The sequence below is a fragment of the Methanothermobacter thermautotrophicus str. Delta H genome (assembly GCF_000008645.1).
Taxonomy (GTDB): domain Archaea; phylum Methanobacteriota; class Methanobacteria; order Methanobacteriales; family Methanothermobacteraceae; genus Methanothermobacter; species Methanothermobacter thermautotrophicus.
The window spans coordinates 1,610,001-1,665,073 of record NC_000916.1; the positions used below are offsets into that span (position 1 = coordinate 1,610,001).

Genomic DNA, 55,073 nt, shown 5'->3' on the forward strand with positions numbered 1-55,073 from the left:
AAGAACAGATCTAACATAGGATTCAAGATAATTATCAACATACATCAGCTTTCCAAGTTCCTCATATTCCGCATAGAGGGTGGGACGCTGTTCAAGGGGTATTTCATGGTTGCTGAGAAGTTTGATGTTTATTTCATCTGCACGGAGTGGTGAACGGGAAACGTTTATCATGAGATGGGTATCGAAACTCTTCATGTGGTGGTGTATAACCGGAACTGTGGCCACACCGAAATCGATTACATCCACACCTGCAGCCATCAATCCCGTTCCGATGGCCCTCTTTATAAGTTGAGATGGGGTGTGGGCATCCCGTCCTATGAGGACGCGTTTGCAGCTCACATAGTCCCCAATCAGCATCCCGAGGTTGAGTGCAAACTGACAGTCTATATCCCGGTTAACGGAACCCCTTATATCCTGTACATACCGTGCCATGCGAATCACTCAGGTACCAGCGGATAGTCTGAGTCCACAAGGGAGCCAGATAATATCCTGAGACGGTTACTGACGCTGCAGTGAGATCTGATAACGGTGGAGGGACCTATAAATGCCCCGCGACCAATTATTGCGCATCTGTCAATTGCACATCCTGCTCCTATTTCACAGTCTTCATCTACAACACAGTTTAGAAGCTGAGAACCTCTTCCAATCACACAGCCATCAAGAATAACAGACCCCCTTATAAAGCTGTTCTCCCCCACGTTAACACGGGATCCAATCACGGTGTTTTTACCTATGTATGCACCATCATCTACCCTTGAACCATCCCCGAGTACCGCTGGTCCCACAATACGGACCCTGTCACCGATAACGACATCCCTGCCGATCCATATCTTTCCAAATCTACCGGGCACCTCCTCAGCTATCTCACCATCAGGTTCAGGAGTCACTGTTCCATTCAAGACATCATGATTGGCCCTTAAGAATGTGTTGGGTTTGCCGGCATCATTCCAGTATCCGTCGAAAAGGAATCCATACATCCCGGCATCCCTCTCTATCAGAACAGGGAAAATATCGGCTGAAAAGTCAGAGCTTCCCTGGGGGATGTGTTCAATGACCTCCGGTTCCATCACATATATGCCAGCATTGGCGATTTTGCTGAAGACCTCTTCGGGGCGTGGTTTCTCATGGAATCGTTTTATCTTCCCATCATCATCGAGAACCGCTATTCCATAATGTGAGGGATCTTCAACTGGTGTGAGCGCCACTGTGACAAGGGCATTCTTTTTTCTGTGGAATTTTACCATTTCTCGCAGATCAAGATCAAAGATTACATCGCCACTGAGTACAATGAAGGTTTCATTTATTTCACTGGCGGCTGCCTTCACACCTCCAGCAGTTCCAAGTGGCTTCTTTTCGACTGAGAATCTAAAGTCAATCTCAGGGTACTCTGCGAGAACGTGGGATCTTATCTGATCTTTAAGGTACCCAAGGGTCATCACAACCTTACTGTAACCAGAATCAAGAACCCTATGGATTATGTAATCGAGGATTGGCCTGTTTGCAACAGGTACAAGTGGTTTTGGCCTTGAGAATGTTAAGGGTCTTATTCTTGTACCCTTTCCCCCCGCCATGACAACAACAGATGTCATGAACAATATTTATGTCATACCGAACTAATAAGTATTTTTTTCCAGCGAATATGCAATTACATTATAATAACCAGAACTATTTTAGGAGCCATCTGAAAAATCTAAGAACTTCGGAGATGCCATAGACAAAAAATCGAGCGCTGTTCTTTACCTCAGGAGGTATTTCTTTTGATAATACAAGGATGGGGACGTTTTTCATGCCTCTTTCTGATTCAAGTTTTCTGATTTCCCTGAAGGCATCAGCATCTGTTATATCATCTCCAAGGTACACTGCGGATGACACATCAGAATCCTCCAGTATCTTCCGCACTATGAAGCCCTTGTTGTAATGAAGGGGTGGTTTGAGTTCCACAAGCATTCTTCCATGGTCCACCTTAAGCCCCTTTGATTCAGGTATCTCCTGCAGGTTTTTGAGTATCCTTTTGCGTGACAGCTCAGGGTCAGTGCACTGACGGTAATGTATGGAATAACAGATGCCCTTATCCTCGAAGATGACGTTCTCTTCATCTATCTTATCCCTGAGTTCAAGGGCACATTTTTTTATTAAAGGGATGTATTCTTCAACCTCACTGAAGCGCTGATAATTCCCATTTATTATATACTCAAGGCCGTGGTTTCCAACATAAACTGCACCGGGAACCCCAACCATGCGGAGTGCCTCACGGACAGGTCTTCCACTTATAAATGCCAGGACTCTGTATCTTGATGCGAGGTCCCTCAGCACATCCCTCATTTCATCGTCTACAACGGCTTCTTCAGGTGTCGGTGCTATTTCACTTATGGTGCCATCGATGTCTGTAATTATCGCTGTTTTCCTGCCATTCCTCAGAAACTTCAGTTCATCCAGAAAATCAAATAGATAATCAGGCATCCAGGACACCCTTAATTCTATCAAAGATTATGTAGGGATCACTCCCAATAACAGCACTACCAAAGAGTTCCATTCCACCTATATCAGAGGACTTCGAGGCTATGTTTCCCCTGTCAACGATTCTTATAATGCCTGGAATATTCATATCCCGGTTGAATGGGTGTATTGAGAGGTTAAAGCTGTGGACTCCAGCTTCATCTATGAGGCACCTCAAAATTTTAAAGAGGCACCTCTGGAGTTCATTATCCCTGTCAAATTCACTTTTAAATGTTATGTTAATTTCCCTTTCCTTCACAGGCGTGATACTCGCATATACAGATACACCACCGTATTCAGCCCCCAGCCCGATGGCACTATGCACCCGGAAGACATCGTCATGATAGGATGAACCATAGGTTTCAAGGTACCTTCTGGAGACTTCCTCAAGGAATGAAACCTTTCCATAGGGCCTCTCCCCCAGTAGAAGCTGCATATGTCCATGTATCTGTGATGCGCCGGCACGCGGCATACAGTTCCATACTATAAATGGAAAACGAAATCCTGAGGATTTTTCTGCCATTTTAAACCATTTTGAAGCCGTTGAGAGGTAATCTGAAAGTTCTTCGAAGCTAAAATCAAGGGGATTATGTTTTCTGAAAATTAAAAGGCCACTCCATGCGTCATATTTTGCGATGTTTGACGCTGTGATGGAGTGCCGGCCCCTTACACGCCCAAAATCATCTTCAGGGGTATACAGTTCTGGCATGCAGAAATCACACATGGCATCGTCCCTGAGCAACTCCATCAGGATTTTTTTAGCACTTCCACCATCCATCACAGGTTTCTTTAGACGAAATGAATTAAATAGTGCGCCTTCACCGGTCCAGCGGTTGTAAACCCTTATAATCTTCTGTTCTTTCACGGATTCAATAAAGTTTTTATCAAATCTCTCTTCAAGTCCCCCAGTCACCTTAAGGGATCCCTGTGAGCACCCCACTTCATATATCCTGTTAAAGGTTTCATAGATGGCCGGATCCTCACCTTTAAGAGTCCGTATATATCCTTCAAGATATTCAATCATAATGTGGGTTATTGTTCTTCTGCTTTATCTGTTTTCTGAAACTTTTCAAGTATCCTCCCATAGACAATCCTCTCATCATCAGAGGATTTCTCATAGATCATCCTTATTATAAGTTCAGGGGTGCTCCTTGCAAGGTAGTTTATGCGGGGTGTTCTATCAACTATTAAATTGTAGTCATCATCGAGGCCCCTGGCCTCAATACCATCGACCCTGACATCAACATACTTCATTATTTCACGGGCCATGTGGGTAACGATGACCGCAAGGGAACTGGACTCCCCTATGAACTCTATGAATGTTGCTATGATCTTCACGGCAGCTTCAAGTTCTGTGATGGCCTCAAGCTCATCAAGGAGGATAAGCTTTGAATTTTCACTTGTGGTGACCGGGGTGAAGGTCCTTATGAATGATTCAAATGCACCCGCATCCAGTGACCTCTTCTTTGAGATGAAGTAAACCTCATCAACAACCCTGACACAAGCCTCAAGGGCACAGACTGGCAGACCCATCTGGGCCATTATGGTGACCTGGGCCAGTGTCTCAAGGAGGGTTGTTTTACCCCCACTGTTGGCCCCGGTCAGGAGCACCACATTGTCAGGGTCACCGATGCGATAGTCAACACGCTGAGGTTTCCTGGATCCCACAAGGTTAAGGTGAAGGGCCCCCCTTAGACTTATTTCATCGCCGAACTCCGGTTCGGTTAGTTCATATTCATGGGCAAAGAGTCCGAGGGCGAGGCGGTAGTCAAATTCCATTATATCCCTTATTTCACCTTCGACTGCTCCCCTCAGTTCACCCAGTCTGGTGGCAGCATCAACCTTAACCTCGAATTCCCTGAGATTCCTTGAAGCCGCCTCAAGCCTCTTAACCCTTTCAACCTCTCTCTGGTCAATCTTGAGGGGATATGATTTTATGAAGGGGTCAAATTCGACACCGCTTCGCTTTTTTATCATGCTGCGCGCCTCAGAGAGGACATCATCAAATATCCTTTCAAGTTTGGCTGTCATACCCTGGTTCAGAAGGGTGAGTACCTCATCACCGCTGAGGTCGATGTCCTTTATGAGGTCCCTGAGCTTCATATCGGCCCAGGCTTTGACTGAATTCACGACTTCATCGATGTCAACCTCCTCACCGCCGGCAGCCTGAAGCTCATCCATTATCTCAACGACCTCATGGAGGCAGGTCTCCATTCCAAGTATCCTCTTAATCTCAAGGGCGTTGCGAAAGAGTTCAAGGTTTTTCCTGAAGTAATTGAGGACACATTCAGGCACAATTTCGTGTTTATCTGAATCAGCGGTCACCATTATGGTGCTGAATGTATCCTCAAGTTCAAGCATTCCCTCAGAGTAGACATAGATTATGAGTTCATATTCATCCAGTTCACCAGGGTCCGGATTGAGAATAACAGGATGGTAACGGTTGAGTCCCATGTCTATGAGGAGGTCGTAGTCCTCCCGTGTCTCCACCAGGATGGCCTTCGATGGATTGAAGTTTATGGGCGGGTCCCGGGGTCTGTCTATATTACTGAGAAGTCCCCGAAGTTTCTCAACAGGAAGTTCCTCCACCATCTTCTTCGCTTCCATGACCATTCTTATATGTTCCCTCATGGAAGCGGTGTCTGTGGTGGGATGAAGGAGCATTATACGGTTACGGGCGTAGTCTGTATGGGCATATGACATCATTAATTCCAGTATATCACGGTATATCTGAAATGCCTTCTCTGTTTTTAAAAATGATGGTAATGGGTTTCCTAGGAGTTTGTTGGCTATTTCAATGGCCCTGCGCTGGCTTATACCCTCAATTGCCACAAGCCGATCAATCTCAAGGTTTTTAACTGCCCTGAGGAGCTCATCCTCCCCACCAAATTCATCTATTATCTTCCTGGCCAGTCTCTCCCCTATTCCACCGACCTCTGTAAGGATTGGCCCCACTGAATCTCTGGAATTCATCAACCCAACTATAAATTTCCCTGGATATATATGGATTCAGAGTGCGTGTGGAAAGTATTCTCTGTTGAAGCGGTTACTCCCAGATTTTACTTCAGAAAGAGTGGGGATATTAGGTGCAATAATTCACATCGAAGGTCGCTGCTGATGGGTATGGCAGTTATACTACTCCCTGAGGCCATACCTGAAGTGTGATGCTGTTATCCCGTATTCAGCATCCCCCACAATTCTTTTCTTAATATCACCTATCCTTTCAGGGGTTTCAAGGGCCTCAATGTATGATTCAACAAGTTCTCCTGTTCTTTCGGGTGACTGGATGCGGCAGTCAATGGAGAAATTCCTGAAACCCCATTCCATCAGTGATGGAAGGAAATCTATGAGACAGGTCTCCTTTGAGTTCATGATGGTGGTTTCACAGCCCATCAGCTGGTTTAATGGGAATATGACCCCTCTGCTATCCTTTAAAGCCCAGATGGACTTCGATCTGGTGCTGAACCTATGGGGGACCAGCCTCCAGGGGTTGTCCCTCGTCACCATTGCGGTGAGGTTACCGTGAACCGGGATCTCAATGTTACCCTCCATGCCCCTGAGATCCTCACTGGATAGCTCCGGTGAAGCCGTGAGCATGTGGAAACTCTCCGACATCAGCATGGCAGATATGCTGTTGTATATGTTGAGGGCGGAGGATCCATATATCCTCACATCACCCTCTATTAAGCCGGGAATCCCGCACCCACCCACCATGATGTTGAGGCACATTTCATCTTCAATTTTGAGCAGTCTCCTTATAAGCCAGTCATGGGTTATATCAGGCCACTTCCATACGAATTCAGCATCGTATCCCGATGCAATGTCCATGGCTTCCCTGAGGATTGACCTGACATCATTCCAGTCACATTCCCTGAAGTCAGTGTGGATCTGGGGTTCGAAGTACACCCTCCCGGCCCCCACCATCAGGGCCATCTCAAGGGATGGGATGTCCTCAACATATGCTGAGATGCAGGGACTCCCATCTCCACCCCCGGCTGCAGATCTCCCGCCGAAACCCTCTGAAACCTTCTCAGACGATTTCTTCTCCTTAACCTTCCCGGATCTCTTTTCATCAATTATTCTCTTCTCAACTCTACCGAGAAGCTCCCTCCGGAGGGCATTGAGGCCACTGATGGGATGGAAAAGTCCTCCAGGATATCTGAATTCCGCAAAACTTAATCTGAAGGGTTTAGCACCGGCTTTTAGAAGCTGCTCTCTGATTGTGTCGGATGCAAGGGGTCTCCTGAGGGCCCTCTCGAACTTCGTTTCAATGGATTCCCTCAGAGTCCTTCCATCCATTGACCATTCCGCTGTGAGATGAACTTCACCGTCCTCCGTTGCAATGAAACGGAGCTCAACGTCCCAGAGGTGGGGTGGATGCGAACTCCTGAGCTTTTCAGTGAATTTCTGGAGTTCCCTTCGTCCTGTGAGATAGACCCTGCTACCCGGGGTGACAGGTTTTGAGGGAATCGATAGAATACCCCCATCAAGCAGGTGGTCACCGAGGCGGATCCCCATGCCATTTCCCTGGAAGAAGAGGCCATCACCCCTTCGGGGCACGGTCTCTGAGGTCAGCCTTATGAGGGCCCTCCCCCCGGAGTACTTCTCAACGTATCCAATGGGAAGGCCACGGTCACCAGGGTATTCACGGCCCATGAAGTCCTCGCCGACCAGGTGGCCCCCGGTAAGGGTCCTGTTGAATGTCAGCTTCAGCCTTTCAAACTCCCTCCTGCTGGGTCTCCAGCCACCCTTTTTTATCTCATCAAGGGCCCTCCGGTATACGCTGACTGTTGTGGCGACGTACTCGGCTGACCTCATCCGGCCCTCTATCTTGAGTGACCTGACACCGGCATCCACGAGTCTGTCAAGGTGCATGTAGGCTGAGAGGTCCCTGGTCGATAGGAGGTACTTCCAGGGGAGGTTAACAACCCTCCTTTCGGGTTTGAGCTGGATGAGTTCATACTTCTTTCTGCATGGCTGGGCGCACCGACCCCTGTTACCGCTTCTACCCCCTATGAATGATGAGAGCAGGCACTGTCCAGAGTAGCTGTAGCAGAGGGCTCCATGTATAAATACCTCGATATCCACCCCTGCCCTTGAGGTTATATCCCTGATCTCATCAACTGAGAGCTCCCTCGCAACTATGACTCTCTCAAGACCCATCTCCTCCGCCCATCTGATCCCGGCCATGTTGTGGATGGTCATCTGGGTTGAGGCATGGAGGGGGATGTCGATGGAGAGTTCCTCCCTGAGAAAGAGCAGGGCGGGGTCCTGTATGATCACAGCATCTGCCCCCACTGCATGCAGTTCCTGGAGGTAATCCGATACCCTCCGGATCTCCGAGTCCCTTATGAGTGTGTTGAGGGTTACGTAGACCCTCCTGTCATAGAGGTGAGCGTAGTCCACGGCTTCCCGGATTTCCCTGAGGCTGAAATTCTCTGCATAGTACCTTGCACCAAAGTCCTTCCCTGAGAGATAAACCGCATCGGCCCCGGCATTGAGGGCCACCCTGAATGTATCAGGGGAACCAGCAGGTGCAAGGAGTTCAGGTATCTCCAACTGAAATTTCCTCCGGTTAAAATCAGGTTTATCTAATCTCCTCGAGGACTTCTGTGACTATTTTAAGGAATTTTTCCACCAGAGCCCTGTTACGTTCCTCACTGGCCTTCAAACGATCCTCTTCCATTTTCCTGTAAATTGCGAGGGCGTATATGTCTGCAAGGCGCTGGAGTAGTTCCAGGTCGCCCTCATCATAGCCTCCTTCCTTCCCGGAGACCATCAATATGCCCACCAGTTCATCCCTGAGGACTGCTGGAACCGCAATCAGGTTGCTGATCTCCACGTGGTCCTCGGGGACACCACTGTACCGTGGATCAGAGGAGGGGTCATTTAGAAGAATGGCCTCCTTCTCTCTCATTATCCACTCAATTAAACCGCCCAGTTTTAATGAATCTGTATCGAGGTGACACTCCCTTCTGACGTTCTCTGTGAGGGTATAATTCTTCAACGTGCCTGATTCAATGAAACCCGCAAGGCAGTATCTGCTCTCAGTGAGGGCCTCTGCCTTCCGGGTTATGCTATCTGAAATCTCCTCAAGTGACATTGATGCAAGTAACTGTTTTGAGAGGTCTGCGAGTTCCCGGTTTATGAGGGTCTCCCTTTCAAGGGCCCTTCTTGCAGTCTCCTTTTCGGTGACGTCCCGGTGTATTCCCACAACCCCTGTGATATTGCCCTCAAAGTCCCGGAGGGGCGAGAGGGTTGTTTCGAAGTAGAATTTGTCATGGGGTGCCCATGTCCATTCATAGGTCACAGGTTCCCCCTTGAGGGCCCTTCCGATCATCTCATGGTGGACCTCATCCCCGAAGACCTCCACAAGTCCTTTTCCCAGAACATCATCGGCTTCAAGGCCGTATCCTGCAAGGGGTCCGGGGGATACCATCGTTAACAGGCCTTCACTGTCTGCTGTGAACAGTATATCCTGAACCGATGAGAGTATTGCCCTGAAGAGTTCATCGTTCTCAGCCAGTCTACGCTCAAGTTCATGTTTGTAGAGGGCCACCTCAATGACGCTGTGGAGTTCACGGTCCTCGAAGGGTTTTATTATGTAACCGAAGGGTCCTGTTACCTTGGCCCTCCTGAGGGTTTCCTCGTCTGAGTATGCTGTTATGTAGACGATGGGGACCTTCATCCGCTTATTTATCTCTTCAGCAGCTTCTATACCGCCCATTTCACCTTTGAGGACTATATCCATCAGTATGATGTCTGGCCTTGTTTTTTCGGCCATTTCAACGGCCTTTTCACCTGAGGAGACGGTGGCTGTAACCTCGTATCCAAGTGATTGAAGGCGCTGGCTGATATCAATGGCAACTATGCTCTCATCCTCAACCACCATAACCTTAGCTCTAGACATGGTCCACCTCAATTATCACTAAAATAATCCTAAATAATTCTGTGTCTGAAGCATTATAAAGTTATGTCCTCCAGCGGAGGAGAAGATCTTTTCCCGGCTCCTGATGGATTAACCACGATCCTCGGTAGGGGAAGATTTTTTTACTCTTCCTGATAGATTAACCATCATGTACATATGCTTTGAAGGAATCGATGGTTCCGGTAAGACAACCCATGCCGCCCTGACGGCCAGCTGGCTTAGGGAAAACGGTTACATGGTCCATGAGGTGAGGGAACCAACCGATTCTAATATCGGCAGCCTTATAAGGAGCATGCTTTCAAGTCCAGATGCCCGGACACCTGATGTTCAGAGGATGCTTGCCCTCCTCTTTGCAGCGGACCGTCTGACCTTGAGGAGCAAAATTGAGGGTGACTGGGCAGAGGATGTGGTTGTAAGTGACAGGTGCTACTACTCCAGCATGGTGTATCAGGGACCCGAGGAATGGGTCTGTGAGATAAACAGGTTCGCTCCACGACCGGATGTTGTCATACTTCTCGACATTGACGTGGAGGTGGCCATGGAGCGCTGCGGCGGGACCGATGAGTTTGAGGACCCATTATACCTTGCAGGAGTCCGTGAAAGGTACCTTGAACTTGCAGATAAAAACGGGTTCTACACTGTGAATGCTGAAAGGGGGGTTAACCTGATCCAGAGGGATATAAGGAGGATACTGGCCCCCCATTTTGGCATATGTTCAGGGGGTATAATGTAGAAGGCGGCCCCGGATCCTTTTCAGGAAAAATAGAAACTTATTATGTGAAATCAGCTCTCTGAGCCGGGGTTTTCGAGTTCCTCTATTCTCTCCCTGAGGGACTCCAGGATTCTGTCCCTCGCCATCTCAAGTTCCTCCATTTCACCCCTCAGAACAGGGCCGTCATCGGTCTGTATCAGTTCAACCTCATATTTTTCGATTATTTCAGCCATTGTTGTATGTGTTATTCCAGGCGGCAGTCTCATCTCATAGAGCATCTAAACACCTTCCATGTATTCCCTTACAGGTTCAAGCATATCCACAAGGTAGTCTGAGACAGCGTTCTTGAGGTCCAGGGGGTGCAGCTCGCTACTGGAGTACATCTCAAGCAGCTCATCGAGTTCCAGTTCCAGGTCGCCCCCGAATTTCTCAGGTCTCCTTATGGTCATCATTCCATACTCTGGCATTATGAAGTACTTCACGATTTCGATGATGGGGTTACCCTCAGTCTCACCCATGGGGCAGTAACTCTTCTTAACCTTCTCCCTTATTTCATCGGGGGAATCATCGACGGCTATGAAGTTACCCTTACTTGATGACATCTTTTCAGAACCATCGGTTCCATGAAGGAGGGGTGTGTGTATGCATACAGGGGCATCAAAGCCAAGTCTGGGCAGGTTTTCACGTGCAAGCATGTGGATCTTTCTCTGTTCCATCCCACCGAGGGCAACATCAACGCCCAGGTAAACCATGTCTATGACCTGCATTAAGGGGTATATGACCTCTGCAACCTTATGGTCCCTGGATTCCCTGGTTATCTGGGCCATACTCCTTTTTGCTCGCAGGAGGGTTGTTATGAGGGCCAGTCTGTAGACCAGGTCAGTGTATTCTGGTTCTGTCTGGAACGATGATCCCAGTATGAACTCGGTTCTCTCGGGTGAGAGTCCAAGGGCCAGGAAGCATTTCTGGTTGTAATCTGCAAGTTCCCTTATTCTCTCCATGCTCCCCTTCCCGTTGAGGTAGGCATGATAGTCTGCGAGGAGTATCTTGACCCTGAAGCCAGCATCCTGGAGCTCCCTGAGTTTCCTTACCGTCAGGGCGTGCCCCAGATGAATCCTTCCTGAGGGCTCATATCCGGTGTAGACAACGGGTTCATCCTTCTTGAGGACATCCATTAACTCTTCAGGGGTTATGACCTCCAGAACGTCACGGGTTATGGTTTTCAGCGAATCATCCATTCAATCATTCCTCCGCCTCATCCTCGATGATGTAGAGTCTTTTATCGATTTCTATGACAGGGACCTGTTCCCCTATATCCAGTGTTGATGTGTAGCTGTCCGCCTCAAGGTCCACGGGTTCAAAGGTTTCCGGGTGGAGTATCTGGATCATTCCAGGGGATCTTGAGGTTACAGTGGTGGTCTTCACATCATCTGCACGGCCCACAACATCCATATCCTCATATTCCCCCCAGAGTATGTTCTTTACCTCACGGGTCTCAAGGTCCCTCACACTCACGCCCTTCTTTCGGAGGTCAATGACTGCCAGAATTCTGTTATGGTGGGATAGAAAGTCTCCAACCCTGAAATTCGCAAGCCTGAGGGATATCCACGTCCTGTAGAGGCCCTTGCCCGTCGATTTGTCCTGACCCATGAGTCTGGGGGACTCCATTGTTATCCCCCCGAGTTTCTCCCGGATGGCGTCCACAACCTTCCGGGCGGATTTGTGGGATCCTATGTAGTAGTCAACACCCTCCTTCACCTCAACCCTCTGGGGGAGGTAGGCCAGTTTGTCCCGCCTGGAAAGTTTCAGGAGTGTCCTCTGGACAACCCTGTCAGCTGTTTCTATTTCGGTTTCTGCAAGTTCCCTTCCATCGGCCCTCAGCTGTATAACCGCCTCATAGTAGCCGGAGCTCTGTTTACTGCAGGTGGGGCATACTGTGTTGGTGATGCGGACCTCCACCTCGTATTCCTGGCTGAGCCGCTTCCCGAGGACCTCTGCATCAACCTCCACAAGGCACCTGTAGATGGTGCCCCTCTCCTGCATTATTTCGAGTTCGATTTCAGGGTTCTCAACGGGTTCATCCCAGCTTATACTGTCCTCAAGGGCCCTGTACACGATTTCCTCGTCTGGGAGTCCTTCATCCAGCCACTGACCACTTATAAACTTTGCACGGCAGTGGCTGCATACCCTGACCTCTATTCTGTCAGGTATCCTGAGGATACTGTAGTCCTCAAGGAAACAGTCCCTGCAGAGGCCTTCATATAATTCAGAATCAGAACTACCGCATCTGACACAGAACATTTTCTATGGCTGCTCCTCTCTGTTCTCTAGACGTTCTTGAGGGGGGCCTTGGCACCACAGGCCTCACACTTGAGGAGTGATATGCGGCCCTCCCTGATTATCCTTGTGTCCGGTCTGTTGCATTCGTGGCATATGACGAACTTGTTCACGTAGTCCTCTATCCTCTCATTTATGAGGAAGTGGGTGAATTTTCCCTGAAGTATGGCCCTTCCGCCCTCAAGATTCCCTGCGGTACCCAGTTCCCTCAGAAGGAATTTCAGCAGGTGCTGCGGGTCCCTGTTGAGGGCATCTGCAACCTCCCTGAAGTTCTGTATGAATGTCCTGTTTCCCTGTATGACAGAGTATGCCTTTGGAACCTCAAAACGTTTTGTTTCAAACACTTCAGGGGGCAGCTGGTCTATTGCCCTTTCAAGTAATTTTTCATAATCATCCATAACTGATACCTCCAGTAAAAGTGTGTAAATGGAAAATTCAGACTATCTTAAGGTATCCCCTTGCGGGTTCAAATATGGCTCCCTTGTCCTTGAGGATCCTTATTAGTTCTTCAACCTTTTCCTCACTTACATTATATCTATCCATCATCTCAGTTATAAGAATATTGGTGGGTGCCCTGCCACCGTAGTCATCCTCATATTCCTTTATGAGTTCAAGGAGAAGTCTGAACTTATCCCTCTCTGATTTTGGTGTCCTCCCCTCAACCTTGTCTATATCTATCTTGCCTGTCTCGGGGTCATAGCCGACCTGTTTGAGGCAGGCCTGTGACAGTTTTATTGCCTTCCTTGCATCCTCTGCCTCAACATGTTCCTTAAGTTTTATCTTGGCACTGGCCTCTGATAGACGCACAAGGGCCTCCAGCTGCCTCGCGGTTATGGGGACCGGTGAGTCCTCATCTGCGGCGCTGGCCCTCATGGAGACATAGAAGTCCTCCAGGACCTGCATGGCCTCATCTGTGAGGACCGGCCTGACGTTCTTCCTTGCATAGGCTATGTACTTCCTCAGGAGTTCAGGGTCAATCTCGAAGGGCATGTGGTCCTCCTTGTGTGTCTTGAGGATGTGCCTTGCAAGCTCCCTGTCCTTCTCCTCATCCGGTTTGTCCTCAACCACGAATATGAGGTCGAAACGTGATAGTATTGTTGATGGAAGATCTATCTGCTCTGCAATTGACTTGTAACTATCGAATCTTCCGAACTTGGGGTTTGCAGCTGCCAGGACCGAACACCGGGAATTCAGGGTTGCCATTATCCCTGCCTTAGCTATGCTGATGGTCTGCTGCTCCAGGGCCTCGTGTATGGCTGAGCGGTCCTCCTCACGCATCTTGTCAAGTTCGTCCACACAGACGTTACCCTTATCCCCGAGGACCAGGGCCCCTGCCTCAAGTGACCAGCCACCGAATTCGTCCCTCACGGCTGCCGCTGTGAGACCGACCCCTGAGGTACCCTTACCGCTGGTGTATATCCCCCTGGGGGCCAGCTTTGAGACGTACTTGAGCATCTGTGACTTACCGATACCCGGGTCCCCCACTATGAGTATGTGGATATCCCCACGGAGCCTGGTCTTATCATCCAGTTCCTTCCCGGTTCCTCCAAAGAGCTGGAGGGCTATGGCCTCCTTAACCTCACGGTAGCCGTGTATGGATGGTGCGGTGGACCTTATGATCTTCTCATAGATGTTGGGGTCCCCTGCAAGCTCCTTTATCTTTTCCTCATCCTCTTCACTTATCTGGAGCTCCTCAAATTCCTGTTCAAGGAATTCGGTGTAGTTCCCGTAGATGAAGTTCTTGAAACGTTTTGTTCTCTCGTCCCGCACCGTCCTGAGGGTGCCGGTCACCCTCACAATATCCCCGGGTGTGAGGGTGTCAACCAGGTCGTCCTCCAGGACAACTGTTATCTGCCGGGGCTGTTCCCCACCGGAAAGGTTCTCCAGGGGCTCCTGGAGTTTCAGTGTCTGGGTGTCCAGGAACTCGGATTCGTCCTGAAGGAGCCTGAAGGATCTCCCACCACACTCTGAGCAGAGTGATGGCTCTGTGATCATGTTGGTTGACTGTGTTACCGCATGGTGCCGCATACACCCACGGCACTCAAAGACGGCCTTAACTATCCTTGGCCTTATCTCATCGGTCTTCCTGACGATGCCATCAACTGCCACGAACTTACCTATGAATTTACTCCGGAGCTCCCTGAGGGGTATTACGTTGCTGATCCCGCTGAACCTTATGTTGAGGTCCACATTCTTTCGGAGGCGGTCGATGTTCCTTATGGCCTGCTGGGCCGCCCTTATCACATCATCGGGTTTTTCGATGAGGAGGTCTGCAAGGTCAGGGTCAAACATTTCAAGGTCAAGATAATCAACTTCAATTGATCTGACGTTTGGATATTTCTCTATTGCCTCAAATACCCTGTCCTTGTAGTCCTGCAGTGAAAAGAATTCCTCAAATTTTGTAAGTGTCTTGCTCTTATCCACGGTTTTCATCATGGAAAGTATATTATGATAACATTATAAACCTTAGTCTGTGCACAGATAACTGTAAACAGAACTTAGTTTAGCGTGCTCTGGAGGGACCAGATCAGATATAAAACTGTGAACTGAGAGCTGAATCCACGGCAACGGGGTTGATAGAATGAAGAGATCAAGGATAAACCTTTTTAAACTGACTTCAATGACCATATCCGTCCTGGGAGTTCTTCTTATAATAGGAACAATCCTGGTATTTGCCTACATAGGTGTTGATACCATCTCAGATGCAATATCAGGTAGTGTGAACAGGGGGGAGGAGTACGATGAACTTGCAAAGCTTCAGAGCGACTACTCTTCCCTGAAGGTCCAGTACGATTCAGTCAAGAAGGAGGTATACCAGAGGAACAATGATAACCTCACGAAGACCTACCTGAATGCTGAAATAGAACTTGTGAAGGCAAGGTCAGCTATAGACGACGTTAAAAGTGCACTTGAGACCAGCAAGCCCAAATCAGAGGTTGATGAAAGGATTAAAACGGCCAGGTATCAGCTACAGGTAGCCTCACAGGCCCTGAGTGATGTGAGGGCCCTCATGTAGTTTCAGGGGATCCTTCTCTCCCATTTTCTTTTACTCTTATCTTTCATGTGGGTTCTAGTGGATTATTCTTTCCCATTTTTCTTTACCCTTGAAGTCCCTCCCCACAATGTACATCTCTGCACTGGCCTTCCTTGATGAGGCCGGCTTGGTGGTTTTAAGTTTCCAGAAGTCCTTCCTCAGTTCCTTTATAACCCTGTCAAGCTCAGGGCCCTGGAATGCCTTTATCAGGATGTTTCCCTTCCTGTCAAGGACCCTGTAGGCTATGTCAAGGACGTTCTCAACGAGGTCCACTGACCTCAGATGGTCAATATCCCTTATACCTGAGAGTGATGGTGCTGCATCTGATATGACCACGTCGGCCCTGCCTCCAAGTTCCCTGATTATTTTATCCTTCACCTCAGGGTCGGTGAAGTCTCCCCTTATTGCCCTGAAGTTTTCAGCAGGGAAACCCTTTATCCTCTGGAGGTCAACGGCGACCACAAGTCCCTCCTCTCCGACCTTATCAAGGGCAACCTGCGACCAGCCCCCGGGGGCCGCGCCCAGGTCAAGGACCCTGTCACCCTTCTTTATAAGCTTATATTTGTTGTTGAGCTGCAGTAACTTGTAGGATGCCCTTGAACGGTAGTTCTCCTTCTTGGCGCTTCTGTAGTAGTGGTCCCTCTTCCTTTCGGCCTGCCACCGTTTACCCATATGATCACCTCCTGAAATTCAGGGACCTGCATACAGGTGCCCCGGTTCTTATTATCTCGGCGTCCAGTTTTTCCCCATCAATTCTGAGCACCATGACACTTGGATCCGTGAGGCGAGGCACGGTGGGGCTTCCAGGGTTAAGGAGGACCATATCTTCAAGTTCCCTTATGAAGGGCTGGTGGGTGTGCCCGCTTATCAGGACATCGGCTCCCAGTTCAAGGCCGAGGTACCTCAGCTGCTGGGTGTCACCCCGGGGGTAGACCTCACCGTGGATTAGCCCCACCCTGAAGGATTCGATCTCAAATAGCCTTGACCTGGGGGTTTCTATACCATAGTGGCGGTCCATGTTTCCCTGCACACACTCCACAGGGGCCAGTGTTTCGAGTTCCGTGAGGATATCAGGGGATGTTAGATCACCTGCATGGAGTATCAGTTCAACGTCCCTGAAGGCATCAAAAACGGCCTCCGGGATCTCTGATGCCCTGTCAGGTATATGTGTATCTGATATAACGCCTATAAGCATCTCAACTCTCCTTGATGTGCTTGATTTTAAGACATCTGCTGGATGTATGCTTTAAAGTTAGTTATCTCTATTCCTTTAATTAGTTTTTCCGGGATCTGGATGGAGAAGGGAACATGTTATCTCTGTTCCTTTAATTAGTTTTTTCATTTAGAGGAGAAGATAAAATGGAATGAAATTATGGTGGGCAGGTTATCCTACAAACTCCTTAAACCCATACCCATCATTTAACCTTGGAGGTCAAGTCTTTTAGGGGCCGGTTCCATCATAGAACCCCAACTCAAAGGGGCACAGGGGCACCTGCCTGGAAGACCTTCAAAGCGGAGGTAAGCATCGACCGGGTATTGCTCTTCTTTCAGATATTCTGTAATGAACGTTATCAGTCACCTGCAAGGAAACCTCCAATCGCCCCGCCAATACCCATGAAGAGCATTGACACAATCAGGAGGGCCAGCACGAGCACTCCCCCTGCAAAGGCTCCAATCAGGAAACCTACAGGTCCGGCCAGGGCAGTTCCAAAGATCGTGAGTAAAATGGCAACCAATATGCCTCCAAATGCCCCCGCAACAGTCGCATTCCAGAAACCCCCACTGGCCCCCTCATTTACCATGAGACCAACGACAAAGCCCGCCAGGAATAATCCAAGGATTGAAGCATGCCCAATAAAGGGGCTGAGGATGTATGGAAAAACAATTGAAAGTATAAATCCAAGAATAACGGCTCCCCACTTAACCATTGTAAACACCATTACAGTTTATGTCTCGGAGTCCTAAAAAACTTTTAGATTTATAGTTATCATGCAACATAATTATGGGCATGGATGAGAAATCTGTGGCCATTGTATTCCCCCACCACCTCCTGGAGGACCACCCTGCAGCAGGGAAAACCTCAGGTTTCATCCTGGTGGAGGACCAGCTCTTCTTTGGAGACCCGGTATTTGGACTCAGATTCCATAAGAACAAGCTTGTACTCCATCGGGCTTCAATGCGCTACTACCATGACCACCTTAAATCAAGGGGTCTTAAGGCGGAATACATACAATACAGTCCTGACCCGCACATGGGGTACCTCAGGGACCACCTGGAGGGATATGACCGTGTCTACACACTTGAGCTCCTTGACCATGAACTTGAGGCGAGAATGAAGAAACTCTCCATGGAACTGGGACTTGAAATAACTGAAATTGAGGCCCCATTCATCTTCAGGAGGAATCTGATGGACGGTTACTTCAGGGATGGGAGGTTCCTCCTGAGATCATTCTACATCAGGGAGAGGAAGAGGCTTTCCATTCTCATGGAAAATTCCAGACCAGCAGGTGGTAAGTGGACATTTGACACCGAAAACAGGAAGAGAATGCCCCCCGACCTGCAGGTACCAGCCCCTGTGAAACTCCCAGAAAATGAATACGTACAGGAGGCGAAGGAGTATGTTTCAGAGAAATTTCCTGACAACCCGGGATCCATGGACCGCTTCAATTACCCCACAACACACACTGAAGCCAGGATTTTCCTGAAGGACTTCATTGAGAGGAGAATTAAAAACTTTGGAAGCTACCAGGACTTCATATCCCGTGATGAGACCTTTCTGTTCCACTCGGTACTCTCATCTTCACTTAACATATGCCTCCTCACGCCCATGGAGGTTATAAGGGCAGTCCTCAAGGCAGATGCGCCACTGAACTCCATCGAGGGGTTTGTAAGGCAGGTGATGGGCTGGCGGGAATTCATAAGGGCAGTTTATATTCTTAAGGGACCCTATGAGAGGACAAGGAACTTCTTCAACCACAGAGGGAAACTCAATCCTAAACTCTCCCATGGTGAAACAGGTATAGATCCCTATGACATTGCTGTGGGGAGGGTTCTGGGGCACGGCTACACCCATCACATTGAACGGCTCATGGTGATAGGGAATTTAATGCTGCTCCTTGGCACGGACCCGGATGAGGTCTACAGGTGGTTCATGGAGATGTTCATAGACGCCTATGACTGGGTGATGGTGCCAAACGTTTATGGAATGAGCCAGTACGCTGATGGCGGGCTGATTGCAACCAAGCCTTACATCTCATCGTCAAATTACATCCTCAGGATGAGTGATCACCGACGCGGGGACTGGTGCAGGGTCTGGGATGCCCTCTTCTGGACATTTCTAAATGAAAAAAGGAGCTTGATAGGAAACAATCCCCGTATCAGGGTTCTATACAGGCACCTGACTGACAGGAAACTCGAAGAATTCAGAGGGATCCGTGAAGAGTTCATGGGGGAACTGATGGGCCGGCAGGGATTGTAGTTAACTGTCAATCCGCTGGGGGCTGCTGATCGATTGAAGTTTAATGGTTTCTACCCTTAAAATCCACAGAAAAATGGTGAAGGTTAATCATATCCGGTATAGTCAAGGGCGCCCTCATTGTAGAGCCTCTGGAGGTCAGATGCGTGGCTGAGTTCATATGCAGCATAGGGGTTGTTCAGGTAGGGATGCAGGAGCCCCTTCACGATGTAATAGTAGGCTCCGAGTCTACCGTACTGCCTCCAGGCGATCTGGACATAGAGCGGGAAACCGCAGCCAGGATTGATGAAAACGTTACCCTCCCTGACTGTGCCGTGGAAGACCATGGGCATGGGACCCTCCTGTCCCTTACTCCTGGCAACACTCTCAACGTAATCCATGGCCTCATCAAGACTGTCGAATTCATATCCGTCCGCCCGGTAGCGGTATTTACCATCCGGGATCCCGAATATGAATGATTCGATGACCTCGCCCCAGTCTATGTCGGTCCGGTACTCTGAACTGATGTATGCAAGTTCTATTATGGTGACGTTGCCCTCCCGGTAGTGCATGTAGTTTGAACTTCCGGCGTAATGGACCACGAGGGCGCATTTGGATCCCCTCTGGGCCGCATAGGATGCCAGGACCTTTGACTGGGGGTGCCCTGGATACATGTCAGGGTTTGCCAGTTTAACGAAGCCCAGACGCCCCACAGGTTCCACTGGACTCAGTGCAGTCACCCCGTAGAGGTAGGCGCCGAATAGTAGAATGGCTCCGATGATTATGTAGGATGATCTTGCCATGTTATCCTCGTTGATGAATTACTTATTTATGCTAAGGGGCCATGCTGTATAAAAGTAACGGTGTCCCAGGTGAGAAAACTTTCTAGATTAAATTCCTCAGATGAATCATCTTTTCTTCAGCATCTCCTTGATTTCAGCAACCTCCCTTCTGAGGTCCTCTATGCCCCTTTCTATTTCCCCGATCCTTTCATGGACTTCGCGCTCCTCCTCGGGGTTCCTGACAAACCATGAGGCCAGTGAAGCTGTCAGGAACCCCACAAAGGTGACACCAACCAGCATGAGGATGCTTGTTATGGCCTTGCCATAGATGGTCCTGGGGGGTATCACGACCTCCCCGGCGATTATTGTTGTTAAACTGTACCAGAGGGAGTCCAGGGGTCCATGGAGGAGCTGTTGACCCCTGACTCCATCATGTAAAAGAACATTGTCCCGGCCACGAGTGCAATTAGGAGTGTTCCCACAGCCTGGTCAAGGTGTGTATCCACAAGGAAGGTGAAAAACTTCTTGAGGTACTTCCTGAAGAGGGCGATAACCTTCACAACCCTTATTATCCTTATAAAACGGAATGCCCGGAAGAAGTCCACCGGGAGGAATGCGATTATATCAAGCCAGTTTTCCAGCAGGAATTTCTTACGATCCTCTGCCCTTTTCAGGTTTACTGAGAATTCTATGAATAGGATTATGCAGAGGACGAGGTCAAACTGGTTTATGGCGTTCACGGTCAGGGGATTTGATGGGTAAAATGAGATGTAGCTGAGTAGCACTATGTCAAGGATGATGAGAAACAGCAGGGCAATTTCCTTGGCTCTTATGAGCTTCCAGTAATCCATGTCAATCCCATTATGAGGTTGATCTGACTGCTGAAAATACTTTACCTTTTCATGGCTTTTAGTTTTACTTTAACTGTCAACTTCAGTATACTACCCTATTACGAAGGACAAGTTCCGCATCGAAATCTAGATATGGGCGCGGGTCCAGATAAACATACGGAAAGATGGGGGGAGGTGCATATGGATATTTTAACTGCAGGTTTGCTGGCTGCTGTGATAATCGTTATTATTTCTCTGAGCCTGAAGATAGTTAAACAGTACGAGAGGGGTGTTGTTTTCAGACTGGGGAAGGTTATAGGCGTCAGGGAGCCAGGTCTTCGCATAATAATCCCGATTATTGATCGCATGGTAAGGGTTTCACTTCGAATAGTTACGATGCCCATACCATCCCAGAAGATAATAACACAGGACAATGTTTCAATAGATGTGGCCGCGGTTGCCTACTTCAAGGTTGCAGACCCTCTCAGGGCCGTTGTTGCAATTGAGGACTATTATGGTGCGGTTAACCAGATATCCCAGACAACAGTCAGGAACGTCATAGGCCAGTTTGTCCTTGACGAGGTCCTCTCAGAAACAGCAAGGATAAATGAGAAGATAAAGGAGATAATAGATGAGCACAGCGAACCATGGGGCATAAACGTAACAACGGTGGAGATAAAGGATATAAAACTTCCTGAGGGGATGCAGCGGGCCATGGCCAGACAGGCAGAGGCTGAAAGAGACAAACGTGCCAAGATAATCACTGCCGAGGGGGAGTACTTCTCAGCAGCAAAGCTAGGAGAGGCCGCTGATGTGATTGAAAAACATCCGGTGGCCCTTCAACTGAGAAATCTGCAGGTACTGGCTGAAATAGCCACAGAAAAGAATTCAACGATAGTATTCCCGGCCCAGTTCATGTCATCCATAAGGGACGTGAAGGAATTCATTGAGAGGGAGGATGAGTAATTGTTTTTCTCAAAGAGAGCGGGAGGTGATACCATGGGAATGCCTTTCCAGCTGTTGTGAAATGTACGAAGAGCGTTGAAGTTGATATGGATTGAGAAGATTGAGATACATGACGGGAGGTTAATTCTTTGAACAGAATAATGAACTTTTCCAGGGACATGATACTTGTCCTTGCATCACCCGAGGAGGCCTTCAGGAGGGTCAGAGAGAGGGGTCTTGAAGGTCAGGGCATCTACCTGTACATCTTCCTATCAGCATTTCTCGGGTACATGCTTGGGGGTGTGTTGTCGACCGCAACAGGAGCAGGAATTGCAGTTCCCATTCTATTTGCAGTTGCTGTGCTGATCGTTTCCTTCATAAAACTTCTGGTATGGGCTCTGATATCCCACATAATTGCATCGAAGGTTTTCGGTGGGGAGGGGACATTCGCAGGAACCCTCAAGATGATGGGCTTTGCAGCGGCCCCCTTCGTGGTTGGAATATTTGCCTTCATGACCCTGATACTCTGGAGGACCATCTTTACATCCACAGCACTCCTTGTGGTGATGTACATCTGGGTCATTACAACTGCCATGGCTGCAGTGGCTGCTGAACATGGAATCGACTACGGAAGGGCATTTCTATCGGTATTTGCACTTCCAGCGCTTGTGATAACAGTTCTGATGATGATTCTGGGGGTGTTATGATGGACAGGATGAACATTGCAGGGGCCGTCCTCCTCATAGTACTGGTGGCTGCATTCATCGTTGCATCTGCAGCACCGATCCTGCAGCCGAAGGATAAGGAGGCGGCTCAGAACTTCACACTTAACTCAAGCGAGGTATCAGGGGTCAGATATGTGAATGTGAACCTTGAATCGAATGCCAGCGACGTTGAACTTGAATTTACAAACACATCAGAGAGGGTTTACACGGTTGAGACACAGAGGAATTTCACAGGCCCAGTTCCGGGGTTAAACATGCGGTGAACGGTGAAAACCTGAACCTGAACATTACATGGACACAGGCACCGCAAGATAATCTTGTCAAACAAATACATCTACTACATCACCATCAGGACAAAGACAGGCGGATTAATGGTTGTACTTGCCAACGATTCAAGGATAGAAAACCTCAACTCAACCATTCAGTACGCAGGGGGAGGGACGGTGCTCATCGGAAATTCCACCTTCAGGAATGCGTCCTTCCGTGTTAACACCGGCGGTTTCTACATAGCAGACCTGCATCAGAATCTGAGGGCCAGCGGTAATCTGAGCACCGATGTCACCATAGGGGGGACAGCACTGGCCATTTCACCTGACAACGTCCTTAGAATCACGGGTTCAGTGGATTACGGGGGCATAGCATTTGAACCGGCAGGTCTCAGGGTTATAAGGAATTCAACAAGCTACCTTGAACTTGAAGGGTCAGGGAAGATTGGAATAATAAACCGTGTGGGCCTTGGAGGTGTTAATGTGGGGGTGTTCAGAATGCCAGTGGCACCCTGAACCCACCACCACTCTTTTTTATCATCGGAGCTTTGATTTCATCAGATATACCTATCATCTGTCCTTTTTGAAGGGGATTTTTGGCTCGATATAGGTCCTGTAGAGGGTTTCGAAGAATACGCGTATCATGTAACTGTGCTTCAGGAGGTAACGTGGTCTTGAATAGAACTTGATGTAGGCCTTCACGAGTTTTTTCTGGATGAGTTCACGGCTCAGTCCGAGCTTCTCGTATTTGATAACCGGCTTTATAACGGTGTAATTCTCCCAGTCATCTTCGATGAGTCCCTGGCTCTTGAGCTCCGCATAGATCGGGGTGCCGGGGAATGGGGTCAGTATTGAGTACTGGCTGTAGTCCGGGTCAAGCTTTATTGAAAAGTCTATGGTCCGGTCCATCTCGGAGGGTTTTTCACCGGGATATCCCAGTATGAAGGATGTTATGACATCCACCCCAACCTTCTTGGTGACCCTCACAGCATCCTCGGCCTGCTTCACGGTTATGCCCTTTTTCATCATATCAAGGACGCGCTGACACCCTGATTCAACGCCATAATATATTGTGCTCATTCCAGCGTTCCTCAGGTCCCTGAGAAGGGACTCCTGGACCATATCCACCCTTGAGGACGTGACAAAGCTCACATCAAGGTTCCTCCTCCGGATCTCCTCAGAGATCTCCCTGGCACGGGGTCGGTGGAGCATGAAGGTGTCGTCAAGGAATGCTATATCATGGAGGCCATAAACCTCCACAAGTTCCTCAACCTCATCCACTACGTTCTCCGGGCTCCTGAATCTGAACTTCTTACCCATTATGAGGGATGATGAACAGTACCTGCAGGGGTAGACACAGCCGCGGCTGGTTATCATCCCCCCGGCGTCCTGGCTGGATGTCTCATAGTCCCTGAAGGGCACCAGGTGCCTTGCGGGGAAGGGTATCTCATCAAGGTCCTCTATGAGGGGCCGGGGTTCGTTTGTCCGTATCCTGTCACCCTCGCGGTAGGTGATACCTGCAACACCATCCAGGGATCCTCCCCTCTCATGGTTCTCTGCAAGGTCAACGATGGTGGCCTCACCCTCACCCATGACAACAACATCAAGGTCCCTGCACTCCCTCAGTGTGTCTACAGGGAGAAATGTGGGGTGAGGACCGCCTATAACCGTCAGGACGTTGGGTAAACGATCCTTTATGGCCTTTATGTACTCGAGAGATGTTCTTATTGTTGCGGTGGTTGCGGTTATTCCCACGATGAAGGGGTTGATCCTCTCAACGAGTCTGGCAACCCCCTCAACTCCCATTCTCCGGAGGTCATCGTCGATTATCTTAACACTGAAGGATGCCCTTTCAAGGGAGGCTCCAAGGTACATCAGGTTGAGGGGCGGCAAAACAAAGCCCAGTTTATTTTTCACGGCTGTCCTGTCCTCGGGGTTTATAAGCACGACGTCCAATTAAACACCACCAGTCTCTTTTTCTCCACAGATTCTGCACCATTCACTCATGTTGTTCACACAGCCGGGGTCCGGTGAACGGATGTCCCCAAGGTAGGATAGGGCGCGTGCTCTGCAGCCGCCGCAGATGTATCTTGATTCGCATGATCCACAGTGACCTGTGAGTTCATCCCTGTCCCTGAGGGTCTTGAGGACCTTATTTGTCTTCCATAAATCTTCAAAGCTGTCTTCGAGAATGTTTCCCACACGCATATCCTCACGGTGGGGGAAAAATACGCAGGGGTAGATATCGCCATCAGGTTCTATGCTAAGGTAAAATCTTCCAGCGCCACATCCACCGATGAATTCAGCCAGCTGAAGAGTTTCCTCTGTGTATTCGGGGTTATAGAAGTGGGTGGGTATTATCTTCTTATCATGGCTGAGACCCGCTGCAATTGGTGCGAACTGTGGCGCCGTTGAAAGTATCTGGATTTTCTCCTGGAGGTTACTGTGGTGGGCATCACAGAGGACCCTGTATCTTTCACCCGGGCTTATGTCCAGTTCCTGGTTCTCATTTCCCCTGCCAGCGGGTATGAAGTTGTAGAGCATGAACCAGTCTGCACCCAGCTCATGGAAGAATTCACCCATGCCGGCCAGATGCATACAGTTCTCTGAGGTTACAGTGGTCGCAACCTCCACAAGGATGTCGTACTCTGAGAAGTTTTTAACGGCCTCACAGGCCCTCTCCCATGAGCCATCAACACCACGGAATCTGTCATGGACCTCTGGCCTTATTGAATCTATGCTTATCTGGACAAACTGCAGGCCCGCATCGACGAATTTACTGCAAGCATCCATGTCACTGAAGATGTAGCCATTGGTTGCCATGGCAGTGTACATGCCGTTTTCATGGGACCTTGATATGTACTCTATTATGGTGGGGTGTATGCTTGGTTCTCCACCCGAAAAGGCAAGGGATGTTACACCTGCGTCTGCGAGGGTGTCTATAACCCTGAGACCTTCAGAAGGTTTCATTTCACATGATTTTCGACCGGCGTATTCATAGCAATGTTTACACTTCATGTTGCAGCGCTTTGTAATGTTCCATACAACCTGGAAGGGGGCTCCGGGTATGAATGGCCTGTTAACACCGAAAACCCGATGCCCCTGAGGACGCTGATGAGGCCCCTGAACCAGTATTGATCATGCATCTGTTCCCGTATATCCTCCTCCTTCACGCCAAAGGCATCCGCTCCCCTCTTCACTATGAGTCCAAGGATACTGGACAGTAACCTGCACTCAAAGCAGCATTCATCACCATGGAGGAAATGTTTCAGGGCACTTTCTATTCTTGGAGCTCCGTCCTTCCGGCACTCCCCTGTCATATGCTTTAGAAGTATCCTTGAAGCAGGGTTTTCAGCAACCCTCCGGAATGTATCTGTAAGATCCCTGAGATCCCCCCGGCGACTATCCCTTAATCATACCACCTCCTGCCATACCGTTCCATAATATGTCCATGAACCGCCCGGCTGATGGTGTTTCATGTCCACGGAAGTGTGAACTGAGACTTGCATGTGAGATGTAGCTTACAATAATCTCTGCAGCGGTCCCAGGATCCACAGCCCTTAAGGAGCCCTCATCGATCTTCTTCCTCAGGTAAGCCTCAATTGAATTGTATATCAATCTGCCAGCTGAATCAGGAACCTCCCATTCCTCAAAACCGTGTTCTTCAAGTTCCCTCTCAACCATCATTACGAAGAGGAGGTCGATCTTCTCCTCGACCATTACCCGGATTAGCTGTTCGCTGACTTCCTCAAGTACATCACGCGGGTCACCATCCCCATCAAGGACTTCAAGTACCTGGGACAGCCTTTCAGTGCTCTCATCCATTATCCTTTTGAGAAGATTTTTCTTGGATCCAAATTTTCTGAATACTGTTACTTCACTCACACCGGCCCGCGATGCGATTTCACGGGTAGCTGTACCTCTGTACCCCCTCTTTATGAAGAGTTCCCTTGCAGCATTGGTTATCCTCTTCTCTGTTGAGACCATGATACCACTTATGTAAGTACTTACTAACATTCTGTGGGTTAGTGTTATATAAACCTATCGCCACAGATATGATCATGAAAATAACCGAGGACGATGTTATTGAATCCCTTGAACTCTTCACAAGGGTCCCATCATTCATTCTAAGGCGCTGGGCTCGTGGAAGGACAAACCTGGCCTCAAGATTCAGGTCGCAGATAATCGAGGGGTATTCGCAGCTCTCAGAATCTGACAGGGAGAGAGTGAGGGCCGTCCTTCAAATGGACGTCTCTGATATCCAGAACATCCTTGAGGCGGCCCACCTGAAAACAGGAAAAAGACAGCTGGGGATACTTGCAGATCCCTCAAGCAGGAATTTCATAGAGATTAATCTTGGGGAGATCCGGAATATCCTTTCTCAGGAATTTCATAGAGATTAATCTTGGGGAGATCCGGAATAGCATCCATCAGGAAAAGACCACTAATCCTGGAGCCTCCCACCGTACATTCTCTCATAGTACCTGAGGTACTCCCCGCTCTTTATATTCTCCCACCAGTCCCTGTTATCAATGTACCACCTTATGGTCTCCCTGATACCCTCCTCAAATGAGTAAAGGGGCTTCCAGCCAAGTTCATTCCGTATCTTACTGGCATCGATTGCATATCTCCGGTCATGTCCCGGGCGGTCCTCAACGAACCTTATGAGGGATTCATCCTTGCCAAGCTCCCTCACTATCAGCTCAACGATCTCTATGTTCCTCCTCTCACTGTTACCCCCTATATTGTAGACCTCACCTACACGTCCGCGGTGCAGAACAAGGTCAACTGCCCTGCAGTGGTCCAGGACATGTATCCAGTCCCTGACATTCATCCCATCACCGTAGACAGGCAGCGGCTTATTCTCAAGGGCATTTGTTATCATTAAGGGTATGAGTTTTTCAGGGAACTGGTAGGGTCCATAGTTGTTTGAGCAGCGGGTTATATTGACTGGCAGACCATAGGTCCTGTGATATGCCCTCACCATGAGATCCGCAGAGGCCTTGCTGGCGGAGTAGGGGCTGTTGGGTGCCAGGGGTGTCTCCTCTGTGAAGTAACCCTTCTCTGCTGAACCATAGACCTCATCGGTTGAGATCTGTATGAACCTTTCAACTCCATGTTTTCTTGAGGCCTCCAGCAGAGTCTGTGTGCCCAGGATATTTGTCCTTATGAATATCTCTGGATCCTCGATGCTGCGGTCCACATGTGACTCCGCTGCAAAGTTAATGACGGCGTCCACGTCCTTTATGATTCCATCCACGAGTTTCCTGTCGGTTATGCTCCCCCTCACAAAGGTGTAGCGGGGTTCATCCTCAACCCCCCTCAGGTTCTCAAGGTTTCCGCAGTAGGTGAGGGCGTCAAGGTTTATTATATGGTAGGGGTGTTCCTGGAGCATGTACCTTATGAAGTTGCTCCCTATGAAACCAGCCCCCCCGGTTACAAGAATCTTCTCCATTCAGATCTCCTCACAGGTATACAGGGTTCTCCCTGAGGGGTTTCCAGTTTCTGTCCTTCTCTGAGATTATCAGATCATCCACCATTTCAAGTGGCCAGTCTATTCCAATGTCAGGGTCGTCCCAGGGGATCCCTGAGTCATATTCAGGGTGGTAAAGCTCGGTGCATTTGTAGTTAACTATGCACTCATCTGAGAGGGCCAGGAATCCATGTGCAAAGCCCTCTGGGATGAAAAACTCCCTTCTGTTCTCATCTGAGAGCCTGACGCCAGTCCATTCACCATAGGTATCTGAGTTCTTCCTGAGGTCCACTGCAACATCAAAGATTTCGCCCCTTATAACCCTCACAAGTTTTCCCTGGGGCTTTTCTCTCTGGAAGTGCAGTCCCCTGAGGACACCCCTAACTGACATAGACTCGTTGTCCTGCACAAACCTGACTTCAAGGCCATTTTCCTGGAATATGGCCTCATTGAATGTCTCCATGAAGTATCCTCTCTCGTCCGTGTACACCTCGGGTTCTATGATTATGGCACCATCAAGGCTGGTTTTTATGAACCGGAATTCAGCCATGGAAGTTCCCCTCCGCAAGGTCCCTGAGGTACTTACCGTAATCTGTTTTTTCAAGCTTTTCGGCCATTTCAAGCACATCCTCCCTGGTGATCCAGCCATTGTTGTAGGCGATCTCCTCCAGGCATGCAATGTAGAAACCCTGCCTCTTCTGTATTGTTTCTATGAAGCTGCTTGCCTCAAGGAGACCATCATGGGTCCCTGTATCCAGCCAGGCCATCCCACGACCCATGAGCTCGACCCTGAGTTTACCCATCCTGAGGTATTCCTCATTGACTGATGTTATCTCAAGCTCACCCCTATCTGAGGGTTCTATCCTCCTTGCGATCTCAACAACCTGGTTGTCATAGAAGTAGAGGCCGGGTACAACGTAATTCGATTTTGGCCGTGATGGTTTCTCCTCAATGGAGATAACCCTGCCTTCACTGTCAAATTCAACCACCCCGAAGGGACGCGGGTCTCTGACATAGTAACCGAATATGACAGCGCCATCCTCCAGTGAAGCCGCCCTGCGGAGTATTTCACTGAACCTGTGCCCGTAGAAGACGTTGTCACCCAGAACAAGGGCAACCTTTGAGTCCCCTATGAAATCTTTACCCACGATGAATGCATCCGCAATCCCCCGGGGTTCCTCCTGGACCCTGTAGGAGAACCTGACCCCGAACTGCGAGCCGTCCCCCAGAAGATCCCTGTAGAGTGGAAGGTCCCGGGGTGTTGATATTATAAGTATGTCCCTTATTCCCGCCAGCATAAGGACGGATAGGGGGTAGTATATCATTGGTTTATCATAGATCGGCAGCAGCTGCTTTGAAACAGCCCTTGTTATCGGGTAGAGGCGGGTCCCTGAGCCACCTGCAAGAACTATTCCCTTCATGCTTCACCTCCTCAGACTTTCATTCATTTTACAAAACCCGCATCTTTGAGGTAATCCCTCAGGGCGTCCCTGTAGTTCCTCAGGGGTTTGAAACCCTCCATGGACCAGTTATAGTTTCTGAGAACAGAGAATGAGGGCCTCCGGGCGGGTCTGGGGAATTCATGGCTTTTCACGGGTTTCAGGCACACTTCCATGCCGAGTTCATTGAATATATCAATGGCAAATTCATACCACGAGCACTGACCAGAATTTGTGAGGTGATAGACCCCGTAGGCCGGTCTCTCCAGCAGGTTCCCGATGGCTGCTGCAAGGTCACGGGTGTAGGTCGGGGATCCGTACTGGTCATCCACAACGCTTATTTCATGACCCCTCTCAGCGAGTTCAACCATGGTCCCCACGAAGTTTCTCCCGTTCCTTCCGAACAACCATGATGTTCTGACAATGTAGAACCTCTCTGAAAGCTGACGCACCGAAACCTCGCCGAGGTACTTTGTTTTACCATAGAAGTTAAGGGGATTTGGTTCATCAAATTCAAGGTATCCATCACCTTTTTCTCCATCAAAGACGTAATCCGTTGATATGTACAGGATGGATGACCCCACAGCTGATGCCGCAGCTGCAATGTTCCTGGTGCCAAGCACGTTCACCTGGTATGCTTTATCCCTCTCTGTTTCTGCACAGTCAACGTCTGTGAATGCCGCGGCATGTACAACGGCGTCGGGCCGGGTCTCCCTGAGGAGTTCCATAACACCCTCAAGGTCACGGATGTCAAGGGAGCCTGATGTTACAACCTCATGCCTCCGGGATAGGATGTCCACGAGGTCGCTTCCCAGCATGCCCGAGGAACCGGTTATAAGGATCTTCATCTGAGCACCTCTCTCTGGTCTTTTATTGTTAGAGGGATCTTAATACAAACCCCTCTTTCCCTGGTTTTATTCTGGATATCTTTCATGATAACAAATCCCTTATCTGATTGCAGGAATCATCTCGGAACCTCTGAGGTTACCGGGTAAGGATACCCTGCTATCTCAAGAAAAGCATCAACATCAAACAGTCCCTCAAGGACGTGGTCTGCACCAGCATCCTCAAGTTCATCCATGCTGAAATCACCTGTTGCAACCCCCACCGTTGTGACACCCACTTCCCGGCCGGCTGCAATATCACGGGGTGTGTCCCCCACGGCAATAACATCCCCTGCCTTGAGGTTTCCATAGATACCTGAAGCTCTTTCAAGGGCCAGCCTCAGAATTGAGGCCCTGCTGCAGCCCTCATTACCGAAGCCTCCGAACCGGAAGTGGGTATCAAAGGATGCTTCCCTGAGTTTCAGCCAGGCCACGGGTTCAATGTTACCGGTTACAACTCCAAGGGGTATCCCTGCATCCCTTAGGTGCTCAAGGACCGCCCCGGCACCATCAAGGGGCCTTATATTATCCCTGCCAAGGTTCAGCCTGTAGTTGTATGATATCCTGTCGACTATCCTCCTGAAATCGTCTTCATCAATTTCAAGGCCATGTTCAGCAGCTGTCCTGAATATTATCTCCTTATCGGTCATCCCCTGCATGTTCCCGATATCTATCCTGACATCAACATCAAACAGTTCCCTGAATGCCAGCCTGAAGGAGTAGAAGTGGCAGTGGGAACCCACAAGGAGGGTCTTATCAATGTCAAATATGATGGTCTTCATGGTATCATTCCATTACTTAAAGCGGATCAGCCGAAATTCAATTCTAGCTGTACTTTTTTCTCAGATGCTCTGAACTGTAATCATAATAGACAATATTGGACTTAATAAAAACCCTCTGCACGGGTTCATCATCCTGAAGGTATGTCACGGTTATCTTCCTCTCACTCACACGAATCTCCACTGCATTGCCACGGGGACCTGTACTGTAGGTGTGCTCCTCCCCCACAAGGTCCCTTATCCTTATCCAGTCCACTGCCATTTTAATCCATCCGAATATTTCACCAGAGTCTCTGCGTTATTATTATCTACGGTTCCATCTATAAAGTATTTCATGAAGAGGGATATCTGTGAAATTGAGCATACAGACAGGGAACGGGTGCTGAGGGTGAGGGCTGAAATGCCCTCCATCGATGATATAAGGGGGATCTGTGACATTTTTAAGATATTATCTGAGCCAACACGACTTAAGATACTCATGGCGCTTTCACTGGACTCCCTCTGCGTATGTGAACTGGCATCATTACTGGATGTAACCCAGTCAGCGGTTTCACATCAGCTGAGGATCCTCAGGAACGCCGGGATGGTTGACTATGAGAGGGATGGTAAGATGGCGCGCTATTACCTAAGGGATAATATGGTTGTGGATTTCATAGAGCAGTGCAGTAAACTGCATTCACGGTGTGAGGAATAAAAATGTATGAGCTGCTCTCCTATCACCTTGAGGACAGATCACCGGTCCACCCATCCCTTGAGGATGTCAGCATAACCATCAACACCACTGTAGGGAATGATGGATATGAGACCCACACCATCCGGACCAGCAACCATGCAGGTACACACATAGATGCACCGGCCCACTTCATTGAGGGAGGAAGGAGGATCTCTGACTACAGTATAGATGACCTTATCTTCAATGAGGTCTCCATAGTTGAGGTGGATGCGGGCCCAGGTGTCCCCATAGGAAAGGATGACATTGACGTTGTTGACTGTGAGCTCCTCATCATAAAAACAGGTTTCGGGTCACGCAGGGGAGAGGATGTTTACCTCAGAGACAATCCATGGATAGACCCTGAACTCATAGACCATATAAGAAGAAACTTCAAGGGGATAAGGGCTCTTGGAATTGACTGTATATCGATATCCACTTCATCAAGGCCCTCTGAGGGGAGGATGGCCCATCTGAAACGCCTTCATGGAGAGGCCCGAGTACGGAGACCCCCTCCTTCTCATAGAGGACATGAAACTTGACAGGGTCCGGGAGGTTACCGGGAGGGTGTTTGCTGTTCCATGGATGCTTGGATCTGTTGACAGCGCACCCTGCACCGTTATAGCGGAGCTGAGATGAGTGACATGGAAATAAGGATAAGGCCCGTCGGGGTTGTAAGGTCACCCTTCAAGACCAGGAGCGATGCACCGGCACAGGGAAGGTTTTCCAGCGAGGAAAGTGAGATCCACATCTTTCCAGAGTACCTGGACGCGGTGGACGGTCTTGAACTCTTCAGCCACATCTTTGTTTTATACTGGCTGCACCTCGCTGAGAGGAATGTTTTAAGGGTGGTACCCAGGGGTAAAAGGAAGAAGAGGGGTGTTTTCTCTACAAGGGCTCCTGCGAGGCCCAACCCTGTGGGGCTCTGTCTTGTGGAGCTACTTGAGTGTGGGGAGATACTGAGGGTCAGGGGCCTTGATGCCCTGGACGGTTCCCCGGTTATTGATATAAAACCATACTATGAGGATATAGATTCACTGGGGTTCTGATGGTTTTCTGAATGGTTCTTCAGCATCCGGGGGATATGGATTCACTGGGGTTCTGATGGTTTTCTGAATGGTTCTTCAACATCCCTTACGAAGGGTTCTATCTTGCAGTCGCAGGTATCTTCCTTTATCTCCCTCTCTGTGATTGCGACTGTTTCGATGGGTTCCATACCAAGGATTTCCTTCATGGTCCTGAATGTTCCCTCTGCACCGCTTCCACCGTAGGTGCAGAAGAAGGCCACATTCTTTATCTTTGAACGGTTCTCCTTCAGGTAGGTGCTTATGGGTACAGATGCTTACCAGCCCATACCGGAGTTCCAGCTATCACAAGGTCGTAACTGGAGGGGTCCTTTTCATAGGGTTCAAGGACGGTGTCCTTCCCCCTTGCAGCCTGGTAACCTGATTTTATAAATCCTATGATCCCTGTACGTTTCTGGGTATCATGGATCTCCTCGATATCGCATCCAAGTTCATCGGCTATTCTGGCTGCAACCTCCCTTGTGTTCCCGGTTCTTGAGTAATATACCACAAGTGCTTTCATGTAGTCTAATATGTGGATCTGTTCATTTATATTATTGCTTAATTTTAAAATCAGTTTTCTGTCTTCCAGGGGTTCTCTTGCGTTTCATATCTCATGGAGTGTTCCTTTGATGCTTTAAAAGCAGGGTTCTCTGTTTATCTGCGGAACGTATTCTGTGATCTTAGCTGAAAAAACTGTGAGATGATAGCATGCACTAAATTGAAGCTGGCCTTCATATAAACTTAGAAATAGTCCCTGCATGTGATAATATGGGGGGTAGCTTCCAGAGATTTTAAGGGGGGTTGTTAGGAGTGAAAAAACGGGGAGGTGCTTTATTTTTTCACATCTCTGGAAGCTGATATTTTTTTGTGCTTTCAACAGAACGAATATCCCGGATGTTGAAAGCCATAATAAGGGGGTGATGTGTGTATGAGACACACAAACCTATATGTTAGAATACTCCTATATAAACATTTCGGTGAGGTGAAGGGTGAATTAGGTGATTGAACATAATTAATGTAGTGGACCATGAGATGACAATCTTTAATTTCAGAACCTGAAGGAGTGAATCCATGAAAGAACCTGTGGAAGGGCCACTATTCACGGCCCGCACATGCAGGGAGTACCTTAAAATGTTCAACCTCAACCCTCCCGACCTGAGGGACCTCCGGATACTGGACTGCCCGGGGGGTGCCAGTTCATTCACCCCCATCATGGCCGCAGCTGGTTTTGATGTGAGGGCATGTGACATCATGTACGGCGAGGAACCAGGGATCCTCGGTGAAATGTGCAGGGAGCACCTCCGGACCCTCACAGAAGCATTAAAAAGAATTAAAGATACCTTTAAATGGGAATTCTATAAATCCCCTGATGAGATGCTTGAAAAACGCCTTGAAGCATGCAGCTGCTTCGAGGAAAGCTACAGACTGAACCCCGCCCTGTACATCAGGGGGGATCTCAGGGAGCTACCCTTTGATGACGGTGAATTCGACCTGGTGGTCTCATCACACCTCCTGTTCATCTACGAGCACAGGCTTGACCGGGAATTCCATAGAAAAGCCCTTGAAGAACTCACAAGGGTGGGCTCAGAGGTGAGGGTGTACCCCATCGTCAGGGAAAACGGTGAACTGGCGGATTATGCAAGGGAACTAATAAATGATGGGATGAGGGGAGTTGATGTTGATGTGGTGGAGGTGGACTATGAGTTCAGGAGAGGTGGCAACAGGATGCTCATACTGAGGAGCTGATCCAGTTTTCAGGACATCCACCTACCTTTTTATTTCATCTATTATCGCCTGGTGCATTCTCCTTATGAATTCTATCCTGTCCTCATATTTGAGGACATCCAGGTAACCCTGGGCCACAAGGTTGAAGGCGAAGGGTGATGGTATGCGGGTGTTGATCTGTTTTATCTCCATATCACCGTCCCTTATCCATTCAAGCACCCTGATGGCATTTTCAATGTCCATGTAGTCCTCCATGACCTCCCTCCGCGCTTCCTCGAGGATAGGGAACTTATCATCAAGTTCACTCACAAATTTGAGGAGTATCTTACCCCGCACCTGCTGCCTGCCAACCGATTTCTCCTCGCCCCTGTACCTCCGAAGTATCATAAGTGCACGGCCAGCACAGTGCCTGAATCTGCTTGCCAGCGTCTCTGTCCTGTCAAGGGCCTTCTTGAGCACATTCCTCAGGTTTTCAGGTTCAAGTTCCCTGAAGGCCTCAAGACCACCCATTTTGCCCTCTGAACTGAGGTAGAAACCATTGTCAGATACAGATATCATAACATCCCTCCGGTAGCGTCTGGCAATGACGTAGGCGACTGCACGGGAGATTGCATCGTTCACCCTCCTCCCGAAGAGACTGTGGAATACAATGAACTTCCTCCCACCGAAACCTGTGTAGTACTCCACCAGCATTCTCCTTATACTGGGTATTCCGGCGTAGAGGTACTGCTCACGGAAGTATTCGTAGATGGAGGACGCCGCCCTTTCGTCCACATGAAGGTAGCTCATTATGAATTCCATTATCTCATCCCTGGAACGTCCATACTGAAACTTTCCATCCATTATATCCCTGAAGCGCTGTATATCCAATGCAAGATCAAAGGAGAGGGGTAGCTGCTCTGAGAACCATGAGGGGATCGTCGGAGGCCCTGAGGCCGGAGTGACGTTCACGGTCATGCCCCTGGCATAGTTGAAGCGGTATATTCTGCCCCCAAGCACAAAGGTGTCCCCCTTCCTGAGCTTCTCCATGAAGTCCTCCTCGATTCTCCCCACGACCTTACCGCCGCACTTCACAACCGCAGCGCTTCTATCCGGTATCGTGCCTATGTTGGTGGAGTAAAGCATCCTTGCAAGTTTACCCCTCTTCCCGAACTGGTTCTTATCATAGTCAACCCAGATCTTGGCGTACACGTACCTTTCCTCAAGTTCCACGTACTCACCGGCCAGGTAACTGAGGACAGAGAGGTAATCCTCCCTACTGAGGTTCCTGTAACAGTAGCTGTTCCTTATGACCGCAAGGGCATGGTCGATGTCCCAGGGGTTCTCGATGGCCATCCCGTATATGTGCTGGGCCAGCACATCCAGGCAGTTCTCGGGTACCTTGATGGAGTCGATTTTACCCTCAAGGGCATTTTTGAGTATGAGTGAACACTCAACAAGGTCATCCCTGTCCACAACAACTATCCTCCCCTTAGATCTCTGGTGAAGCTGATGGCCGCTCCTCCCGATCCTCTGGAGGGCCCTTGAAACTGATTTGGGGGAACTCAGAAGCACCACAAGGTCTATGTAGCCTATGTCGATACCGAGTTCAAGGGAGGTGGATGACACAACCGCCTTCAGTTCACCCCTCTTGAGCTTCTCCTCGGTTTCAAGTCGGATCTCCCTTGAGAGTGATGAATGGTGGGCCATGATGTTGCTATCACTGTAACTCTCAGGGAAACGACTTTTAAGGTTATATACAACGCTTTCAGTACCGCTCCTGGTGTTTGTGAATATCAGGGTTGTTCTGTGATCCTCTATGAGGTCATGGAGGATGTCATAGAGGGCGTTCCCTATCTCCTCGGGATCAGCGGCAACGATATCATCCACGGGGCATATGAGGTCGATGTCCAGTTCCTTCAGGTAGCTGACGTCAACTATCAGACACTCCCTCTCTGAACCGTAGCTGTAACCAACCAAGAACCGCGCGACCCTCTCGAGGGGGTGGACGGTTGCTGAGAGACCGATCCTTGTGAAGTCCCCCACGAGGTGCTGCAGCCTCTCAAGGCTGAGGGAGAGATGGACTCCCCTCTTATTATCTGCAAGGGAGTGTATCTCATCAACTATAACATAGCGGACGGTTGAAAGCTTTTCCCTGAATTTTGGTGCGACAAGGAGTATTGAGAGTGTCTCAGGAGTTGTTATCAGTATGTGGGGTGGTTTTTTGAGCATCCGTGACCTTTCATAGCTGGTAGTGTCCCCTGTCCTGACAGCCTTCCTTATCTCAAGGTCCCTGCCCTCCCCTGCGGCGATATCCCTGATGGCACTGAGGGGCTCCTCCAGGTTCCGTTCAATGTCGTTGTCCAGCGCCTTGAGGGGTGATATGTATATGCAGTAGACACTGTCCTCAAGCTCCCCATCATCTGCAAGTCTCGTCAGTTCGCTGATTATCGATAGGAAGGCGGTGAGGGTCTTGCCGGACCCTGTAGGGGAGGATACCAGGACATTCCTTCCCCTGTGGATGTCCATTATGGCATACCTCTGGGCCTCTGTGAAGTCATCGAAGGTCCTCCTGAACCATTCACTCACCCATGGATGGAGTATGGAGTGTATCTCTCCGGATGTGTACATCCTCTCCTGTTTCTTTATCATTCAATCACCCGGATAACCTGTTTTCTGCTGAAACTTCAGAAGGTCCCCCACGGTCCCGAATTCGAAGATCTCAAAGTCCTCAACACCATAAACCAGGAATTCAGTGAGTTCAGACTCCCTCAGAAAGGGGGAGAGTATATCCTCATGGAGGATGTCTGAACCCTCTGTAACGAAGTTAAAGGAGGGCATCACAAGGAGTTTCATGTCCCTGAAGGGGCCAAGCAGGAAACATTTGATCTTCTCAACCCTCTCACCGCTTCTTAAACCCACACAGGGATGTTCATGGCCGATGATTATTGTCTCAGCATCAAGGTCTTCGGGTACAACGTGGCCGTGTGCAAGGAGGAAACAGGATATCTTGAGGGTTTCGGTGACACTGAGATGTGACACCTGTGACATGTAGGGTATGAGGGCGTCATGGTTTCCCCTGATGATGGTTATATCCCTGAAGTTCTCCTCAAGGTACTGCATCATTCTGATGATCTCACGGTTCTCCTGCCAGCTCACCCTTCCGAACTCATGTTTAAGGTCCCCGTTTATGATGATACCTGAGGCTCCGGACACGTCCCGTATGGCGTCTATCCGTTCAATTATCCTCCTGAACTGGAAACCGGGTACCATAACACCCTGTGTGTTGAGGTACTGCTCGTAGCCCAGGTGGAGGTCTGCAATGACCATGGAATCCTCAATGATGAGGGACAGGTCACATATTTCAAGGTCATCCATGAGTCTGTAGGTCTTCATGGCGTCACCAGGACTGTCGTTAAATATATGAGGTCAAGCATGCCGAAGACTATGAGGGAGTTCATAACAAGCTCAGATTTGCTTGCAACATCCTCTCTATCCCCTGAACCGTAGAGTGAATGGATGCACGGGATTGTGACTGTGAGTGATAGGGCTGCTATTACCAGGAAATTGATCCCGGGACTGAAACTCTCTGATAATGAAAGAAGGGCCAGCATCACCGTTGCGGTGGCTGATGCAAGGATCATTATCCTGCGGGAATCTCTGACCCCGAGGTGGACTGGAAGGGTCATTTTACCTCCCAGCAGGTCCTCCCGGAGGTCGGGTATCTCAACGTTTATTATGAATACGAGCTGCAGCAGCATTATCGGTACCGAGAAGAGCAGAATCCGGATGTCAGGCCCACCTGCCATTACAGAGTAACCCATGGCTGGAAATATGAATCCGGTGATGGCGGTTGCCGGTTCACCAAGGCCCCTGTATGAAAGCCTGAGGGGCGGTGCACTGTAGAACCATCCAAGGAGGCTTCCAGAAACAGTAAGCAGGAGTACTGAGGGATTCCGGAGGGTTATGGTGTAAATTATGGACAGTGTTATGGATGCGGCTATAAGAAAAACTGCAAATCTCCAGCGAAGCTTCGCAGTTCAGGGTGCCTCTGGAGGACACCGCTTCCACCGGAGTACTTCGTTGAAGAATCCGGTCTGTCAAGGTCAAAGTCATAGTAGTCGTTGCTGTAGGATACAGATAGGTGTGCTGGCATAACTATGAGGTAACCGGCGATGAACTGTTCCGCTGAAATATGTCCAGTCTCTATGGCTGCAAGGACAGCTCCAGTGGCATAGAGTATAAAGCCGGCTCCAAGGAAGGGGAGCCTTCCAAGCCGGATTATTTCACGGATTGTTTCAGTATTCCATGCAGGATTCTTCATGGGAATCTCCATTGAATTACTGTGGAATATTTATATCATCGGGGAGATAAATTAATTTTCATTGATGGAGCTGAACACGTAGGCATGGTCGGAAGTCAGTTGTCTTTGGTTACTGGAGAGGTTCGGAGATTACGGCATATCAGGAAAAAACAGGTGATCTTATGGTCAATGCAAGGTTGAAGGAAATGAGGCTAATGGAGCCTCAGAAGAGGATGGAGGCCATAGAAAAACTTGAACCTTCAGAGGAATCAGTTGAAATACTCATAGCTTTTCTGGAGGATGAAAGTCATCCCGTAAGGTTTAAAGCAGCTGAAAAACTTGCAGAATTTGGTGAAGCATCCCTTGAGAAACTAATGGAGATAATGGATACGGCGGAGGGCGAAATCAGGAGATACGCAACCTTCGCACTCAAGAAGATAGGAGATCCCCGTGTTACAGACCACTTCATAGAGGCCCTCAGTGATGAGGACTGGGGCGTAAGGAAGTTTGCTGCAAGGTCCCTGGGTGAACTGGGAGATCTGCGTGCAGTGGAGCCCCTTATAGCTGCCCTTGATGATGAGGACTGGGGTGTTAAACTTGCAGCTGTAAGGTCCCTTGGAGACCTTGGAGATGAGAGGGCCATAGAACCCATCAAGAAGGCCAGAAGAAAGGGTGATAAGGACTTCAAGAAGGCTGCAAACAAGTCCCTTAAAAAGATCCAGTCAGGACGATGACATGCAAGTAAATTATCAGTTTTTGCTGTTTCTTTTCTTTAGTTGATTTATGGTCTGGCTAGTGTGCGATAACGTGCTGTTCCTTTGATTCTTCAGTTAAACTGATTTAAGGATCAGAGAGGACATTGTTCATCCACCCCTCCTTTTCACATCATATCTATGCGTCGACACATCACTGTTTCTGCACATTTCAATAATGAAATATCCATTTAATGAAGTTTTTATATCTGCTTCAACATAATACTATTAATATGGTCTGTGGTGGTTTTATGAATATTGTGATTGTTGGAGCTGGATTCGGGGGAATATCTGCAGCGGCACTCCTTGCACAGAAGGGGCTGGAAGTAACTGTCATTGAGAAAAATGAGGGTCCTGGGGGACGTGCAAGCGTCTACAGTGAGGGGGGATTCACCTTTGACATGGGACCATCATGGTACCTCATGCCAGACGTCTTTGAAAACTTCTTCGCAGAGTTCAATGCCAGGCCAGAGGATTTCTATGACCTCAAAAAACTTGAACCAGCATACCGCGTATTCTTTGACGGGGGAAGGGTAGTTGATGTATCATCTGATATTGAAAAGAACTATGAACTCTTTGACAGCTTTGAGGAAGATGGGGGTGAAAGACTCAGGGAGTACCTGGAATCAGCCGGTAAACTCTACGACTCGGTTGTGAAGGAAATGCTCTACAGGGACTACAGGTCAGTCCTGGACTTCCTTAATGGAAAGCTCCTGCTACAGGGATTGAGGCTCAACATACTCGAATCTCTTGAACACTTCGTTAACAGGCGATTTAAGAGTGACGAGGCCCGCAAGATACTCCAGTACTCAATGGGATTCCTTGGAAGCGCACCACAGAACACACCCTCAATGTATCATATAATGTCCCATATCGACATGACCCTTGGAGTCTTCTACCCTGAGGGGGGTATAAGGAGGGTTGCCCAATCAATATATGAACTCGCCCTTGAACATGGAGCCAGATTCCACTTCAACGAGGAGGTTAAAAGGATAGAGGTAATCGATGGAGTGGCAACATCTATCATAACCGACAGGAACATCTATGAAGCTGATGCGGTCCTGGTGAATGCGGATTACCCCCACAGTGAACTGGAACTTCTTGATGAACCCCACAGGACCTATGATGAGGCATACTGGGAGTCCAGGGTAATGGCACCATCAGCCTTTGTAGCCTACCTCGGAGTTGACAGGGTTATAGATGCCCTTGAACACCACAACCTCTTCCTGGAGAGGGACTGGGCCGATAAATTCCAGGAGGTATTTGACCCCCGGAGGGCGAGGTGGCCAGAGAGACCATCCTACTATGTGAATGTACCATCACGGACAGATACGACTGCTGCCCCCCAGGGATCAGACACCCTCTTCATACTGGTCCCCCTCGCGCCGGGCATGGAGGATAACGAGGAACTCAGGGAGGGCCTCTACCGGAGGGTCATGGATGACCTTGAGAGGAAGGTGGGTGAAAATATACGTGACCATGTTGTTGTGAAGAGGATATTCGCCATAAATGATTTCAGGGACCGTTACAATGCATACAGGGGCACAGCCCTGGGTCTTTCCCATACACTCAGACAGACAGCCCTCTGGAGACCATCACATAAGAGTAAGAAGGTTAAGAACCTCTATTACACGGGACATTACACCCATCCAGGTATAGGCGTGCCGATGACACTTATCTCCTCCCAGATAGTCTGCAACGAGATGATGGATGATATGGGAATTAATCCGGATGGATGATTTTTACTGTATAAACCTATTAATGGGTGATATAACTTTGATTGACGGGAAAATTTACTCAATATTTAAGCGTGGAAGCAAAACATACTTCTACAGCACGCTATTCTTCCCAAAGGATGTCAGGAGAGACGTTTTTATACTCTACAGCTTCCTTCGAAAGGCCGATGACTACGTTGACCGGGTACCGCAGGATACTGATGGGTTCTATGAATTTGTGGAAAGGTACCGGAGAGCATACTCCGGTGAAATCACAGGTGACGTGGTGGTTGATTCCTTCGTGGAGCTTTCAGAGAGAAAAAATTTTGAAGATGAGTGGACAGAGGCCTTCCTGAGGTCCATGGAGATGGATATAACAGTATCATCCTACAGTACAATGTCTGCCCTCGAAGAGTACCTCCTTGGTTCATCAGAGGTCGTGGGGCTCTTCATGGCATCCATAATGGGCCTCCACACGGATTCATACCACCATGCAAGGTACCTTGGAAGGGCCATGCAGTACGTTAACTTCATAAGGGACATTGCAGAGGACATTGAGCTTGGAAGGCTATACTTTCCGATGGACGAACTTGAAAGGTTCGGACTCCAATCCCTTGATCCTGATGAGATAAGGGGGAGGGAGGATAATTTCCGGTCATTTCTGAGGGCCCAGATAGACATCTACAGGGACTGGCAGAGGACAGCTGAGAGGGGCTACCGGTACATCCCCTACCGTTACCTGGTACCCATAAAGACAGCGGCTGACATGTACATGTGGACATCAAGGATCATTGAAAGGGACCCCATGATAGTCTACAGCCGAAAGGTGAAGCCGTCAGGGGGCCGTGTGGTATCCGGGGCGGTATTTAACATGTTCCGCCTCATGGGTCCTCTCAGGGTCAGCAGAGGTCCATGACCTTCGGGGCAGTGTTCAGATGAATGTTCTTGGAGACTATGCGAGATTTCTCTTCAGGATATCCAGGTTCAGGTTCTGGATCTACACAGGCGGAACCTATGTGATAGGATACACCCTGGCCGCGTCAGGATTTGCAGATTTCCTCTCACCTGCCTACTACCTCTACCTGATATACTTTTTCTTTCCGGCCAGTATCTTCATATACGGGGTTAATGACTGGTGGGATGAGGAAACCGACATTCTGAACCCCAAGAAGGGCTCCAGAGAACATATGCTGGCCCAGGATGAGAGAAAAAGATTGAAGAGATCGATAATACTAGTAACCGTCATCAGCTTCCTTATGATGCTATCACAGACACTTACGGAGGCCCTAATTTTCATGGGATTCCTTTTTTTATCATACTTCTACAGCGCACCCCCACTTCGCTTCAAGGAGAGACCCTTCCTGGATTTCTCATCCAACTACCTCTATATAATGCCGGGAATATTCGCATACAACCTTGCATCGGGCGCCCTTCCGGACCCGCTGATCCTCTTTGCCGGTTACTGCCATGTTGCAGCCATGCACATCTTCTCGGCCGTACCTGATACTGAATATGACAGAATTGCAGGTATAAACACCACCCCCGTTTTCATCGGCAGAAGACCGGCCCTTGCACTTTCAGCCTTCTTCTGGTTACTGCTATCCATTATAACAGTATTCGTTACAGGATTCCATCCACTGAGCTTCCTGGTATTCATATACCCGGCATTTCCCCTTTCAGTGCTTCTAATAAGGAGAATAAGAATAGAGAAGATATACTGGTATTTACCCCATGTTAACACTGCCCTCGGCGGCCTTCTATTCCTTGCACTCATAAACTACAGGGTGTTTCACTGGATATAACCCAACGGGATACTTCACCATAATTTAAACCTGGGTGTTCTTAATATGAGTGCAATGAGCATGAGGCCTGCAATGAAGGGTATCTCAAGGCCAAGGAAGAGGCAGGCACCTGTCCAGAAACACATTATCAGGTAAAGACTTGATACAGCACCATTACCCATCTCCTGCAGGGAGTCACCGGGCACTGCCAGTGAGATCAGTGCAGCCCCCAGACCTGAGAGAATCCAGCCCGCGAAGTTCTGTAGTGGAACCCCATAGAAGATCCCCGGATTCACCCACACCCAGAATTTGAGGGCAACTGCAGCCGGGTCAATAACCACGTCGGTTAATGCAGCAATAAGGGCCGCCAGGATCAGAAATTTAACCCTGCCCTCAACACACTCCTTTGCAAGGTAGGCGGATCCAAGGAACAGGGGTAGCCACGCGAATGGAACCGTGAAGGGGGTGTAGCCTAGTATCTTCAGGCCGATCATATCACCGTAGTAGAACTCAGAGTAGGGAAAACCGGTTATTATGGCAAGGGTTTCAATCGAAATTGCATAGATGCCAAGAACGAGTATCAGTAAAAAGCCACGGGACCCGAGGCTCCTTATGGTTGATATGAATGATGGAACAGCCATTGAAATTATGAATATAACTGATACGATCCAGTAACCCTCTATTCTCATGCCGGTAACAGGGTATGAGCTCAGAGCAAGTATGATACCCGTCAGCAGTATCATCAGGGAGGTCCTTCCGGCTTTATCAGACATACTGAACACCTTTGCGGATCATTCATACTCCAGATCTCCAGCCGTACACATCAGGCCTTCTGTTTCTCAGGAGGGGAAGCTTCCTCCGGATCCTCTCCACGGCTTCCAGGTCAATATCTGCTGTGATCACAGAGGGGGATGCATCGGCCTCACAGACGACAGAGCCCCAGGGATCAGCGATCATAGAGTGGCCATAGGCAACATAGGACGCTGAGGGGTTCCTTGCAGGTGATGCAGCAACACAGTAGCACTGGTTATCCAGGGCCCTTGACCTTACAAGGAGCCTCCAGTGGGCCGGTCCGGTTGTCATATTGAATGCCCCCGGGAATATAAGGACCTCTGCACCCCCTAGGGCCATCATCCTTGAAAGTTCAGGGAAACGCATATCATAGCATATCCCCACACCCATAACGCACTGGGGAGTTTCTATAACGGTCACGGAGTCGCCTGCAATCAGGCTATCTGATTCCCTGAAGCTTATCTCTCCGGGAACATTGATGTCGAAGAGGTGGACCTTGCGATGCTTCCCGATGATGTTCCCACCATCGTCCATCACAAAGGAGGTGTTGTAGATGCCTTCAGGTGTTTCCTCGGGGATGGAACCTGCGACCAGGTGGATCCCCAGTTCCCTGGCAATTGACCTCATGGTTCTTATGGAGTATCCATTCTCATCCTCTGCATACTCTGAAAAAAGGTTTACATCGTAGGGGCATGTGAACATCTCAGGAAGCACAATGAGCCGGGCGCCTCTCTCAGCGGCCTCCACAATCATCTCAACGGCAGTACCAACATTCTTCTCTTTATCTTCGGTTACCTGCATCTGGCATATTCCAAGCCTCATAGAGACACTTCCATAAATTCAGGTGAAGGAAACATTTTCCAGGAGGATCTTAAGACCGATGAGGATGAGGATCAGGCCTCCAAGGGCCTCAAGACGGTTTTCAAATATGTGGCCCACCCTCTCGCCTATGTAGCTACCGGCAAGTGATAGTATGAATGTGATGAGACCTATGACAATTACCGGGAGCCATATGGATATGTCAAGGAGGGCGAAGCTCACACCCACTGCGAAGGCATCGATGCTGGTTGCAATTGAGAGTACAAGGAGTTCACGGTAACTGAAAATGAATTCTTCCTCCTCCATGATCAGGCTTTCATAGATCATTTTAAGGCCTATTATGAGGAGCAAAATGAATGCTGCCCAGGGTGCAAGGGCTGATACGAGCCTCTGGATTTCAAGACCAGACACCCATCCAAGAACTGGCATGGCAGCCTGGAAGGTTCCGAAGGATAGTGCGGATATCAGGGCGTAGTTTGTCTCTGATTCATGGAGTGCAAGGCCCCGGCTCACAGATATGCTGAAGGCGTCCATTGCAAGGCCAACTCCTATGAGCACCATTGATAGAAGATCCATTATTATCCTCTCTTACTTTAATAATCATACCTTCTTTCTTACCCTATTTAAACCCACCACCCCCGGGAAAACCTTTATATATAAGGACTTTTAATAACTTAATTTAACTAAAAATTCAGTAACCTGAAAAAAGTTCCAGAACATTTAAAATAAACTTAAAAACCAATTAAAAGTTAGAAAAATGATCGAATCAAAATATACTAACAAGGGATCTGATTTTAGTGAAACAGAACTTGAAGAGCAGGAAATAATGGATGCCTACTCAGAGGCTGTTATGGGTGCAGCCGATAGAGTGAGCCCCTCCGTTGTAAGGGTAACAACGGTGGCCCGATCAAAAAACAGGACCGTGGGTGGAGGTTCAGGTCTCATATACACTGAATACGGGCATATAATCACAAACAGTCATGTTGTCCACGGATCAGAGAGAATTGAAGTAACACTGAACACAGGGGAAGAGTACCGGGCAACTGTTGTTGGTGATGACCCCCACACAGACATCTCGGTCCTGAAAATCGAACCTCAGCATGAACTCAGAACACCTGAATTTGCAGACTCCAGCAGGGTGAGGGTGGGACAGCTTGCCCTGGCAATAGGCAACCCCTTCGGGTTCCAGTTCACAGTAACAGCAGGAGTTGTGAGTGCAACCGGCAGATCCCTGCGGACCATGACAGGGAGGCTCGTGGATGGGGTTATACAGACAGATGCAGCACTAAACCCTGGAAAATCAGGCGGACCACTGGTTGATTTTCGCGGAAGGGTCCTGGGGATAAACACGGCCCTTATAAGACCTGCTCAGGGGCTTTGCTTTGCAATACCATCAAATACAGTCAGGGAAGTCGCAGATAAACTTATAGAGGATGGTAAAATAAGAAGGGCCCACCTGGGAGTGGCCTGCCAGAACATGGTGCTGAAGCCAGAAACAGTTGAGAAACTGAAACTGAATTCGGATAGGGGAGTTATGGTTGCATCACTCTCAGATGGTCCGGCAGGAGATGCTGGAGTCATGCGTGGTGATATCATAATAGCCCTCGACGGCGAAGCAGTTGAAACAGTCGATGACCTTCACAGAATCCTCAATGAGGAAAGGATCGGTATGGAATGTGATCTGGATGTCATAAGGGGGTCTGAGATCTTTAAAATCTCTGTGAAACCATCAGAACTGGAATAAGCCCATCTAAAGTTTTATTAAGAGGGGGTGCCAGACTAATTCTGGAGACCCCATTGGCAGTGGTTTGAATGAATACAACTGAAAAGCTGGATAAAATCGACACATCACTCAGAAATGTGGGATACATACCGAGCAGGGACATCATCATAACCCTTTTTCTCTCATCGGAACTGAAAAAACCTGTTCTCGTGGAGGGCCCGCCCGGGACCGGTAAAACACTTCTAGCTAAAAAAACTGCAGAGGCACTGGGAAGAGAGTTCTTCAGGATACAGTGCTATGAGGGCATAACCTTCGAGCAGATAGTCGGAGAATGGAACTACCAGAAACAGCTTCTGAGCCTTGAAAAGTCACGAATCCATGGATCCGATGAAGACGTCTTCAGGGAGGATTACTTCATAAAAAGACCACTCCTATCGGCATTCATCAACGAGAAACCCTCACTGCTCCTGATAGATGAGATAGACAAGGCAGATGAGGAGGTCGAGAGTTTCCTCCTCCAGGCCCTCGGTGAGAAGCAGATAACGGTCAATGACCTTGGAACCTTTGACCTGCGAAATGATATAATGGTTTTCCTCACCTCCAACTCCCAGAGGAACCTCCTCGACGAGACAAGGGACAGGTGCCTTTACATCCACATTGATTACCCTGACCCTGAACGTGAGATGGAGATCGTGAGGGCTCACGTTCCATCAGCACCTGAGGGCCTCATCAGGGAAACTGTAATGCTCATAAACAGGATAAGGGGGCTGGGAATCATCAAGAAACCCTCCATAAGGGCCACCGTGGACTGGATCAGGACCATCATGGCCCTTGGAAAGGATAGCCTGGACTCCGATACTCTTAAGGAAACCCTTGGAGTTGTTATAAAGAACAGGGCGGATGAAGCAAAGGTCCTTGATCTTGTGGAATCGGTTGAGGGGAAAGATGAAGAGGATCATTCATCTATCAAACATATTAAGGGATAGGGGGGTCCCGGTAAGCATAAGGGGCACCATGGACGCATCTGAGGCCTATCGAATATTTAAGGGGAGGCCTGAACTCAGGGATGCCCTCTTCTCGGTTTACGTTAAGGACCCAAGACACGCAGGCGCATTCATGGAGGCCTACGAGGAGATCTTCGGAGTTCCAGCGAAAAATGAATCAGAGGAATCAGGAGAAGGCGAGGGACTACATCACCTAAGGTCATCAGAAAATTTTTCAGGCAATTCAGAGGCGGAAATGGGAATTGATGAGCTTTCACAGCTCAAACCCGAAATTGAGGAGTTAACTGACCCTTCAATGGATGTGGCCGCAGTCATGGACAGGGACATGTCCACCCTCAATTCATTCGACCCGGAGATATTTGAGCTATGCCGCAGACTTGGAATAAAAATTGCCAACAGAAGATCAAGGAGGCTACGCCAGTCCAGGAGGATGAAGCCGGATATAAGGCGGAGCATAAGGAAGAACATTAAACATGGGGGCACAGTGCTTGAACTTATACGCTCAGAACCGAGGGAGAGGAAGAGCCAGCACATATTCCTCAGTGATGTGAGCGGGTCTTGTGACTGGATAAGCAACTGGTTCTTCTGCATAATCTACGCAGCCCAGCGCACATTCTACCGTTCACGATTCTTTGACTTCGACAGCCGAATAGTTGAGACAACCCACCTGCTGGATGAGGACGACCTCTACGATGCCTTCAGGAATCTCAGGGAGTCAAGAATCAGGAATTTAATGATCCACGGAACATCCAATATGTACACAGCATTCAGGGATTTTATTGAAGGCGTAACCTTCACAGGAAAATCATACATAGTTATCCTCTCAGACTGCAGGGACTGGGCCGGTCCAAGGAGGGATGGTATCCCTGAGAGCGTTGAACTGGTAGCTGAGATGTCAGAGAGGGCCCGGAAGGTTCTGATACTTAACCCTGAACCTGAAAAGAAGTGGGACGTCGTGGATAGCTGTGTTTCACTTTACCGGGATGCCGGGGCAAGCGTGATGGAGGTCAGGACACTCAGACAGCTTGCAGAGGTTATAGAAGGGCTTTAAAGGAAATTATCCAGTGTAACGCCCCTGTTTGATCTCAGCTCCCGTGGGGGTTCGATCTCCCTGAACTCAAGGCCCTCCTCCTCCAGCATCTCCATGGCATCATGGGTTATGGATGGAGCCACGAGAACACCACGCACACCCACCCTATCCTCCCTGAACTCATCAACATACCTTTTAAGCTGTTTAACTGCACTCACTCCGGCCTTCCTGCTTTTAAGCTCAATTATCATGAGGGAACCATTCTCATCCTTTCCCAGTATGTCAATGAAGCCTGAAGTGACGGCATACTCCCTTGCAACGGGCCGGAAACCCTTCTCAATGAGGTGGGGGTGCATGATTATCATATCACCCATATCGTTCTCATGACCTGCAACCATGAGATCATGGACGTCCCTTGCAAGGTAATATGATACAAGGTGGGCCTCATGGATTTCGACCTCAAGGCGCTCTTCAGGGTCCCTCCGGATACTCTCGAGGTAGAGGCTGCCCCTCTTGATATAGGCACGTGACCTTGATTTGGGTGGCTGCCAGTTAACAGGATCCACCTTACGGTCCTGGTGCACCATGAAGGTCCCATCGGGTTTTATGACGATCAGCCTTTCACCGGCATCAAGCCTGCTCCTTGCACGACCCTCATAGGATGCACTGCAGCAGGCGAGTATCACCACAAGGGCCCTCTTCCTTATACCATCCTCTATTAAACGGTAGGCCTCCTTTATCGACGGATTTTCAGATACCTTGCACTTCATGCAGTTCACATTCAGCGTTTATTGAAAAGTTCAGTCAGTTAACTGTAACTGGTACTCAGTGATCGCAGATCACCGGGCAACTAAATCTACCCTGTCAGTGTAAATATTAATATCGACCCTGATATAAACTATAGTCTGTCTGAGAGATTTTATGTCTACCTTACGAACTGTGAGCTGGAGAAAGTTGTGTGTCCATGATAAAGGAGTTTTTCATAGGAACCGAGATATCGCCTGCATATTACGGGGAGCTACTTGATTTCATCTACCGTTACTACCTCATCCCCGGAGAATTCACTGACATCAGAAAAGAGGCCCTCAAAATAGCTTTCAGGGCTTTAAGGAAGGATGGGGTGATATACGGGGAGCTTATTGGAGGCGGGGACTTTAAACTGATCCTGGATTACCCCCGGAATCTTGAGGAATGGGCCCACTCAATATACGCGGATATATTCACATCCATCCAGGTCTTTGAGGATGTCCTCCGGCAGCACACAATATACTTTGCCTGGGTGGAGGGGGAGGATATAATCCCTGAAAAACCCCCCACGAGGAGGGGAATGGCGTCCAGGGGGATATTCGGAAGCAGCATGCTCCTTGTCTATGTACTGTTCTTCGGGGTGAACATAATCCTCTTCGTAATCCTTGGCTTCTATGCTGTTATCGCAATTCTCCTCATGCAGCTTGGAATAATCCTCCTCTCTGACAGGATATACGCGAGGATGGGGGAGTGGGTTCTCACAAAGGATAATCCCAGCGTACACATAGTCCAGTTCCAGCTTCCAGAGGATGAATTCAGGTTCTTTATAAAGACAATGGGAGAAGATGCGGTTGTCAGGATAAAAAGGGAGATCTATGATGCTTCACTTGCAAATAAAAGGCCCCCCACCTGTGATGACGCCCGGAGTGTCCTGGAGAGGCATGGATTCAGATGCAATCCCCTTTATGAGAGGTCAAGGACGGTGAACCTCTACAGAATAGTTGAAAGAGCCGCATCAGCCTTTGGGATACCGGTACCGAAGGTGGTGCTTGCAAATACCATGATAGCAAACGCTGCAGCAACTGGTCCAGGTCCAGGGAGGGGGCTGGTGCTTGTAACCACTGGCCTGGTTGTTCAGCTCACCGATGATGAGATCCTTGCAGTCATAGGACATGAGATGGGGCACCTGGTTGGACGGGACCCGATCATACTCTTCAGCATAGTCTCAGCTGAGTTCATACTGAGGCTCACAGTGCTCCTTCCCGTGGTTATCATTTCACCCATACTCTACATAATCGTTGCAATGGGCGTAATATTCTTCGTGGCAAAGTTCTTTGAGGCCAGGGCCGACCTGCTATCTGCAATGACCCTCGGTAAACCTGAGGTACTGGCCAGGGCCCTCAGGAAGATAGGTTACCAGAAACTTGCCCTGGAGAAAAGGGGATCACAGAGGATAACGGGCTGGACAGCATGGGATCCTCATCCACCCATATATTTCAGGATAAACCGTCTCGAAAACCTCCGGGATTACAGGAACATTAAGAGCCCACTTCTTCAATCTGCAGGGGATGTTATAAGGGGCCTGAAGGAGGCCATTCTCCACATGTTCTCCTGATCCCGGATACTGGACGTCCTTGAGGGGGGCTTCAGATTATCCTTGAGAGAATGCATTCAACGTCTTCAAGTTTTATCCCCTCAGGTCCAGGGATTCCATACCTCCTGCATTTGTACTCCACTGATTCACGGTTCACGATGCATTCAAAGGGGTCACTGCACTCATCATGGCTGTAGCTATCCTTTTTTCCGATTAAATCTTCGAGTTCAACTATGGCCTCCCTGATGAGATCCTCTGCATCCATTTCAAGGAGCCTGTCAAGGAAGTCGTTCTCCATGGACCTATCCTTCCCGAAAAATTTTTCAAAGGATCTCCGCTGCTGCATACCCTTGTAGATTATTATGAGTTTGTCCTGAAGTTCCAGTGCATCAATCCTTCTCATGTAATCATCCCGCATGATCCATCATCAGGTATTTTTAGCAACAAACCGCGGCTCATTCTCCTCACAACCATCAGCTGCTCCATCCATCACCAACTATTTTTAGCAATAGCCCCATATTAATATTGGACTTCAGTTTTTAGGGTGACATCATGTACAGGCTTGAACTGGATAGAACGATGTGCATATCATGCGGAAACTGCATTGACAGCTGCCCGGATCTATTTGAATTTGCAGATGATGGAATTTCATCCATTAAAGGTGTTGAAATTTCTGATATCCAGGCACTTGAACTTGAGGATCCATCCTGCAGTGAAAAGGCTGCAGGTAACTGCCCGGTAATGTGCATAAAGCTTTACAGGGATGGAGAGGAGGTTCTGTAACAATGAGACGGGAGGCAAATTGATGGAGGAGATTCCAGCATCCTATTTCAAAATCGAAGAATTCCAGTTTGAATCAGGAGAAAAAATCCAGGAGGCTCCCGTTGAGTACAGAACAACAGGGAAACCATCCCTTGATGATATGGGAGTAATAGATAATGCTGTTATATACATACATGGCTGGAGCGGGGACTGTTCATCAGTCAGGAGGATAGCTGCCCTTACAGAGCCGGGAGGGGCCCTTGAGAACTTCTTCGTAATCTCTATAAGCTCCCTTGGATCACCGGGATCAGCATCACCATCCACAACAGCGATGGGAAAGGATTTCCCGGAATACACCATCCTCGACATGGTCAACTTCCAGAGGCAGTTCTTAGATGAAAAATTCGGGATAAGAAAGGTTAGGGGAGTTATAGGCACATCCATGGGCGGTTTCCAGGCCCTTCAGTGGGCTGCGGAGTACCCTGATGAAATGGAGTTCCTCATACCCCTTGTGACATCATGGCAGGTGCGCGGTATAAACTATGCACTCTTCAGCTACATGAACCACCTCATCGAGGGGGACCCGGAATTCAGGGCAGGCACGAGGCCTGAGAGGGCACTTTCGCTGGCCTCAATGCTCATGTACCTCCACGGACTTTCAAGGGAATACTACCAGGGCCTCGAAAATGCTGAACTGGAGTCCTCAATGATGGATATGGGTTCTGAGGGGGCCCTCATGGACCCCTATGACGTTATCTGGAGAAACAGGGCCGCCATGAAACATGACCTCAGCGGGAAACTGGAGAGTATCAGGGCCCGCACCCTCATATTCGGGGTGAACCAGGACCGCTACTTCCCACCTGAACTTGATACAATCCCGATGGCTCAACTAATACCGAAAGCAGAACTTGTCCTATTCGATTCAGAGTGCGGACACCTCGGGGTGAATGAGATAGGAAAATACAATGAGATCATAGTGTCCTTTATTGGTGGTGATTGAGGAGCTACTGAGCTGATCTCAGGATCAGTGGGCATGGTGTTCTGTGGGGCTTATTGATGATGATCTCAATCTACATAAATGATGGGTGGTGTTTTATTTGAAGGTTAAGGTTGAAGATTTTGGCTTCAGGGAAGATATGGGTCTGAACTATGTACGTTACAGGGTCTCGGGTCTTGATGAGGAGCTCACTGAGAAGCTGATTGAGAGGCTGGATGAGGACACTGAAAGGGATGACGGGGACCTCATCATAACAGTGTTCTATGAAAGGGAGTACTTCCCCTTTGGGTCTGAGGAGTCAAAGGTTAAAATGGCGGACTTCATCGCAAGGGAGGAGATCGAGATGATGGTCTTCCTTTCAAGCGTCCTTGAGGACTGATAGGCATAAAAGCGAATTCAGGGGCCCTGCTCCTGATGAACTGGATCATGCTGGAAAGGTGGAGGATGGTTCTTGTAACTGTTGATGAACTCAAAAAATCCCCTGAAGGATGGGAACTCAGACTTAAACTTATGATCCCTGATGAAATCAGGGAGAAAGCTATTGATACACTTGCAGATAAATTCAGGGACTACTCCTTCTTCGCCGGTCCCCGGGGAGTGGATGTTCTTGTCTCCTTCAGAATAACTGAGCCATGGGAGGATGAAACGGTTCATGAGGTGGTTGAAACAATAGTGGCTGAACTCTCATTATTTATAGATAAGATGGAGGGATATGGTGGTCTTTGAGGAATACGACTTTGGGGAGTATCTCTATGAAAGGGACCACTGGATTGTTTTCCTGGCACCCAACCAGAGCAACCTTGGCACATGTGTTGTTGCCCTCAAGAGGAATGAGAAATTCCTTGGGAACCTCAGGAAGGATGAGTGGGAGGAAATGCTTCGCATAATCTCTGAAATTGAGAATGCTGTGAAGAAGGAATTCGGGGCAACCATGTTCAACTGGGGGGTCCTCCTCAACTCATTCTACCGGCAGAACACCCCACCACCCCATCTGCACTGGCACTTCATACCAAGGTACAGGGAGGAGGTCACAGTCAACGGTGAAACCTTTGATGACCCCTTCTTTGGTTACATGAGGCCCCGTCCACCAAAGAGGATATCAAGGGAAACCTTCCTTGAAATAGGTAGGAGGATACTCAGATGGATAAAGGTATGAGTGCTCTGAAGGTCTGAGGGGACCCTTTCAGGAAATTAAAGGGCCGGATTACAGTCGAGCTATACGCTCCCTGAACTCCTTCCTGTGCCTCTTCTCCTCATCAACAATGTGCCTTAAAACACCGACAACCTCATCATCGTCTATTATTTTAATCTGCCTCTCATACTCTTCAATGCCCTCTGTTTCCTTCTCGATCTGCCTCTCAAGGCCCTCCTTTATATCTTCACCAACGTACTCCACTTCACCAAGCTCCATGGATGGCCTACCTCCCCTCTTTGTTATGAGATCAGCCAGCCACCACATGTGCCTCATCTCATCGACTGCAATGGCCTCGGTCAGGCGGCTTATATCGCAGTCCTCGATGACAAAGGAATTGTAGGTGTACATCATGGTGGCCTCGAGTTCATGCCTGAAATCAATGTTGAGGAGTTCCAGTATTTCTTCTGTGTCCACGAGAATCACCCATATGATTTATGGTTTTTTTAGTTATTTATCAGTTATCCCATGCGTCTCTATCAAGGACATCCCTACTGAAGACTCAGGTAAAGCATCAGGGGTCTTCCGAAGTCCTATGAGCTCATTTTTTGAATTTTTAAAAGGTAATCTATAAAAAAAGGGAGGTGATTAAAGTCTTCTGGCGGATGTTAAGCCTCCAAGAACCAGAAGAATGGATACTATGATCCCTGCTACCGGTGAACCGGTTCTCTCCATCCCCACAACGGTGGTAGTGTTTGTTCTGTTAGCAGGACCTGGAGATCCCCGAATAGTTACAGTGGTTTGAACGAGCTGGTAGTCTCTGGCGGTTACTGTGGCAGTACCGGGACCTTCATCAGCCCTTAAAACCGTAATGGCCATACCATTGGTCCAGGGGACTGTTATAGATTTACTGCCCAGGTTCCCCAGGCTGGTTGTGAAGGTCACCCGTGGGCCGCTGAAGAAGAGGGCGGCATCTGCACTGTGATCACCGCCAGCCACATCATGGTAGACACTGGCGGTAATGGTTGAGGTTCCACCAGTGTTTATGGTGGAGGGACTTGCATCGATCTTCAGAACCAGCCATGGATAGTATTTTAGGGTTCCATTGCCAGGGAAGAATTTAGCGGTATCAGGACTGTTGGTACCATACCAGTTGTAGGAGGCGGTGGTGTTACTGTTTTCCAGCTGATGAAAGAGTCTGTCCAGATCGTCCCGTATGGGCTTCAGGATGGGTTCCAGTTCCGGATGCTCTTTAATGGCATCATCAAGTGGTTTAAGCATTTCATCGATGCTGGGCCCGAAGTTGGAAAATAGAAAGTTCTGGATATAATATTCATAATTGGCGATACGGTTGTAGT

66 protein-coding genes (2 of these 66 cut by a window edge) are annotated in these 55,073 nt (G+C 48.8%); 25 read left to right on the forward strand and 41 right to left on the reverse strand.

Annotated elements, in window-relative coordinates; translation table 11 throughout:
* The 7 genes from MTH_RS08435 to MTH_RS08465 all read right to left on the reverse strand — a co-directional run.
* Positions 1–432 carry the 5' end (the start) of a phosphomannomutase gene (locus tag MTH_RS08435; RefSeq protein WP_238374203.1) on the reverse strand. 870 nt of this gene lie to the left of the window's left edge, so only the first 432 of its 1,302 coding nucleotides appear in the window; its start codon is at positions 430–432; its stop codon lies off the left edge, out of view.
* Positions 433–437: 5 nt separating this feature from the next.
* Positions 438–1,589 carry a nucleotidyltransferase family protein gene (locus MTH_RS08440; protein ID WP_143485794.1) on the reverse strand — a complete coding sequence of 384 codons (1,152 nt, stop codon included), beginning with the start codon at positions 1,587–1,589 and terminating at the stop codon, positions 438–440.
* Between the two features lie 76 nt (positions 1,590–1,665).
* On the reverse strand, positions 1,666–2,460 hold the full coding sequence (gene otsB, locus MTH_RS08445) for a trehalose-phosphatase (RefSeq protein WP_010877362.1): 795 nt from the start codon (positions 2,458–2,460) through the stop codon (positions 1,666–1,668).
* Positions 2,453–3,520 carry a hypothetical protein gene (locus MTH_RS08450; protein ID WP_010877363.1) on the reverse strand — a complete coding sequence of 356 codons (1,068 nt, stop codon included), beginning with the start codon at positions 3,518–3,520 and terminating at the stop codon, positions 2,453–2,455. The genes otsB and MTH_RS08450 overlap by 8 nt, the downstream gene beginning before the upstream one ends.
* A gap of 8 nt (positions 3,521–3,528) precedes the next feature.
* The gene (locus MTH_RS08455) at positions 3,529–5,469 is read right to left on the reverse strand and encodes a MutS-related protein (protein WP_048061138.1); all 1,941 of its coding nucleotides are present in this window, start codon (positions 5,467–5,469) and stop codon (positions 3,529–3,531) included.
* 162 nt (positions 5,470–5,631) lie between these two features.
* Positions 5,632–8,055, reverse strand: coding sequence for a U32 family peptidase (locus tag MTH_RS08460; protein ID WP_010877365.1), 2,424 nt, complete (start codon positions 8,053–8,055; stop codon positions 5,632–5,634).
* A gap of 28 nt (positions 8,056–8,083) precedes the next feature.
* Positions 8,084–9,406 (reverse strand): response regulator, encoded by a 1,323-nt coding sequence (locus MTH_RS08465; protein ID WP_052261178.1) that lies wholly within the window; start codon positions 9,404–9,406, stop codon positions 8,084–8,086.
* Positions 9,407–9,572: 166 nt separating this feature from the next.
* Between MTH_RS08465 and tmk the strand changes: the two genes are divergently transcribed.
* Positions 9,573–10,157 carry a dTMP kinase gene (gene tmk / locus MTH_RS08470; protein ID WP_010877367.1) on the forward strand — a complete coding sequence of 195 codons (585 nt, stop codon included), beginning with the start codon at positions 9,573–9,575 and terminating at the stop codon, positions 10,155–10,157.
* A 50-nt stretch (positions 10,158–10,207) separates the two neighbouring features.
* On the opposite strand, the gene MTH_RS08475 is transcribed toward tmk, so the two are convergent.
* Genes MTH_RS08475 through mcm form a run of 5 tightly spaced genes read right to left on the reverse strand, consistent with a single transcriptional unit; the run spans position 10,208 to position 14,906 of the window.
* Positions 10,208–10,414 (reverse strand): hypothetical protein, encoded by a 207-nt coding sequence (locus MTH_RS08475; protein ID WP_010877368.1) that lies wholly within the window; start codon positions 10,412–10,414, stop codon positions 10,208–10,210.
* On the reverse strand, positions 10,415–11,374 hold the full coding sequence (locus MTH_RS08480) for a tyrosine--tRNA ligase (protein WP_010877369.1): 960 nt from the start codon (positions 11,372–11,374) through the stop codon (positions 10,415–10,417).
* 4 nt (positions 11,375–11,378) lie between these two features.
* A complete protein-coding gene (locus MTH_RS08485) occupies positions 11,379–12,437 on the reverse strand; it encodes a 60S ribosomal export protein NMD3 (protein WP_010877370.1) in 1,059 nt (352 codons plus the stop codon).
* A 26-nt stretch (positions 12,438–12,463) separates the two neighbouring features.
* Positions 12,464–12,871, reverse strand: coding sequence for a translation initiation factor IF-2 subunit beta (locus MTH_RS08490; protein ID WP_010877371.1), 408 nt, complete (start codon positions 12,869–12,871; stop codon positions 12,464–12,466).
* 37 nt (positions 12,872–12,908) lie between these two features.
* Positions 12,909–14,906, reverse strand: a complete 1,998-nt coding sequence (mcm, locus tag MTH_RS08495) for a minichromosome maintenance protein MCM (RefSeq protein WP_048061327.1) — start codon at positions 14,904–14,906, stop codon at positions 12,909–12,911.
* A gap of 148 nt (positions 14,907–15,054) precedes the next feature.
* On the opposite strand from mcm, the gene MTH_RS08500 reads away from it, so the two are divergent.
* Positions 15,055–15,489: a hypothetical protein gene (locus MTH_RS08500; RefSeq protein WP_048061140.1), complete on the forward strand. Its 435-nt coding sequence runs from the start codon at positions 15,055–15,057 to the stop codon at positions 15,487–15,489.
* A 54-nt stretch (positions 15,490–15,543) separates the two neighbouring features.
* Here the strand turns inward: MTH_RS08500 and rrmJ are convergent, their stop codons facing one another.
* The 3 genes from rrmJ to MTH_RS08515 form a co-directional block, all read right to left on the reverse strand.
* A complete protein-coding gene (gene rrmJ, locus MTH_RS08505; protein ID WP_010877375.1) occupies positions 15,544–16,179 on the reverse strand; it encodes a 23S rRNA (uridine(2552)-2'-O)-methyltransferase in 636 nt (211 codons plus the stop codon).
* A gap of 4 nt (positions 16,180–16,183) precedes the next feature.
* Positions 16,184–16,702: a metallophosphoesterase gene (locus MTH_RS08510; protein ID WP_010877376.1), complete on the reverse strand. Its 519-nt coding sequence runs from the start codon at positions 16,700–16,702 to the stop codon at positions 16,184–16,186.
* Between the two features lie 376 nt (positions 16,703–17,078).
* Entirely contained in the window at positions 17,079–17,435 is a 357-nt protein-coding gene (locus tag MTH_RS08515; RefSeq protein ID WP_048061141.1) for a DUF5518 domain-containing protein, read from the reverse strand.
* A gap of 80 nt (positions 17,436–17,515) precedes the next feature.
* Here MTH_RS08515 and MTH_RS08520 point away from each other — a divergent pair, with 80 nt between their 5' ends.
* Positions 17,516–18,985: a cryptochrome/photolyase family protein gene (locus tag MTH_RS08520; protein WP_238374204.1), complete on the forward strand. Its 1,470-nt coding sequence runs from the start codon at positions 17,516–17,518 to the stop codon at positions 18,983–18,985.
* Positions 18,986–19,068: 83 nt separating this feature from the next.
* Here MTH_RS08520 and MTH_RS08525 read toward each other — a convergent pair whose 3' ends face one another.
* From MTH_RS08525 to MTH_RS08535, 3 genes are all read right to left on the reverse strand, one after another.
* Entirely contained in the window at positions 19,069–19,764 is a 696-nt protein-coding gene (locus MTH_RS08525) for a hypothetical protein (protein ID WP_010877379.1), read from the reverse strand.
* Between the two features lie 105 nt (positions 19,765–19,869).
* Entirely contained in the window at positions 19,870–20,091 is a 222-nt protein-coding gene (locus tag MTH_RS08530) for a hypothetical protein (RefSeq protein ID WP_010877380.1), read from the reverse strand.
* A gap of 23 nt (positions 20,092–20,114) precedes the next feature.
* Complete coding sequence (locus tag MTH_RS08535; protein ID WP_010877381.1) at positions 20,115–20,594, reverse strand: ion transporter; 480 nt, start codon at positions 20,592–20,594, stop codon at positions 20,115–20,117.
* 180 nt (positions 20,595–20,774) lie between these two features.
* Here MTH_RS08535 and MTH_RS08540 point away from each other — a divergent pair, with 180 nt between their 5' ends.
* The 4 genes from MTH_RS08540 to MTH_RS08555 all read left to right on the forward strand — a co-directional run bounded on the left by MTH_RS08540 (position 20,775) and on the right by MTH_RS08555 (position 23,025).
* Positions 20,775–21,539, forward strand: coding sequence for a slipin family protein (locus MTH_RS08540; protein WP_048061142.1), 765 nt, complete (start codon positions 20,775–20,777; stop codon positions 21,537–21,539).
* 128 nt (positions 21,540–21,667) lie between these two features.
* Positions 21,668–22,225 (forward strand): YIP1 family protein, encoded by a 558-nt coding sequence (locus MTH_RS08545; RefSeq protein WP_010877383.1) that lies wholly within the window; start codon positions 21,668–21,670, stop codon positions 22,223–22,225.
* A complete protein-coding gene (locus tag MTH_RS08550) occupies positions 22,225–22,506 on the forward strand; it encodes a hypothetical protein (RefSeq protein ID WP_143485795.1) in 282 nt (93 codons plus the stop codon). The genes MTH_RS08545 and MTH_RS08550 overlap by 1 nt, the downstream gene beginning before the upstream one ends.
* A 54-nt stretch (positions 22,507–22,560) precedes the next feature.
* Positions 22,561–23,025, forward strand: a complete 465-nt coding sequence (locus MTH_RS08555; protein ID WP_010877385.1) for a hypothetical protein — start codon at positions 22,561–22,563, stop codon at positions 23,023–23,025.
* A gap of 54 nt (positions 23,026–23,079) precedes the next feature.
* On the opposite strand, the gene MTH_RS08560 is transcribed toward MTH_RS08555, so the two are convergent.
* The 4 genes from MTH_RS08560 to MTH_RS08570 all read right to left on the reverse strand — a co-directional run bounded on the left by MTH_RS08560 (position 23,080) and on the right by MTH_RS08570 (position 26,526).
* Positions 23,080–24,456 carry a B12-binding domain-containing radical SAM protein gene (locus MTH_RS08560; protein WP_238374262.1) on the reverse strand — a complete coding sequence of 459 codons (1,377 nt, stop codon included), beginning with the start codon at positions 24,454–24,456 and terminating at the stop codon, positions 23,080–23,082.
* A gap of 9 nt (positions 24,457–24,465) precedes the next feature.
* Positions 24,466–25,527 (reverse strand): radical SAM/SPASM domain-containing protein, encoded by a 1,062-nt coding sequence (locus tag MTH_RS08565; protein ID WP_010877387.1) that lies wholly within the window; start codon positions 25,525–25,527, stop codon positions 24,466–24,468.
* Positions 25,524–25,829: a hypothetical protein gene (locus MTH_RS10130; RefSeq protein WP_010877388.1), complete on the reverse strand. Its 306-nt coding sequence runs from the start codon at positions 25,827–25,829 to the stop codon at positions 25,524–25,526. Before MTH_RS10130 ends, MTH_RS08565 begins: the two co-directional genes overlap by 4 nt.
* A gap of 82 nt (positions 25,830–25,911) precedes the next feature.
* The gene (locus MTH_RS08570) at positions 25,912–26,526 is read right to left on the reverse strand and encodes a TetR/AcrR family transcriptional regulator (protein ID WP_010877389.1); all 615 of its coding nucleotides are present in this window, start codon (positions 26,524–26,526) and stop codon (positions 25,912–25,914) included.
* Between the two features lie 44 nt (positions 26,527–26,570).
* On the opposite strand from MTH_RS08570, the gene MTH_RS08575 reads away from it, so the two are divergent.
* The gene (locus tag MTH_RS08575) at positions 26,571–26,912 is read left to right on the forward strand and encodes a hypothetical protein (protein ID WP_048061328.1); all 342 of its coding nucleotides are present in this window, start codon (positions 26,571–26,573) and stop codon (positions 26,910–26,912) included.
* A 41-nt stretch (positions 26,913–26,953) separates the two neighbouring features.
* Here MTH_RS08575 and rfbB read toward each other — a convergent pair whose 3' ends face one another.
* From rfbB to MTH_RS08605, 6 genes are all read right to left on the reverse strand, one after another.
* Positions 26,954–27,964: a dTDP-glucose 4,6-dehydratase gene (rfbB, locus tag MTH_RS08580; RefSeq protein ID WP_010877391.1), complete on the reverse strand. Its 1,011-nt coding sequence runs from the start codon at positions 27,962–27,964 to the stop codon at positions 26,954–26,956.
* A 10-nt stretch (positions 27,965–27,974) separates the two neighbouring features.
* Positions 27,975–28,532, reverse strand: a complete 558-nt coding sequence (gene rfbC / locus MTH_RS08585; RefSeq protein WP_010877392.1) for a dTDP-4-dehydrorhamnose 3,5-epimerase — start codon at positions 28,530–28,532, stop codon at positions 27,975–27,977.
* Entirely contained in the window at positions 28,525–29,403 is an 879-nt protein-coding gene (gene rfbA, locus MTH_RS08590; RefSeq protein WP_010877393.1) for a glucose-1-phosphate thymidylyltransferase RfbA, read from the reverse strand. The genes rfbC and rfbA overlap by 8 nt, the downstream gene beginning before the upstream one ends.
* A gap of 23 nt (positions 29,404–29,426) precedes the next feature.
* Complete coding sequence (gene rfbD, locus MTH_RS08595; RefSeq protein ID WP_010877394.1) at positions 29,427–30,269, reverse strand: dTDP-4-dehydrorhamnose reductase; 843 nt, start codon at positions 30,267–30,269, stop codon at positions 29,427–29,429.
* A 116-nt stretch (positions 30,270–30,385) separates the two neighbouring features.
* Complete coding sequence (locus MTH_RS08600; protein ID WP_010877395.1) at positions 30,386–31,087, reverse strand: HAD family hydrolase; 702 nt, start codon at positions 31,085–31,087, stop codon at positions 30,386–30,388.
* Between the two features lie 43 nt (positions 31,088–31,130).
* On the reverse strand, positions 31,131–31,346 hold the full coding sequence (locus tag MTH_RS08605; RefSeq protein WP_010877396.1) for a hypothetical protein: 216 nt from the start codon (positions 31,344–31,346) through the stop codon (positions 31,131–31,133).
* Positions 31,347–31,418: 72 nt separating this feature from the next.
* On the opposite strand from MTH_RS08605, the gene MTH_RS08610 reads away from it, so the two are divergent.
* From MTH_RS08610 to tsaA, 3 genes are all read left to right on the forward strand, one after another.
* Entirely contained in the window at positions 31,419–31,778 is a 360-nt protein-coding gene (locus tag MTH_RS08610) for an ArsR/SmtB family transcription factor (protein ID WP_010877397.1), read from the forward strand.
* A 2-nt stretch (positions 31,779–31,780) separates the two neighbouring features.
* The gene (locus tag MTH_RS08615; RefSeq protein ID WP_010877398.1) at positions 31,781–32,335 is read left to right on the forward strand and encodes a cyclase family protein; all 555 of its coding nucleotides are present in this window, start codon (positions 31,781–31,783) and stop codon (positions 32,333–32,335) included.
* A 93-nt stretch (positions 32,336–32,428) separates the two neighbouring features.
* Positions 32,429–32,842 carry a tRNA (N6-threonylcarbamoyladenosine(37)-N6)-methyltransferase TrmO gene (gene tsaA / locus MTH_RS08620; protein ID WP_010877399.1) on the forward strand — a complete coding sequence of 138 codons (414 nt, stop codon included), beginning with the start codon at positions 32,429–32,431 and terminating at the stop codon, positions 32,840–32,842.
* Positions 32,843–32,883: 41 nt separating this feature from the next.
* Here the strand turns inward: tsaA and MTH_RS09445 are convergent, their stop codons facing one another.
* Together MTH_RS09445 and MTH_RS09450 are read right to left on the reverse strand one after the other, a co-directional pair.
* The gene (locus MTH_RS09445) at positions 32,884–33,081 is read right to left on the reverse strand and encodes a hypothetical protein (protein ID WP_010877400.1); all 198 of its coding nucleotides are present in this window, start codon (positions 33,079–33,081) and stop codon (positions 32,884–32,886) included.
* Between the two features lie 38 nt (positions 33,082–33,119).
* Positions 33,120–33,380, reverse strand: coding sequence for a flavodoxin family protein (locus tag MTH_RS09450; protein ID WP_010877401.1), 261 nt, complete (start codon positions 33,378–33,380; stop codon positions 33,120–33,122).
* 551 nt (positions 33,381–33,931) lie between these two features.
* Here MTH_RS09450 and MTH_RS08630 point away from each other — a divergent pair.
* Positions 33,932–34,606 (forward strand): class I SAM-dependent methyltransferase, encoded by a 675-nt coding sequence (locus tag MTH_RS08630; RefSeq protein ID WP_010877403.1) that lies wholly within the window; start codon positions 33,932–33,934, stop codon positions 34,604–34,606.
* A 21-nt stretch (positions 34,607–34,627) separates the two neighbouring features.
* Here the strand turns inward: MTH_RS08630 and MTH_RS08635 are convergent, their stop codons facing one another.
* From MTH_RS08635 to MTH_RS09460, 4 genes are read right to left on the reverse strand one after another with little or no spacing between them, the layout of a single operon-like run.
* The gene (locus MTH_RS08635) at positions 34,628–37,216 is read right to left on the reverse strand and encodes an ATP-dependent helicase (RefSeq protein ID WP_010877404.1); all 2,589 of its coding nucleotides are present in this window, start codon (positions 37,214–37,216) and stop codon (positions 34,628–34,630) included.
* Entirely contained in the window at positions 37,217–37,960 is a 744-nt protein-coding gene (locus tag MTH_RS08640) for a metallophosphoesterase (RefSeq protein ID WP_010877405.1), read from the reverse strand. It lies immediately after the preceding gene.
* Entirely contained in the window at positions 37,957–38,568 is a 612-nt protein-coding gene (locus MTH_RS09455; RefSeq protein WP_083750462.1) for a UbiA family prenyltransferase, read from the reverse strand. Before MTH_RS09455 ends, MTH_RS08640 begins: the two co-directional genes overlap by 4 nt.
* Positions 38,565–38,888: a hypothetical protein gene (locus MTH_RS09460; protein ID WP_052261182.1), complete on the reverse strand. Its 324-nt coding sequence runs from the start codon at positions 38,886–38,888 to the stop codon at positions 38,565–38,567. Before MTH_RS09460 ends, MTH_RS09455 begins: the two co-directional genes overlap by 4 nt.
* A gap of 161 nt (positions 38,889–39,049) precedes the next feature.
* Here MTH_RS09460 and MTH_RS08650 point away from each other — a divergent pair, with 161 nt between their 5' ends.
* The 4 genes from MTH_RS08650 to MTH_RS08665 all read left to right on the forward strand — a co-directional run bounded on the left by MTH_RS08650 (position 39,050) and on the right by MTH_RS08665 (position 43,136).
* Positions 39,050–39,601 (forward strand): HEAT repeat domain-containing protein, encoded by a 552-nt coding sequence (locus MTH_RS08650; RefSeq protein ID WP_010877408.1) that lies wholly within the window; start codon positions 39,050–39,052, stop codon positions 39,599–39,601.
* Positions 39,602–39,870: 269 nt separating this feature from the next.
* Complete coding sequence (locus MTH_RS08655; RefSeq protein ID WP_048061143.1) at positions 39,871–41,358, forward strand: phytoene desaturase family protein; 1,488 nt, start codon at positions 39,871–39,873, stop codon at positions 41,356–41,358.
* Positions 41,359–41,395: 37 nt separating this feature from the next.
* Positions 41,396–42,250 (forward strand): phytoene/squalene synthase family protein, encoded by an 855-nt coding sequence (locus MTH_RS08660; RefSeq protein WP_143485796.1) that lies wholly within the window; start codon positions 41,396–41,398, stop codon positions 42,248–42,250.
* 19 nt (positions 42,251–42,269) lie between these two features.
* Positions 42,270–43,136 carry a prenyltransferase gene (locus tag MTH_RS08665; RefSeq protein WP_010877411.1) on the forward strand — a complete coding sequence of 289 codons (867 nt, stop codon included), beginning with the start codon at positions 42,270–42,272 and terminating at the stop codon, positions 43,134–43,136.
* Positions 43,137–43,150: 14 nt separating this feature from the next.
* Here the strand turns inward: MTH_RS08665 and cruF are convergent, their stop codons facing one another.
* The 3 genes from cruF to MTH_RS08680 are packed head-to-tail and all read right to left on the reverse strand — an operon-like array spanning position 43,151 to position 45,302.
* On the reverse strand, positions 43,151–43,888 hold the full coding sequence (cruF, locus tag MTH_RS08670; RefSeq protein ID WP_048061144.1) for a bisanhydrobacterioruberin hydratase CruF: 738 nt from the start codon (positions 43,886–43,888) through the stop codon (positions 43,151–43,153).
* 22 nt (positions 43,889–43,910) lie between these two features.
* Positions 43,911–44,729: a carbon-nitrogen hydrolase family protein gene (locus tag MTH_RS08675; protein ID WP_010877413.1), complete on the reverse strand. Its 819-nt coding sequence runs from the start codon at positions 44,727–44,729 to the stop codon at positions 43,911–43,913.
* 18 nt (positions 44,730–44,747) lie between these two features.
* Positions 44,748–45,302, reverse strand: coding sequence for a manganese efflux pump MntP (locus MTH_RS08680; RefSeq protein ID WP_010877414.1), 555 nt, complete (start codon positions 45,300–45,302; stop codon positions 44,748–44,750).
* Positions 45,303–45,483: 181 nt separating this feature from the next.
* Between MTH_RS08680 and MTH_RS08685 the strand changes: the two genes are divergently transcribed.
* The 3 genes from MTH_RS08685 (at position 45,484) to MTH_RS08695 (ending at position 48,504) form a co-directional block, all read left to right on the forward strand.
* The gene (locus tag MTH_RS08685; RefSeq protein WP_010877415.1) at positions 45,484–46,470 is read left to right on the forward strand and encodes a S1C family serine protease; all 987 of its coding nucleotides are present in this window, start codon (positions 45,484–45,486) and stop codon (positions 46,468–46,470) included.
* A 68-nt stretch (positions 46,471–46,538) separates the two neighbouring features.
* Entirely contained in the window at positions 46,539–47,435 is an 897-nt protein-coding gene (locus tag MTH_RS08690) for an AAA family ATPase (RefSeq protein WP_010877416.1), read from the forward strand.
* Positions 47,395–48,504, forward strand: coding sequence for a vWA domain-containing protein (locus tag MTH_RS08695; RefSeq protein WP_048061331.1), 1,110 nt, complete (start codon positions 47,395–47,397; stop codon positions 48,502–48,504). Before MTH_RS08690 ends, MTH_RS08695 begins: the two co-directional genes overlap by 41 nt.
* Here MTH_RS08695 and nucS read toward each other — a convergent pair.
* Complete coding sequence (gene nucS, locus MTH_RS08700) at positions 48,501–49,253, reverse strand: endonuclease NucS (protein ID WP_048061145.1); 753 nt, start codon at positions 49,251–49,253, stop codon at positions 48,501–48,503. The genes MTH_RS08695 and nucS overlap by 4 nt on opposite strands.
* 194 nt (positions 49,254–49,447) lie before the next feature.
* On the opposite strand from nucS, the gene MTH_RS08705 reads away from it, so the two are divergent.
* The gene (locus tag MTH_RS08705) at positions 49,448–50,845 is read left to right on the forward strand and encodes a M48 family metallopeptidase (RefSeq protein WP_048061146.1); all 1,398 of its coding nucleotides are present in this window, start codon (positions 49,448–49,450) and stop codon (positions 50,843–50,845) included.
* Between the two features lie 31 nt (positions 50,846–50,876).
* On the opposite strand, the gene MTH_RS08710 is transcribed toward MTH_RS08705, so the two are convergent.
* Positions 50,877–51,227 (reverse strand): hypothetical protein, encoded by a 351-nt coding sequence (locus tag MTH_RS08710; protein WP_143485797.1) that lies wholly within the window; start codon positions 51,225–51,227, stop codon positions 50,877–50,879.
* Positions 51,228–51,376: 149 nt separating this feature from the next.
* Here MTH_RS08710 and MTH_RS08715 point away from each other — a divergent pair, with 149 nt between their 5' ends.
* From MTH_RS08715 to MTH_RS08735, 5 genes are all read left to right on the forward strand, one after another.
* Positions 51,377–51,607, forward strand: a complete 231-nt coding sequence (locus tag MTH_RS08715; protein ID WP_010877421.1) for a ferredoxin — start codon at positions 51,377–51,379, stop codon at positions 51,605–51,607.
* Positions 51,608–51,629: 22 nt separating this feature from the next.
* The gene (locus MTH_RS08720) at positions 51,630–52,586 is read left to right on the forward strand and encodes an alpha/beta fold hydrolase (protein ID WP_048061332.1); all 957 of its coding nucleotides are present in this window, start codon (positions 51,630–51,632) and stop codon (positions 52,584–52,586) included.
* A 97-nt stretch (positions 52,587–52,683) separates the two neighbouring features.
* The gene (locus MTH_RS08725) at positions 52,684–52,962 is read left to right on the forward strand and encodes a DUF5750 family protein (protein ID WP_048061147.1); all 279 of its coding nucleotides are present in this window, start codon (positions 52,684–52,686) and stop codon (positions 52,960–52,962) included.
* A 35-nt stretch (positions 52,963–52,997) separates the two neighbouring features.
* On the forward strand, positions 52,998–53,309 hold the full coding sequence (locus MTH_RS08730) for a hypothetical protein (protein WP_010877424.1): 312 nt from the start codon (positions 52,998–53,000) through the stop codon (positions 53,307–53,309).
* Entirely contained in the window at positions 53,296–53,739 is a 444-nt protein-coding gene (locus MTH_RS08735; RefSeq protein ID WP_048061149.1) for an HIT family protein, read from the forward strand. Before MTH_RS08730 ends, MTH_RS08735 begins: the two co-directional genes overlap by 14 nt.
* Before the next feature lie 48 nt (positions 53,740–53,787).
* Here MTH_RS08735 and MTH_RS08740 read toward each other — a convergent pair whose 3' ends face one another.
* Together MTH_RS08740 and MTH_RS08745 are read right to left on the reverse strand one after the other, a co-directional pair.
* The gene (locus tag MTH_RS08740) at positions 53,788–54,192 is read right to left on the reverse strand and encodes a ferritin-like domain-containing protein (protein ID WP_048061150.1); all 405 of its coding nucleotides are present in this window, start codon (positions 54,190–54,192) and stop codon (positions 53,788–53,790) included.
* A gap of 171 nt (positions 54,193–54,363) precedes the next feature.
* A protein-coding gene (locus tag MTH_RS08745; RefSeq protein ID WP_010877427.1) for a right-handed parallel beta-helix repeat-containing protein crosses the window boundary here: on the reverse strand, positions 54,364–55,073 show its final stretch. 1,315 nt of this gene lie beyond the right edge of the window; 710 of the gene's 2,025 nt are visible here — the last part of the coding sequence; its start codon lies off the right edge, out of view — the gene reads right to left on this strand; the stop codon is at positions 54,364–54,366.

Excerpts from the sequence above, each read along its gene's own strand:
- MTH_RS10130 (WP_010877388.1), bottom strand. The coding sequence starts at position 25,829 with ATGACAGGGGAGTGCCGGAAGGACGGAGCTCCAAGAATAGAAAGTGCC.
- mcm (WP_048061327.1), bottom strand. The coding sequence starts at position 14,906 with ATGAAAACCGTGGATAAGAGCAAGACACTTACAAAATTTGAGGAATTC.
- MTH_RS08730 (WP_010877424.1), top strand. The coding sequence starts at position 52,998 with ATGAACTGGATCATGCTGGAAAGGTGGAGGATGGTTCTTGTAACTGTT.
- MTH_RS08665 (WP_010877411.1), top strand. The coding sequence starts at position 42,270 with ATGAATGTTCTTGGAGACTATGCGAGATTTCTCTTCAGGATATCCAGG.
- MTH_RS09460 (WP_052261182.1), bottom strand. The coding sequence starts at position 38,888 with ATGAAGAATCCTGCATGGAATACTGAAACAATCCGTGAAATAATCCGG.
- rfbA (WP_010877393.1), bottom strand. The coding sequence starts at position 29,403 with ATGAAGGGAATAGTTCTTGCAGGTGGCTCAGGGACCCGCCTCTACCCG.
- MTH_RS08720 (WP_048061332.1), top strand. The coding sequence starts at position 51,630 with ATGGAGGAGATTCCAGCATCCTATTTCAAAATCGAAGAATTCCAGTTT.
- rfbC (WP_010877392.1), bottom strand. The coding sequence starts at position 28,532 with ATGGCTGAATTCCGGTTCATAAAAACCAGCCTTGATGGTGCCATAATC.
- MTH_RS08615 (WP_010877398.1), top strand. The coding sequence starts at position 31,781 with ATGTATGAGCTGCTCTCCTATCACCTTGAGGACAGATCACCGGTCCAC.
- MTH_RS08540 (WP_048061142.1), top strand. The coding sequence starts at position 20,775 with ATGGATATTTTAACTGCAGGTTTGCTGGCTGCTGTGATAATCGTTATT.
- MTH_RS08455 (WP_048061138.1), bottom strand. The coding sequence starts at position 5,469 with ATGAATTCCAGAGATTCAGTGGGGCCAATCCTTACAGAGGTCGGTGGA.
- otsB (WP_010877362.1), bottom strand. The coding sequence starts at position 2,460 with ATGCCTGATTATCTATTTGATTTTCTGGATGAACTGAAGTTTCTGAGG.
- rrmJ (WP_010877375.1), bottom strand. The coding sequence starts at position 16,179 with ATGGGTAAACGGTGGCAGGCCGAAAGGAAGAGGGACCACTACTACAGA.
- MTH_RS08630 (WP_010877403.1), top strand. The coding sequence starts at position 33,932 with ATGAAAGAACCTGTGGAAGGGCCACTATTCACGGCCCGCACATGCAGG.
- MTH_RS08515 (WP_048061141.1), bottom strand. The coding sequence starts at position 17,435 with ATGGTTAAGTGGGGAGCCGTTATTCTTGGATTTATACTTTCAATTGTT.
- rfbB (WP_010877391.1), bottom strand. The coding sequence starts at position 27,964 with ATGGAGAAGATTCTTGTAACCGGGGGGGCTGGTTTCATAGGGAGCAAC.
- MTH_RS08510 (WP_010877376.1), bottom strand. The coding sequence starts at position 16,702 with ATGCTTATAGGCGTTATATCAGATACACATATACCTGACAGGGCATCA.
- MTH_RS08710 (WP_143485797.1), bottom strand. The coding sequence starts at position 51,227 with ATGAGAAGGATTGATGCACTGGAACTTCAGGACAAACTCATAATAATC.
- MTH_RS09450 (WP_010877401.1), bottom strand. The coding sequence starts at position 33,380 with ATGAAAGCACTTGTGGTATATTACTCAAGAACCGGGAACACAAGGGAG.
- MTH_RS08565 (WP_010877387.1), bottom strand. The coding sequence starts at position 25,527 with ATGAAGTGTAAACATTGCTATGAATACGCCGGTCGAAAATCATGTGAA.
- MTH_RS08690 (WP_010877416.1), top strand. The coding sequence starts at position 46,539 with ATGAATACAACTGAAAAGCTGGATAAAATCGACACATCACTCAGAAAT.
- rfbD (WP_010877394.1), bottom strand. The coding sequence starts at position 30,269 with ATGAAGATCCTTATAACCGGTTCCTCGGGCATGCTGGGAAGCGACCTC.
- MTH_RS08475 (WP_010877368.1), bottom strand. The coding sequence starts at position 10,414 with ATGCTCTATGAGATGAGACTGCCGCCTGGAATAACACATACAACAATG.
- MTH_RS08520 (WP_238374204.1), top strand. The coding sequence starts at position 17,516 with ATGGATGAGAAATCTGTGGCCATTGTATTCCCCCACCACCTCCTGGAG.
- MTH_RS08575 (WP_048061328.1), top strand. The coding sequence starts at position 26,571 with ATGAAAATAACCGAGGACGATGTTATTGAATCCCTTGAACTCTTCACA.
- MTH_RS08705 (WP_048061146.1), top strand. The coding sequence starts at position 49,448 with ATGATAAAGGAGTTTTTCATAGGAACCGAGATATCGCCTGCATATTAC.
- cruF (WP_048061144.1), bottom strand. The coding sequence starts at position 43,888 with ATGTCTGATAAAGCCGGAAGGACCTCCCTGATGATACTGCTGACGGGT.
- tmk (WP_010877367.1), top strand. The coding sequence starts at position 9,573 with ATGTACATATGCTTTGAAGGAATCGATGGTTCCGGTAAGACAACCCAT.
- MTH_RS08735 (WP_048061149.1), top strand. The coding sequence starts at position 53,296 with ATGGTGGTCTTTGAGGAATACGACTTTGGGGAGTATCTCTATGAAAGG.
- MTH_RS08640 (WP_010877405.1), bottom strand. The coding sequence starts at position 37,960 with ATGAAGACCTACAGACTCATGGATGACCTTGAAATATGTGACCTGTCC.
- MTH_RS08650 (WP_010877408.1), top strand. The coding sequence starts at position 39,050 with ATGGTCAATGCAAGGTTGAAGGAAATGAGGCTAATGGAGCCTCAGAAG.
- MTH_RS08635 (WP_010877404.1), bottom strand. The coding sequence starts at position 37,216 with ATGATAAAGAAACAGGAGAGGATGTACACATCCGGAGAGATACACTCC.
- MTH_RS08480 (WP_010877369.1), bottom strand. The coding sequence starts at position 11,374 with ATGGATGATTCGCTGAAAACCATAACCCGTGACGTTCTGGAGGTCATA.
- MTH_RS08500 (WP_048061140.1), top strand. The coding sequence starts at position 15,055 with ATGAAGAGATCAAGGATAAACCTTTTTAAACTGACTTCAATGACCATA.
- MTH_RS08450 (WP_010877363.1), bottom strand. The coding sequence starts at position 3,520 with ATGATTGAATATCTTGAAGGATATATACGGACTCTTAAAGGTGAGGAT.
- MTH_RS08550 (WP_143485795.1), top strand. The coding sequence starts at position 22,225 with ATGGACAGGATGAACATTGCAGGGGCCGTCCTCCTCATAGTACTGGTG.
- MTH_RS08465 (WP_052261178.1), bottom strand. The coding sequence starts at position 9,406 with ATGTCTAGAGCTAAGGTTATGGTGGTTGAGGATGAGAGCATAGTTGCC.
- MTH_RS08685 (WP_010877415.1), top strand. The coding sequence starts at position 45,484 with ATGATCGAATCAAAATATACTAACAAGGGATCTGATTTTAGTGAAACA.
- MTH_RS08535 (WP_010877381.1), bottom strand. The coding sequence starts at position 20,594 with ATGGATTACTGGAAGCTCATAAGAGCCAAGGAAATTGCCCTGCTGTTT.
- MTH_RS08605 (WP_010877396.1), bottom strand. The coding sequence starts at position 31,346 with ATGGCAGTGGACTGGATAAGGATAAGGGACCTTGTGGGGGAGGAGCAC.
- MTH_RS08655 (WP_048061143.1), top strand. The coding sequence starts at position 39,871 with ATGAATATTGTGATTGTTGGAGCTGGATTCGGGGGAATATCTGCAGCG.
- MTH_RS08485 (WP_010877370.1), bottom strand. The coding sequence starts at position 12,437 with ATGTTCTGTGTCAGATGCGGTAGTTCTGATTCTGAATTATATGAAGGC.
- MTH_RS08680 (WP_010877414.1), bottom strand. The coding sequence starts at position 45,302 with ATGGATCTTCTATCAATGGTGCTCATAGGAGTTGGCCTTGCAATGGAC.
- MTH_RS08525 (WP_010877379.1), bottom strand. The coding sequence starts at position 19,764 with ATGGCAAGATCATCCTACATAATCATCGGAGCCATTCTACTATTCGGC.
- MTH_RS08440 (WP_143485794.1), bottom strand. The coding sequence starts at position 1,589 with ATGACATCTGTTGTTGTCATGGCGGGGGGAAAGGGTACAAGAATAAGA.
- nucS (WP_048061145.1), bottom strand. The coding sequence starts at position 49,253 with ATGAAGTGCAAGGTATCTGAAAATCCGTCGATAAAGGAGGCCTACCGT.
- MTH_RS08675 (WP_010877413.1), bottom strand. The coding sequence starts at position 44,729 with ATGAGGCTTGGAATATGCCAGATGCAGGTAACCGAAGATAAAGAGAAG.
- MTH_RS08490 (WP_010877371.1), bottom strand. The coding sequence starts at position 12,871 with ATGGATGATTATGAAAAATTACTTGAAAGGGCAATAGACCAGCTGCCC.
- MTH_RS08570 (WP_010877389.1), bottom strand. The coding sequence starts at position 26,526 with ATGTTAGTAAGTACTTACATAAGTGGTATCATGGTCTCAACAGAGAAG.
- MTH_RS08610 (WP_010877397.1), top strand. The coding sequence starts at position 31,419 with ATGAAGAGGGATATCTGTGAAATTGAGCATACAGACAGGGAACGGGTG.
- MTH_RS08695 (WP_048061331.1), top strand. The coding sequence starts at position 47,395 with ATGAAGAGGATCATTCATCTATCAAACATATTAAGGGATAGGGGGGTC.
- MTH_RS08600 (WP_010877395.1), bottom strand. The coding sequence starts at position 31,087 with ATGAAGACCATCATATTTGACATTGATAAGACCCTCCTTGTGGGTTCC.
- tsaA (WP_010877399.1), top strand. The coding sequence starts at position 32,429 with ATGAGTGACATGGAAATAAGGATAAGGCCCGTCGGGGTTGTAAGGTCA.
- MTH_RS08715 (WP_010877421.1), top strand. The coding sequence starts at position 51,377 with ATGTACAGGCTTGAACTGGATAGAACGATGTGCATATCATGCGGAAAC.